This is a genomic window from Sediminimonas qiaohouensis DSM 21189, from assembly GCF_000423645.1.
Classification (GTDB): domain Bacteria; phylum Pseudomonadota; class Alphaproteobacteria; order Rhodobacterales; family Rhodobacteraceae; genus Sediminimonas; species Sediminimonas qiaohouensis.
Window position 1 is genome coordinate 57110 of record NZ_AUIJ01000012.1, and the last position, 52798, is coordinate 109907.

Annotated in this window: 55 protein-coding genes and 1 pseudogene (1 of these 56 only partly in view); 24 read left to right on the plus strand and 32 right to left on the minus strand. The window is 62.8% G+C overall.

Annotated features, from left to right (window positions below):
• Positions 1–511, minus strand: partial view of a c-type cytochrome gene (locus tag G568_RS0111340; protein ID WP_026758147.1) — the 5' portion only. 11 nt of this gene lie to the left of the window's left edge; 511 of the gene's 522 nt are visible here — the first part of the coding sequence; it begins with the start codon at positions 509–511; the stop codon falls past the left edge of the window.
• A 121-nt stretch (positions 512–632) separates the two neighbouring features.
• Between G568_RS0111340 and G568_RS0111345 the strand changes: the two genes are divergently transcribed.
• Entirely contained in the window at positions 633–1466 is an 834-nt protein-coding gene (locus tag G568_RS0111345) for a prephenate dehydratase (RefSeq protein ID WP_026758148.1), read from the plus strand.
• 141 nt (positions 1467–1607) lie between these two features.
• Here G568_RS0111345 and G568_RS0111350 read toward each other — a convergent pair whose 3' ends face one another.
• The 5 genes from G568_RS0111350 to G568_RS0111370 form a co-directional block, all read right to left on the minus strand.
• Positions 1608–2681: a HesA/MoeB/ThiF family protein gene (locus G568_RS0111350; protein ID WP_026758149.1), complete on the minus strand. Its 1074-nt coding sequence runs from the start codon at positions 2679–2681 to the stop codon at positions 1608–1610.
• Entirely contained in the window at positions 2681–3136 is a 456-nt protein-coding gene (gene dut / locus G568_RS0111355; protein WP_026758150.1) for a dUTP diphosphatase, read from the minus strand. The genes G568_RS0111350 and dut overlap by 1 nt, the downstream gene beginning before the upstream one ends.
• A 50-nt stretch (positions 3137–3186) precedes the next feature.
• Entirely contained in the window at positions 3187–4380 is a 1194-nt protein-coding gene (gene coaBC, locus G568_RS0111360; protein ID WP_026758151.1) for a bifunctional phosphopantothenoylcysteine decarboxylase/phosphopantothenate--cysteine ligase CoaBC, read from the minus strand.
• A 287-nt stretch (positions 4381–4667) separates the two neighbouring features.
• Entirely contained in the window at positions 4668–5468 is an 801-nt protein-coding gene (locus G568_RS0111365; RefSeq protein ID WP_051202946.1) for a ChaN family lipoprotein, read from the minus strand.
• On the minus strand, positions 5465–6343 hold the full coding sequence (locus G568_RS0111370; RefSeq protein WP_026758153.1) for an RNA polymerase factor sigma-32: 879 nt from the start codon (positions 6341–6343) through the stop codon (positions 5465–5467). The genes G568_RS0111365 and G568_RS0111370 overlap by 4 nt, the downstream gene beginning before the upstream one ends.
• A 118-nt stretch (positions 6344–6461) precedes the next feature.
• On the opposite strand from G568_RS0111370, the gene cobU reads away from it, so the two are divergent.
• From cobU to murJ, 3 genes are all read left to right on the plus strand, one after another.
• The gene (gene cobU / locus G568_RS0111375; protein WP_026758154.1) at positions 6462–7001 is read left to right on the plus strand and encodes a bifunctional adenosylcobinamide kinase/adenosylcobinamide-phosphate guanylyltransferase; all 540 of its coding nucleotides are present in this window, start codon (positions 6462–6464) and stop codon (positions 6999–7001) included.
• On the plus strand, positions 6998–7576 hold the full coding sequence (locus G568_RS0111380) for a histidine phosphatase family protein (RefSeq protein ID WP_026758155.1): 579 nt from the start codon (positions 6998–7000) through the stop codon (positions 7574–7576). The genes cobU and G568_RS0111380 overlap by 4 nt, the downstream gene beginning before the upstream one ends.
• Positions 7577–7889: 313 nt before the next feature.
• Positions 7890–9434, plus strand: coding sequence for a murein biosynthesis integral membrane protein MurJ (gene murJ / locus G568_RS0111385; RefSeq protein ID WP_026758156.1), 1545 nt, complete (start codon positions 7890–7892; stop codon positions 9432–9434).
• A gap of 16 nt (positions 9435–9450) precedes the next feature.
• On the opposite strand, the gene G568_RS0111390 is transcribed toward murJ, so the two are convergent.
• The gene (locus G568_RS0111390; RefSeq protein ID WP_026758157.1) at positions 9451–10137 is read right to left on the minus strand and encodes a rhomboid family intramembrane serine protease; all 687 of its coding nucleotides are present in this window, start codon (positions 10135–10137) and stop codon (positions 9451–9453) included.
• A 74-nt stretch (positions 10138–10211) separates the two neighbouring features.
• On the opposite strand from G568_RS0111390, the gene trpS reads away from it, so the two are divergent.
• From trpS to G568_RS0111435, 9 genes are all read left to right on the plus strand, one after another.
• A complete protein-coding gene (gene trpS / locus G568_RS0111395) occupies positions 10212–11261 on the plus strand; it encodes a tryptophan--tRNA ligase (RefSeq protein ID WP_026758158.1) in 1050 nt (349 codons plus the stop codon).
• Positions 11262–11359: 98 nt separating this feature from the next.
• Entirely contained in the window at positions 11360–11854 is a 495-nt protein-coding gene (locus G568_RS0111400; RefSeq protein ID WP_026758159.1) for a VOC family protein, read from the plus strand.
• 248 nt (positions 11855–12102) lie between these two features.
• Complete coding sequence (locus G568_RS0111405; protein WP_026758160.1) at positions 12103–12966, plus strand: branched-chain amino acid aminotransferase; 864 nt, start codon at positions 12103–12105, stop codon at positions 12964–12966.
• A gap of 88 nt (positions 12967–13054) precedes the next feature.
• A complete protein-coding gene (locus G568_RS0111410; RefSeq protein ID WP_026758161.1) occupies positions 13055–13510 on the plus strand; it encodes a universal stress protein in 456 nt (151 codons plus the stop codon).
• 101 nt (positions 13511–13611) lie between these two features.
• A complete protein-coding gene (locus G568_RS0111415) occupies positions 13612–14175 on the plus strand; it encodes a NifU family protein (protein WP_026758162.1) in 564 nt (187 codons plus the stop codon).
• A complete protein-coding gene (gene tsaB, locus G568_RS0111420; protein ID WP_026758163.1) occupies positions 14165–14830 on the plus strand; it encodes a tRNA (adenosine(37)-N6)-threonylcarbamoyltransferase complex dimerization subunit type 1 TsaB in 666 nt (221 codons plus the stop codon). The genes G568_RS0111415 and tsaB overlap by 11 nt, the downstream gene beginning before the upstream one ends.
• A 4-nt stretch (positions 14831–14834) precedes the next feature.
• Positions 14835–15233: a GNAT family N-acetyltransferase gene (locus G568_RS0111425; protein WP_026758164.1), complete on the plus strand. Its 399-nt coding sequence runs from the start codon at positions 14835–14837 to the stop codon at positions 15231–15233.
• Between the two features lie 106 nt (positions 15234–15339).
• On the plus strand, positions 15340–16260 hold the full coding sequence (locus G568_RS0111430) for a sulfite exporter TauE/SafE family protein (protein WP_026758165.1): 921 nt from the start codon (positions 15340–15342) through the stop codon (positions 16258–16260).
• On the plus strand, positions 16260–17030 hold the full coding sequence (locus tag G568_RS0111435; RefSeq protein WP_037374044.1) for a TIGR02186 family protein: 771 nt from the start codon (positions 16260–16262) through the stop codon (positions 17028–17030). Before G568_RS0111430 ends, G568_RS0111435 begins: the two co-directional genes overlap by 1 nt.
• Here the strand turns inward: G568_RS0111435 and G568_RS0111440 are convergent.
• The 6 genes from G568_RS0111440 to G568_RS0111465 form a co-directional block, all read right to left on the minus strand.
• Positions 17027–17746, minus strand: a complete 720-nt coding sequence (locus tag G568_RS0111440) for an SDR family oxidoreductase (RefSeq protein WP_026758166.1) — start codon at positions 17744–17746, stop codon at positions 17027–17029. The two genes, G568_RS0111435 and G568_RS0111440, sit on opposite strands and share 4 nt — an antisense overlap.
• The gene (locus G568_RS0111445; RefSeq protein WP_026758167.1) at positions 17743–19287 is read right to left on the minus strand and encodes an ATP-dependent DNA helicase; all 1545 of its coding nucleotides are present in this window, start codon (positions 19285–19287) and stop codon (positions 17743–17745) included. Before G568_RS0111445 ends, G568_RS0111440 begins: the two co-directional genes overlap by 4 nt.
• Before the next feature lie 63 nt (positions 19288–19350).
• On the minus strand, positions 19351–19986 hold the full coding sequence (locus G568_RS0111450; RefSeq protein WP_026758168.1) for an acyl-homoserine-lactone synthase: 636 nt from the start codon (positions 19984–19986) through the stop codon (positions 19351–19353).
• A 149-nt stretch (positions 19987–20135) separates the two neighbouring features.
• Positions 20136–20849 carry a helix-turn-helix transcriptional regulator gene (locus G568_RS0111455; RefSeq protein WP_026758169.1) on the minus strand — a complete coding sequence of 238 codons (714 nt, stop codon included), beginning with the start codon at positions 20847–20849 and terminating at the stop codon, positions 20136–20138.
• Positions 20850–21219: 370 nt separating this feature from the next.
• Positions 21220–22518: a crotonyl-CoA carboxylase/reductase gene (ccrA, locus tag G568_RS0111460; protein ID WP_026758170.1), complete on the minus strand. Its 1299-nt coding sequence runs from the start codon at positions 22516–22518 to the stop codon at positions 21220–21222.
• 133 nt (positions 22519–22651) lie between these two features.
• Positions 22652–24004: a 1-acyl-sn-glycerol-3-phosphate acyltransferase gene (locus tag G568_RS0111465; RefSeq protein ID WP_026758171.1), complete on the minus strand. Its 1353-nt coding sequence runs from the start codon at positions 24002–24004 to the stop codon at positions 22652–22654.
• Positions 24005–24140: 136 nt separating this feature from the next.
• Here G568_RS0111465 and G568_RS0111470 point away from each other — a divergent pair, with 136 nt between their 5' ends.
• Entirely contained in the window at positions 24141–26108 is a 1968-nt protein-coding gene (locus G568_RS0111470) for a protein meaA (RefSeq protein WP_026758172.1), read from the plus strand.
• 64 nt (positions 26109–26172) lie between these two features.
• On the opposite strand, the gene G568_RS18725 is transcribed toward G568_RS0111470, so the two are convergent.
• Positions 26173–26559, minus strand: coding sequence for a DUF4168 domain-containing protein (locus G568_RS18725; RefSeq protein ID WP_157084388.1), 387 nt, complete (start codon positions 26557–26559; stop codon positions 26173–26175).
• A gap of 205 nt (positions 26560–26764) precedes the next feature.
• On the opposite strand from G568_RS18725, the gene G568_RS0111480 reads away from it, so the two are divergent.
• Together G568_RS0111480 and deoD are read left to right on the plus strand one after the other, a co-directional pair.
• Complete coding sequence (locus G568_RS0111480; RefSeq protein WP_026758173.1) at positions 26765–27208, plus strand: GNAT family N-acetyltransferase; 444 nt, start codon at positions 26765–26767, stop codon at positions 27206–27208.
• Positions 27209–27217: 9 nt separating this feature from the next.
• The gene (gene deoD / locus G568_RS0111485) at positions 27218–27922 is read left to right on the plus strand and encodes a purine-nucleoside phosphorylase (protein ID WP_026758174.1); all 705 of its coding nucleotides are present in this window, start codon (positions 27218–27220) and stop codon (positions 27920–27922) included.
• Between the two features lie 22 nt (positions 27923–27944).
• On the opposite strand, the gene G568_RS0111490 is transcribed toward deoD, so the two are convergent.
• The gene (locus tag G568_RS0111490; protein WP_026758175.1) at positions 27945–28796 is read right to left on the minus strand and encodes an urea carboxylase-associated family protein; all 852 of its coding nucleotides are present in this window, start codon (positions 28794–28796) and stop codon (positions 27945–27947) included.
• A 419-nt stretch (positions 28797–29215) separates the two neighbouring features.
• Here G568_RS0111490 and G568_RS0111505 point away from each other — a divergent pair, with 419 nt between their 5' ends.
• Both G568_RS0111505 and G568_RS0111510 read left to right on the plus strand, forming a co-directional pair.
• Complete coding sequence (locus G568_RS0111505; protein WP_026758176.1) at positions 29216–29974, plus strand: electron transfer flavoprotein subunit beta/FixA family protein; 759 nt, start codon at positions 29216–29218, stop codon at positions 29972–29974.
• Positions 29974–30900: an FAD-binding protein gene (locus G568_RS0111510; RefSeq protein WP_026758177.1), complete on the plus strand. Its 927-nt coding sequence runs from the start codon at positions 29974–29976 to the stop codon at positions 30898–30900. Before G568_RS0111505 ends, G568_RS0111510 begins: the two co-directional genes overlap by 1 nt.
• 137 nt (positions 30901–31037) lie before the next feature.
• On the opposite strand, the gene G568_RS0111515 is transcribed toward G568_RS0111510, so the two are convergent.
• Positions 31038–31886 carry a DUF6473 family protein gene (locus tag G568_RS0111515; RefSeq protein WP_026758178.1) on the minus strand — a complete coding sequence of 283 codons (849 nt, stop codon included), beginning with the start codon at positions 31884–31886 and terminating at the stop codon, positions 31038–31040.
• A 165-nt stretch (positions 31887–32051) separates the two neighbouring features.
• Here G568_RS0111515 and G568_RS0111520 point away from each other — a divergent pair, with 165 nt between their 5' ends.
• Positions 32052–32927, plus strand: a complete 876-nt coding sequence (locus G568_RS0111520; RefSeq protein WP_026758179.1) for a 3-hydroxybutyryl-CoA dehydrogenase — start codon at positions 32052–32054, stop codon at positions 32925–32927.
• 9 nt (positions 32928–32936) lie between these two features.
• Here the strand turns inward: G568_RS0111520 and G568_RS0111525 are convergent, their stop codons facing one another.
• Genes G568_RS0111525 through G568_RS0111555 form a run of 7 tightly spaced genes read right to left on the minus strand, consistent with a single transcriptional unit; the run spans position 32937 to position 38305 of the window.
• Positions 32937–33815, minus strand: coding sequence for a lysophospholipid acyltransferase family protein (locus G568_RS0111525; protein ID WP_051202950.1), 879 nt, complete (start codon positions 33813–33815; stop codon positions 32937–32939).
• Between the two features lie 34 nt (positions 33816–33849).
• Positions 33850–34128 (minus strand): HPr family phosphocarrier protein, encoded by a 279-nt coding sequence (locus G568_RS0111530; protein ID WP_026758181.1) that lies wholly within the window; start codon positions 34126–34128, stop codon positions 33850–33852.
• 2 nt (positions 34129–34130) lie between these two features.
• Positions 34131–34529, minus strand: a complete 399-nt coding sequence (locus G568_RS0111535; RefSeq protein ID WP_026758182.1) for a PTS sugar transporter subunit IIA — start codon at positions 34527–34529, stop codon at positions 34131–34133.
• 11 nt (positions 34530–34540) lie between these two features.
• Positions 34541–35452: an RNase adapter RapZ gene (gene rapZ, locus G568_RS0111540; protein WP_026758183.1), complete on the minus strand. Its 912-nt coding sequence runs from the start codon at positions 35450–35452 to the stop codon at positions 34541–34543.
• Positions 35453–35455: 3 nt separating this feature from the next.
• On the minus strand, positions 35456–35914 hold the full coding sequence (locus G568_RS0111545; RefSeq protein ID WP_245582935.1) for an HPr kinase/phosphorylase: 459 nt from the start codon (positions 35912–35914) through the stop codon (positions 35456–35458).
• Complete coding sequence (locus tag G568_RS0111550; protein WP_037374046.1) at positions 35892–37604, minus strand: sensor histidine kinase; 1713 nt, start codon at positions 37602–37604, stop codon at positions 35892–35894. Before G568_RS0111550 ends, G568_RS0111545 begins: the two co-directional genes overlap by 23 nt.
• Positions 37604–38305, minus strand: a complete 702-nt coding sequence (locus G568_RS0111555; protein ID WP_026758186.1) for a response regulator transcription factor — start codon at positions 38303–38305, stop codon at positions 37604–37606. The genes G568_RS0111550 and G568_RS0111555 overlap by 1 nt, the downstream gene beginning before the upstream one ends.
• 373 nt (positions 38306–38678) lie before the next feature.
• Between G568_RS0111555 and G568_RS0111565 the strand changes: the two genes are divergently transcribed.
• Positions 38679–40277: a phosphoenolpyruvate carboxykinase gene (locus G568_RS0111565; protein ID WP_026758187.1), complete on the plus strand. Its 1599-nt coding sequence runs from the start codon at positions 38679–38681 to the stop codon at positions 40275–40277.
• A gap of 64 nt (positions 40278–40341) precedes the next feature.
• Here G568_RS0111565 and G568_RS0111570 read toward each other — a convergent pair whose 3' ends face one another.
• Positions 40342–41049 carry a hypothetical protein gene (locus G568_RS0111570; RefSeq protein WP_026758188.1) on the minus strand — a complete coding sequence of 236 codons (708 nt, stop codon included), beginning with the start codon at positions 41047–41049 and terminating at the stop codon, positions 40342–40344.
• A gap of 62 nt (positions 41050–41111) precedes the next feature.
• Positions 41112–41993 carry a LysR family transcriptional regulator gene (locus G568_RS18730; RefSeq protein ID WP_037374047.1) on the minus strand — a complete coding sequence of 294 codons (882 nt, stop codon included), beginning with the start codon at positions 41991–41993 and terminating at the stop codon, positions 41112–41114.
• Between the two features lie 223 nt (positions 41994–42216).
• Between G568_RS18730 and G568_RS0111580 the strand changes: the two genes are divergently transcribed.
• The gene (locus G568_RS0111580) at positions 42217–42576 is read left to right on the plus strand and encodes a helix-turn-helix domain-containing protein (protein ID WP_026758189.1); all 360 of its coding nucleotides are present in this window, start codon (positions 42217–42219) and stop codon (positions 42574–42576) included.
• A gap of 11 nt (positions 42577–42587) precedes the next feature.
• Here the strand turns inward: G568_RS0111580 and G568_RS0111585 are convergent, their stop codons facing one another.
• Positions 42588–43358, minus strand: a complete 771-nt coding sequence (locus G568_RS0111585; protein ID WP_026758190.1) for a sulfite exporter TauE/SafE family protein — start codon at positions 43356–43358, stop codon at positions 42588–42590.
• Between the two features lie 146 nt (positions 43359–43504).
• Between G568_RS0111585 and G568_RS0111590 the strand changes: the two genes are divergently transcribed.
• Both G568_RS0111590 and G568_RS0111595 read left to right on the plus strand, forming a co-directional pair.
• Positions 43505–45190: an acyl-CoA dehydrogenase family protein gene (locus G568_RS0111590; protein WP_026758191.1), complete on the plus strand. Its 1686-nt coding sequence runs from the start codon at positions 43505–43507 to the stop codon at positions 45188–45190.
• A 115-nt stretch (positions 45191–45305) separates the two neighbouring features.
• The gene (locus tag G568_RS0111595) at positions 45306–46136 is read left to right on the plus strand and encodes a 3-oxoadipate:acetyl-CoA acetyltransferase (RefSeq protein ID WP_026758192.1); all 831 of its coding nucleotides are present in this window, start codon (positions 45306–45308) and stop codon (positions 46134–46136) included.
• A gap of 166 nt (positions 46137–46302) precedes the next feature.
• On the opposite strand, the gene G568_RS0111600 is transcribed toward G568_RS0111595, so the two are convergent.
• The 6 genes from G568_RS0111600 to G568_RS0111625 form a co-directional block, all read right to left on the minus strand.
• Positions 46303–47280: an SLAC1 anion channel family protein gene (locus tag G568_RS0111600; RefSeq protein WP_026758193.1), complete on the minus strand. Its 978-nt coding sequence runs from the start codon at positions 47278–47280 to the stop codon at positions 46303–46305.
• 172 nt (positions 47281–47452) lie between these two features.
• Positions 47453–48775, minus strand: a complete 1323-nt coding sequence (locus G568_RS0111605; protein WP_026758194.1) for a TRAP transporter large permease — start codon at positions 48773–48775, stop codon at positions 47453–47455.
• Complete coding sequence (locus G568_RS0111610; RefSeq protein ID WP_026758195.1) at positions 48772–49356, minus strand: TRAP transporter small permease; 585 nt, start codon at positions 49354–49356, stop codon at positions 48772–48774. The genes G568_RS0111605 and G568_RS0111610 overlap by 4 nt, the downstream gene beginning before the upstream one ends.
• Before the next feature lie 100 nt (positions 49357–49456).
• Positions 49457–50494 (minus strand): TRAP transporter substrate-binding protein, encoded by a 1038-nt coding sequence (locus tag G568_RS0111615; protein WP_026758196.1) that lies wholly within the window; start codon positions 50492–50494, stop codon positions 49457–49459.
• 73 nt (positions 50495–50567) lie between these two features.
• Entirely contained in the window at positions 50568–51215 is a 648-nt protein-coding gene (maiA, locus tag G568_RS0111620) for a maleylacetoacetate isomerase (RefSeq protein ID WP_037374048.1), read from the minus strand.
• Entirely contained in the window at positions 51212–51904 is a 693-nt protein-coding gene (locus G568_RS0111625; protein WP_026758198.1) for a fumarylacetoacetate hydrolase family protein, read from the minus strand. The genes maiA and G568_RS0111625 overlap by 4 nt, the downstream gene beginning before the upstream one ends.
• 659 nt (positions 51905–52563) lie before the next feature.
• Here G568_RS0111625 and G568_RS18735 point away from each other — a divergent pair.
• Positions 52564–52798: pseudogene (locus tag G568_RS18735) on the plus strand (IS256 family transposase); the annotation flags it as partial.

The following is a 52798-nucleotide window of genomic DNA, read 5'->3' on the forward strand; positions in this document are numbered from 1 at the left end:
CGCTCTCGAGATAGGCGATCACGTTGGCGCGGTCCTCGATGTCGCCCAGACCGGCAAAGCCCATCTTTGTGCCCGGCGCATAGCCTGACGGGTCTTCCAGGAACCCGTTCAGGTTCTCGGGCGACCACACATCGGCCACCTCGACCAGCGCGCCGGAATAGCCAAAGCCATCCACGCTGCCCACGTCGCGCCCAACCACGCCATAAAGGTGCGGCCCGGTGCTGTTGGCGCCATCCTCAAGCTTGTGACAGGCGCGGCACTTGTTGAAAACGCGCTCGCCCTTGCCCGGATCGGCCGATGCGAACACTTCGCTGAAATCGGGGGCGGCCTCTTCCTCTTCGGCGGGCGCGTCCGATTCCGCGGTTTCGATCACGTAGCCCTGGGCGTGCTCTTCGCCGTGGCCTCCGCCCATACTATAGAGCGTCTCAGCCGCCCAGTTGCCCAGCAGGAACACCAAAAGCGCCCCGCAGAACGCACCGAGGGTCTTGGTTAAGGTCATCGTGTCAAGCATGTCTCGCCCGTCCGTTTCCAAATCTCTTGCGCGGTATCTATCCGCTTCCCCTTGTCCAGTGCAAGGTGTAGTTTGCGCGACCAAGCAACCAAGTGAGCAAAAACAACAGGAAATCCACCACATGACCAACCGCATCGCGTTTCAGGGAGAACCGGGCGCCTATTCGCACCAGGCCTGTCACTCCGCCCGCCCCGACATGGAGGCGCTGCCCTGCCGCACCTTCGAGGACGCGATCGAGGCGGTACGCGAGGGGCGCGCGGACCTGGCGATGCTGCCGGTAGAAAACTCGACCTACGGGCGCGTGGCCGACATTCATTCACTGCTACCCAATTCGGGCCTGCACATCATCGACGAGGCGTTCGTGCGCGTGCATATCAACCTTCTGGCGCTTCCCGGCACGCGTCTTGAACAGGTCACCCACGCCATGAGCCACACCGTGCTGCTGGGCCAGTGCAAGGATTTCCTGCGCCGCCACGACATCCACCGCGTAACCGGCGCCGACACCGCCGGCTCGGCCAAGCTGGTCGCCGAAAAGGGCGACCCAACGCTGGCCGCTCTGGCGGGTGATCTGGCTGGCGAGATCTACGGACTCGACCTGCTGGCCCGCCACATCGAGGACCACCAGAACAACACGACGCGCTTTTTGCTGATGTCGCGCGAGCCGGACCATTCCCGCCGCGGCACCGCCGGAATGATGACCAGCTTCGTGTTCGAAGTGCGCAATATCCCCGCCGCGCTTTACAAGGCGATGGGCGGCTTTGCCACCAACGGCGTCAACATGACCAAGCTGGAAAGCTACATGATCGACGGCTCGTTCACCGCGACGCAGTTCTACGCCGATATCGAAGGCCACCCCGAGGACGACAACGTGCGCCTCGCGCTGGACGAGCTGGATTATTTCACCTCGCATATCAGCATCCTGGGCGTCTACCCGGCCGACCCGCAACGGTACTGAAGCAGCCCCGGGAATGCACCCTTGACGGGCGTTGCCGCGCATACCTGTTAAGATCGTTCGATACCCCGGCTCAGTTTTCCACCCGTCGCGCGGCGACGGGACGCGTCCGCCCGCCCCAAGGCGGCCGCGGGTCAATGCCCCTCAATGCCCCTTGGAATCGTCCGCCCCGCCACCGCGCCCGCCGCAGACCGGGCACCCCTCGCGCGGGCGCAACGCGATGTTCCGCGTCTCGGCATAGAGCGCGTCATAGATCATCATTCGCCCCCTCAGCGGCGCGCCCGCCCCGGTGATCGCCTTGACCGCCTCGACCGCCATCATCGATCCAACCACACCGGGCAGCGGCGCCAACACCCCCGCCTCGGCGCAACTAGGCGCCAGCCCCGGCGCCGGGCGCTCGGGGAACACGCATTCATAGCACGGCCCGCCCCGCGCCGGATCGAACAGGCTCACCTGCCCTTCCCACTGCGACAATGCGCCTGAAATCAACGGCTTGCCCTGCGCCACCGCCGCCGCGTTGGCCAGGTAGCGCGCATCGAAATTGTCGGTGCCGTCGATCACCAGGTCATACTCGGCAAACAGATCTTCCGCGATCTCTTCGGTCAGGTGCCGCTGGTAGGGGCGCACCTCGACATGCGGGTTCTGCGCCCGCATCGCCGCCTGTGCCGAAGCCACCTTGGCCGTGCCGATCGCCGCGTCGGGGTGAATCACCTGCCGCTGCAGGTTGGAATTCTCGACAACGTCATCGTCGATCACCCCGATCGTACCCACCCCCGCCGCGGCCAGGTAAGTCAGCACCGGCGCGCCAAGACCCCCGGCCCCGGTCACCAGAACCCGCGAGGATTTCAGCCGTTTCTGCCCGGTGCCGCCAATCTCGTGCAACACGATATGGCGCGCATACCGCTCTAGCTCGACCTGCGAAAACGCGCCGGGCTGCGCCCCCTGCGCGGGGCGCTCCGCCTCCCGTGCACGCGCCCGCACAAAGCGCAACGCCGCCGCGTAGCCCGCGATCAACGCGCCAAAGCCCCCCACCAGCAGCCACAATTCCACGCGTCCGCCTGTCGCCACCCGAATCGGATGCCCGAACGGCAGCACCAAATGCGCCAGAACCACCGCCGCCCACAGCCCCGCAATCATGCCCCAGCGCAGCCGCCGGGGCGCGCCCATCGCCACGCCGATGCCCCACAGGGCCGCCGCCATCACCAGAACCAGCAGCATCAGCCCCGCCCGGTCGAGCCGAAACCGCCCGCCCCGCGCGTGCTCTCGCCCAGCGCCTCGACCGGCTCGAACCGCACCTGCACCACCGGCGCCACCACCATCTGCGCGATCCGGTCGCCGTGGTCGATCTCGAATGCCTCGCTGCTGGTGTTCAGCATGATCACCCCCAGCGGCCCGCGATAATCGCTGTCGATGGTGCCGGGGCTGTTGGGCAGAGTGATGCCATGGGTCAACGCCAGCCCCGAGCGCGGCCGCACCTGCACCTCGTACCCCGTAGGGATCTCCAGGCGCAAACCCGTCGGCACCAGCGCCCGCGCCCCCGGCGACAGGACAATCCCCTGCCGGTCAGCGAAATTGGCCCGCAGATCGGCCCCCGCCGCCCCGTCACTCTCGTACCGGGGCAGGGGCATCTCGCGATCGGCGCCCGCGTCCCACGTTATCCGCACCGTGACCATCACCGCTCCTTCATCTTGCCCAAAATACTCCCGCCGGAGGCTCCCCGCCCTCAGGCCAGCGCCTCCGCCAGCCGCTGCGCAAGGCGCCGCGCCACCAAGGCCTTGTTCATACGCGGCCAGTCCTCGACGCCCTCGCCGGTGACCAGGTGCACGGCGTTCTCGGTGCCGCCCATGATGCCGGTCGCCGGGCTCACGTCATTGGCCACGATCCAGTCGCATCCCTTGCGCACCCGCTTGGCGGTTGCGTTGTCGATCACGTCGCAAGTCTCGGCGGCAAACCCCACCACCAGGCCCGGCCGCCCCTCGCCCATCTGCGCCACCTGCGCCAGGATGTCGGGGTTTTCCGCGAGCTCCAGCACCGGCAGGGCGCCGGCCTGCTTCTTGATCTTGGCCTCGCTCTGCGCCGTGACGCGCCAATCAGCCACCGCCGCCGCGAACACCGCCGCATCGGCCGGCAGCGCCGTCTGCACCGCCTCCAGCATCTGCGCGGCGGTTTGCACCCGCACCACCTCCACGCCACCGGGCGGGGGCACATCGGCGGGACCGGTGATAAACACCACGTCCGCGCCCAGCGCCGCCAGCGCCCGCGCGATCGCGGTGCCCTGCGCCCCGGACGAGCGGTTGGCGATATAGCGCACCGGGTCGATCGGCTCATGCGTCGGGCCCGACGTGACCAGCACCCGCTTGCCCGCCAGCGGCCCCGCCGCCAGCCGCGCCGCTATCGCCTCGACAATCTCCTCGGGCTCGGCCATCCGGCCCGGGCCATGCTCGCCGCAGGCCATGTCGCCCGCGTTGGGGCCAATCAGCGCAACCCCGTCGCCCTTCAGCCATTCGCAATTTCGCTGCGTCGCCGGGTGCTGCCACATCCGCACGTTCATCGCCGGCGCGATCAGCACCGGCGTGTCCGTGGCCAGCAACAGCGTCGTCGCCAGATCGCTCGCATGCCCCTGCGCCATCTTCGCCATCAGGTCCGCCGTCGCCGGCGCCACCACCACCAGATCGGCGCTGCGCGAAAGCTGGATATGGCCCATCTCGGCTTCCTTTGTCAGATCGAACAAATCCTCGTGCACCGCCTCACCGGCCAGCGCCGACACCGACAGCGGCGTCACGAACTGCGCGCCCGCCCGCGTCAGGACCGGGCTGACATCCGCCCCCTGCCCCCTCAACAGCCGGATCAGCTCCAGCGTCTTGTAGGCCGCGATGCCGCCGCCAATGACCAGTAATATCCGCTTGCCCGCCAGCATGATCGCCCGTCCCCCAGACATGATGCCCCGACACTAGAACCCGCCGCGCCGATTGTGAACCTCTCATGGCTACTGCAGCGCTATTCCGGCGGGGATGCAAAGCGCAAGCCGGGCGCGCGCCTGCCCGTGGGATGGCGCTGCAACGACCGAGCTGGTCACTTTATCCCCCCACATACATCCTCTCTATCAATGGCAGTGCCACACCTCCAAAGCGCCAGCCCGCCGGGACGGGCAGGCGCTCGCGCGGCGCCTTCGGCGCTATTCGCGCGCGCCACTCGCGCCGCCCGCTACTGGAACGCCGCGCAGGGGTCTTCGCGCTCGGCCGGGGCGGCGTAGCGCACCGCGTCAAAGCCGCCTTCGGGCGCCACGCCCGCCTCGCCCTGGCCCAGCGCGAACACGGACACCTCCGGCCGCACCCGTTCCAGCACCGCGGGAACGCCCCAATCACGCCGCGCATGGCCGTTGCCGGTAATCACCACCACCGGCGCGCCCGCCTCATTCAGCGCGCGTAGCGCCGCGCGCGCCAGTTCCGCATCGCGCAGCCGCTGCAGGCCCACCATCCCCGGCAGCATCACCTCGGGCAGGGCATCGCAATGCGCCGCCATCTGCATCGCCTCGCGCGCCGCCTGCTGCCCACGCGGCAGCGGATCACGCAAGCCATAGGCACCGGCATCACCGCCGAAATACGCGGCCACGCCCTCTTGCATCGCCTTTCGCGCCTGCGCACGCGGCACCGCGGCACCGTATACGCGCGCGCCCGGCGCGGCGGTGAAAATGGGATGATACATCGTGAAATCGGGCCACCCCGTCTCGGCCCAATCGAGCGCCCGCGCCAGCGCCTCCGCTTTGCCGCGATTGTCCGGCGTAACGCGCGCCGCCTGCGCCTGCGTCAGCATCTCGAACACCAGTGCCGCGGGCTGCACAGCCGCCACCGCCCCGGCCTGCGCGGCGTGATGGGCGGGATTGTCATGCACCTCGCCCAGGATCACCACCTGCGCCGCGCGCATCCGCTCCAGCATGCCAACATCCAGCCCCGCCCATACCGGGGCCGCGGTCAGCAGCGCCGCAATATATGCAAATACCCTCATACGAGGAATTCATGCACCTCGCGCGCATGGCTTTCAAGCGACTTGCGCATCTTCGCGAACGCCGCCGCCTCCAGTTGCCGAACCCGCTCCTTGCTCAGCTTCAGCTCGGCGCCAAGGCTCTCCAGCGTCCTGGGCGCATCGCGCAGCTTGCGCTCGCGTACGATGAACCGCTCGCGCTCATTGAGCGCCGACATCGCCTCGACCAGCCACGCGCGCAGCGCCTCGGTGTCATGGGCGTTTTCGACGATCTCGGCGGCCTGCGTGCCCTCGTCCTCGATCGTGTCGATCCACTCGCGGCCCTCATCCTCGACCGATTGCGTGGCGTTGAGGCTGAAATCCGAACCCGAAAGCCGCCCTTCCATCATCTCCACGTCATGCAGGGGCACGCCCACCTCGGTGGAAATCGCCTGCCGCATCTGGTGGCGGTCCAGTTCCTCGCCCCGCGCCATCGCCTCGCGTTCCAGCCGCGCCTGAACCCGGCGCAGGTTGAAAAACAGGCTCTTCTGGCTGCTGGTGGAGCCGGTGCGCACCATCGACCAGTTGCGCATCACGTAGTCCTGGATGCTGGCCTTGATCCACCACACCGCGTAGGTCGAGAACCGCACCCCGCGATCGGGGTCGAACTTGTCCGCCGCCTTCATCAGGCCAAGGCCCGCCTCCTGGATCAGATCGTTCATGGGGGCGCCATAGCGCTTGAACTTGGACGCCATGGAAATCGCCAGCCGCATGTAGGCGGTGATCAGGCGATGCAAGGCCTCCTCGTCGCGCTCATCACGCCACGCATAGGCCAGTTTCAATTCCGTCTCGGCGTCAAGAAGCTCTGCTTTCATGGCGCGGCGCGACATGCTGGTGTCGTATTGTCCGTCAAGTGCCATATCATTACCCCCAGTCTGCAAGGCCCATGACCGTCGAAGGCGAAGGGCCTCTTTGCTAGTGTCACGCAGAATGCTACGCAGGCCTAGCGGGGATGGATCACAATAAGGTGTATATTGGATGTTGTCAAAATTGACCCTGGTGCTGGGCGGCGCGGCCTCGGGCAAGACGGCATTTGCCGAATCCCTTGTCAAAAGCACCGAGGCACCAATGGTTTACCTCGCCACCGCGCAGGCCCTTGATGATGAGATGAAAGCGCGGATTTCCGCGCATCAGGCCACCCGCGGCCCCGGCTGGCACGTGGTCGAGGCCCCTTTGAACGCCGCCGATGCGCTGCGCGACGCCTCCGCCGATAGCGTTATATTGCTTGATTGCGCGACCATGTGGCTCAGCAACCAGATGGGCGCGGAAGGCAGCGATCTGGCCCGCGCGCAGGCCGATCTTCTGGATGCGCTGACGGGGTGCGCGGCGCGGGTGGTGGTCGTGTCCAATGAGCTGGGCCAATCCGTGGTGCCCGAAAACGCGCTGGCGCGCCGGTTCCGCGATGCGCAAGGCGCGCTTAATCAGCAGATCGCCGCGCGCGCCGATCTGGTCGTGGCGGTGATTGCGGGTCTGCCGCTGCCGCTCAAGGGGGCGCTGCCCGGCGGCGGGGCGGCATGAGCCGGCTGCTGTGGGTCCGGCACGCGCCCACCCATGCCAAATCCATGGTCGGCTGGTCCGATCTGCCCGCCGACCTGTCCGACACTGCCCGCCTGCGGGCGCTCGACGCCGCGCTGCCGCAAGGGGCGGTGGTGTTGTCCTCGGACCTCAGCCGCGCCATCGCCACCGCCGATGCCATCTCGGGCAAACGCGACCGCCTACCCCACGACCCCGACCTGCGTGAGATCAATTTCGGCGAGTGGGAATTGCAAAGCTTCGATACCATCCCCGATCAGGACGGCCTGCACGCCTTCTGGGATCGCCCCGGCGAGACCCGCCCACCCGGCGGCGAAAGCTGGAACGAGCTGGGCGCGCGGGTGAACCGCGCCGTTGCGCGCGTGATGGACGCCCACCCCGGACGCGACATCGTCGCGGTGGCCCATTTCGGCGTGATCCTGACGCAAGTGCAGCGCGCCCTGCGCCTGACCCCGTACCAGGCATTTGCCCACCGCATCGACAACCTGTCCCTGACCGAGCTGCACCTAGATCCCGATACCGGCTGGCAGGCCGGACGCATCAACCACCTGCCCGGGTGACTGGCGGCTGCCAGGCCTGTCCAAGTCATAGCACAAGCCGGGCGAGCGCCTGCCCGTGGGGTGGCGCTGCAACGACCGAGCTGCGCACTTTATCCCAACAAACTACCTCCGCCCTATCCACGGCAGTGCGCCACCTCCAAAGCGCCAGCCCGCCGGGACGGGCAAGCGCTCGCCCGGCGCCTTCGGCGCTATTCGGACGCCCAATCCCCCAGTTCCGCACCCCCGCACGCCATTTCCCTGCGCAAGGGGCCTTTTCGCGGGGGCTGCCATCCTCTAATCGGGTAAGGACGCAACCGAACGCAAAGGGACGCCCATGAAACCCATCCGCCTGCTCTCGGGCTTCGTGACGGTGGGCATGTGGACCATGCTCAGCCGCATCCTGGGCTTCCTGCGCGACGCGATGATCCTTGCATGGCTCGGCACCGGCCCCGCCTACGAGGCCTATGTCGTGGCCTTCCGCCTGCCCAACATGTTCCGCCGCTTCTTTGCCGAAGGTGCGTTCAACATGGCGTTTGTCCCCATGTTTTCCAAACGCTACGAGGCGGACGAGGACGCCCCCGGCTTTGCCGCACAGGCCTTTGCCGGGCTGGCCTCGGTGCTGCTGGTGCTGACGCTGCTGGCCCAGGTCGCGATGCCGTGGCTGGTGCTTGGCCTCGCCTCGGGCTTTGCCGGGCAGGAACAGTTCCCCCTGTCGGTCGAATTCGGCCGCATCGCGTTTCCCTACATCCTGTTCATCTCGCTCGCCGCGTTGCTGTCGGGCGTGCTCAACGCGATGGGCCGCTTTGCCGCCGCCGCCGCCGCGCCCGTTTTGCTGAATGTGCTCCTGATCAGCGGTATGGCAGGCGCGGCATGGCTCGGCACCGATGTCGCCCGCGCCCTGGTTTGGACCATCCCCGTCGCAGGCATAGCGCAGCTCGCCCTGGTCTGGACCGCCGCCCGCCGCGCCGGGTTTACCATGCCCCTGCGCAGGCCCCGCTGGACACCCGAGATGGCCCGCCTTGTGCGGGTCGCGATCCCCGCCGCGCTTGCGGGTGGGGTGGTGCAGGTAAACCTCCTTGTCGGTCAACAGGTTGCCAGTTATTTCGACCACGCCGTTGGCTGGCTGTTCGCCGCCGATCGCCTGTATCAACTGCCGCTCGGGGTGGTGGGCATCGCCATCGGCGTGGTGCTTTTGCCCGACCTGTCCCGCCGCCTCAAGGCCGGGGACGAGGCAGGCAGCCGCGATGCCCTGTCCCGCGCGGCCGAAGTGTCGCTGGGCCTGACCATCCCCGCCGCCGTCGCGCTGGTTGTCGTGCCGCTTCCGCTGGTTTCTGTCCTGTTCGAGCGCGGCGCAACCACCGCGGACGATAGCGCGGCGATCTCGTTGGCGGTGATGATCTACGGCCTGGGCCTGCCCGCCTTCGTGATGCAGAAGATCCTGCAACCGCTCTATTTCGCGCGCGAGGATACCCGAAGCCCGTTCAACTACGCGCTTGTCGCCATGGTGGTGAACGCGCTCGTCGCCGTCGGCCTTGCCCCGTTCATCGGCTGGATCGCCGCCGCCATCGGCACGACCATCGCCGGATGGGCCATGGTGGTGCAACTCGCGCTTGGCGTCCGGCCCATGGGGGAGGTTGCACGGTTCGATGCGCGGTTTCACAAGCGTATCTGGCGCATCCTTGCCGCCGCCGCGATCATGGGCGGCGTCCTTTGGGCCGCGATGGCCCTGCTCAGCCCGTTTTTCGGCATGGCCGGATGGCGCTACGCGGCGCTCGCCGCGCTGATCATGATCGGGATGATCAGCTATTTCGGCATTGGCCAACTGCTCGGCGCGTTCCAACTGGCGCAGTACCGCCGCGCCCTGTCCCGGCGCGGCTAACCCGCTGGAATACCACCTATTTGTGGCGAATTCTTTGGCGCAGCTTCGCCCATCCCCCGGGCGCCAGGAAAAACGACAGGCCAAAGCCCGCCCCGAACCCGGCGAGGTCCGCCACCCAATCCTTGCTGCCACCGAACAGCAGGCCGAACACCAACTGTATCCCCATCAGCGCACCGATCAGGACAAAGGCCCGCGCCTGATGCTCACCTGCCTCGCCCAGCCGTAGCCACAGCAGGTAGGTAAACGCCCCGATCATCCCGTAAACCCCCGGAAACGCGCCAAAAAGCGGGATTTGATCGGTCACCAGCACGCCATAAGCCAACGCCCCCAAAGCGCAAGAGCCGATGAAAATCGCCAGCGTCGCCAACTGGCTGAACACATCGCCCACGAACTTGCCCAGCGCCAGCAACATCCCGCCAGCAAACAGCGCATGCATGAACGAGCCATGCACGAACGGGTAGCTCACGAACCTGATCAAATGCTCCGTAGGCCAGCGGTTATTGCTCCACATCCAATCGAATACCGGCGCCGAGAACGCATATTTCTCGATCGCCGCAATGCGCCAACCCACCGCGCCCGGCCCGCCGACAAAGCCCTGAGACCCAAGCGTAAACATCGCCTCGACCCCTACAATCAGCACGAAAAGCGCGATCACGACCGGCGAGACCGGGTTCACGGCGGGCGTTGGGGTCTGCTCGGACATCTGCGGCTCTCCTTGACGGCGCTTCGGGGCATGGGTAAGCCACCTCGACTGATAAATCCAGACGGAGATGACCCATGGAGGATGCGGCCCAATCGCAATCCACCCCGAACGCGGCCTTCACCCCGCGCGTATTTTCTGGCATCCAACCTTCGGGCGGTCTGACGCTGGGCAATTATCTTGGCGCCATCCGCCGCTTCGTGGACATGCAAGAAAGCGGCGTGCAGACGATCTATTGCGTCGTCGATATGCACGCGATCACCGTCTGGCAGGAGCCGCAGGCGCTTCTGCGGCAAACCCGCGAATTGACGGCGGGCTACATCGCCGCAGGCCTAGACCCGGAAAAGTCCATACTTTTCAATCAGTCACAGGTGGCCGAGCACGCGCAACTGGCGTGGATATTCAACTGCGTAGTGCGCATGGGCTGGATGAAGCGCATGACGCAGTTCAAGGACAAGGCCGGCAAGAACGCCGAAGAGGCGTCGCTTGGCCTGTTCGGCTACCCGGCGCTCATGGCCGCCGACATCCTGGCCTACCACGCCACCCACGTGCCCGTGGGCGAGGACCAGAAGCAGCACCTTGAGCTGACCCGCAACACCGCCGCCAAGTTCAACCACGACTACGGCGTCGATTTCTTCCCGATGACCGAGCCAGTGATCGAAGGCACTGCCACCCGCGTCATGAGCCTGCGCGACGGGTCCAAGAAGATGTCGAAATCCGATCCGTCCGACGCCAGCCGCATCAACATGACAGACGATGCCGACACCATCGCACGCAAGATCCGCAAGGCCAGGACAGACCCCGACCCCCTCCCGTCCGAAGACAAGGGTCTTGAGGATCGCGCCGAGGCGCGCAACCTTGTCAACATCTACGCGGCGCTTTCGGATGCAACGGTCGAGGACGTCCTGCGCGACGTCGGCGGCAAGCAGTTTTCCGAGTTCAAGCCGATGCTCGCCGATCTGGCGGTGGCCAAACTCGCCCCCATCTCCGAGGAAATGGCCCGCCTGATGGAGCAACCCGACGAGATCGACCGCGTCCTTGGCCGCGGCGCAAATAGCGCGCGCGAAATCGCCGCGCCGATCCTGCACCGCACCTATGATATCGTCGGCATGCTGCGCAGCACCTGACCCGACCCGGCGCATCCGCGCACATGACCCGTGCGGATGCTGGCCTTTCGCCCCGATCACGGCGCGCCTATCCTTCTTGCAACAAGAGGATAGGCATCATGACCGACACGAAATTCATCACCCATCCCGAAACCCGCGTAGGGCATGTTCACCTGAAGGTGGCCGACCTCGACCGCGCGATCGGCTTTTACCGCGATTTGCTGGGCTTTGAGCTGCAACAGAAGTTCGGCACCCAGGCGGCCTTTCTCTCGGCGGGCGGGTATCATCACCATATCGGCCTGAACACCTGGGACAGCAAGAATGGCACGCCCCCGCCGCGCGGGCATACCGGGCTGTTTCACGTCGCGTTCCTTTACCCCGATCGCCGTGCCCTTGCCGCCGCCCTGCGCGCCGTGCTGAACGCGGGCGTATCCCTTGACGGTGCGGCCGATCACGGCGTCAGCGAGGCGGTCTATTTCACCGACCCCGACGGGAACGGGATCGAGCTGTACCGCGACCGCGACCCGCAGGATTGGCCGCGCGACAGCTCTGGCAACCTGGGCATGTCAAACGCCCCGCTTGATATCGAGGCCCTGCTTGCAGAAGCGGAGTGATCCACTGTCACGAATCCGTTTCATCGTCTTGCTACCGTCGCGTTAACGGGCAATCCTGAACCGTGTCCCCGTTTCAAGATCCGGCCGGAATTACGTGCAAGCGCATTGCAATCAAATACATTTTCCAAAATTTAGGCACCTATCGCCGCTCGGCGGGCGGTGGGTGCCTATTTCCGGTGTAGTTGCTTTACTCGACCGGCGGCGCTGCTAAAGTCCCGGCATCCGCAAGACTTCAAAAAGGCAGGCACATGGCGACTGGCACGAATATCCGCACCTATTTCAACGGAACTTGGCACGACGGGGATGTGCCGATCATGCGTGCCGCCGACCATGGTAGCTGGCTGGGTAGCACTGTATTCGATGGCGTGCGCCGGTTCGAAGGGATCGTGCCCGATCTCGAGGCCCACTGCGCCCGCGTCAACCGCTCGGCCGAGGCACTGATGCTGACCCCCACGGTCAGCACCGCCGACATGATGGACATCGTCCGCGACGGCCTTGCCGCCTATCCCGATGACGCGGCCATCTATATCCGTCCGATGTATTGGGGCATTCACGGCGACGCCACGGCGATCATCCCGCAGGGTGATGAGACCGGCTTTGCCGTCTGCCTCGAAGAGATCCCCATGGCCCCGCCCGAGGCCAGCGTCACCCTCACCCGTACCCGGTTTCGCCGCCCGGTTCTGGAAAACGCGGTGGTCAACGCCAAGGCGGGCTGCCTCTACCCGAACAACGCCCGCATGCTGGCCGAGGCACATTCCAAGGGCTTTGGCAACGCGCTGGTCGCCGACGCCATGGGCAATGTCGCCGAAAGCGCAACCGCCAACGTGTTCATGGTCAAGGATGGCGAGCTGTTCACCCCGATCGCCAACGGCACCTTCCTGGCGGGCATCACGCGTTCGCGCCACATCTCGAACCTTGCTGCCGAGGGCACGCGCGTGAATGAGACGGTCCTGACCTTCGACGATTTCCATGACGCGGACGAGGTGTTCCTGTCCGGCAATTTCTCCAAGGTCACGCCGGTGATCGCCCTTGACGAGACCCGCTATCAGGTCGGGCCGGTCACGCGGCGCGTGCGCGAACTGTACTGGGATTGGGCCCACAGCGCCGCCTGACACCGGCAGGAGACCCGCAGGCGCGCGACCCGTTGCGCGACGTGGCGTTTGCCGCCATGATGGCGCGATACCGGGGGGAGAGCGGGCAATGCGCAAGTTTCTTGTGGTTCTGGATGACAGTCGTGAATGCCTGAACGCGATGCGTTTCGCGGCCATGCGCGCCGCGCGCACCGGCGGCGGCGTCACGATCCTGGCCGTTATCCCGCCCGAGGAATTCAATCACTGGATCGGCGTGGGCGACTTGATGCGCGAAGAAGCCCGCGAACGCATTCATGCCCATTTCGAGGTTTTCGCAAAGTGGATGCGCGACCGACAGAATGTCGACCCCGAGTTGGTCATCCGCGAGGGCGAAGCCGTCGACGAGATTTTGCAGCAAATCCAGGACGATTCCGAGATCGGCGTTCTGGTCCTGGGTGCCGGCACGGACAAGAAGGGGCCCGGCCCACTGGTGACACAGATGTCGCGCAGCGCGGGCACCCTGCCGATCCCGATCACCGTGGTTCCCGGGGACTTGTCCAAGGCCCGGCTCGAGGCGATTACCTGACGCAGTCCCGGACGCAGCGGGCAGTTTGGAATCGTTCCAAACCTTGACTTTCAACCACGGCAGGCGCATATCCTGTGTTAATCACGAAAGGTGCCTTCCCGATGTTTATTCAAACCGAATCCACCCCGAATCCGGCCACGCTCAAGTTTCTTCCCGGTCAAAGCGTTCTGGGCGCTGGCACGGCTGATTTTCCCTCGCCCGAGGGGGCCGAGACGTCCCCGCTGGCCACGCGGATATTCGCCGTGGACGGTGTGACGGGCGTGTTCTTCGGCGCGGATTTCGTGACCGTGACCAAGGCCGACAACATCGAGTGGGACCATATCAAGCCCGCGATCCTCGGCGCGATCATGGAGCATTTCCAATCGGGTCAGCCGGTGATGGCAGACAACGCCACCGCCGCCTCCGGCCATGCCGATCACGACGGACCTGATGGCGAAATCGTCGGGCAAATCAAAGAGTTGCTCGATACCCGCGTGCGGCCCGCCGTGGCGCAAGACGGGGGCGACATCACCTTTCACGGGTTCGATCGCGGCGTCGTTTACCTGCACATGCAAGGCGCCTGCGCGGGGTGCCCGTCCTCGACACTGACGCTGAAGATGGGGATCGAGAACCTGCTGCGGCACTACATCCCCGAAGTGACCGAGGTGCAGCCCGTTGCAGTCTGACCCGCTGGTTCTTGGCTTTGACACATCGGCCGCGCATTGCGCGGCCGCTTTGCTGTCCGGCGACCAGGTTCTGGCCTCCCGGCACGAGGAAATGGGGCGCGGACAGGCCGAACGCCTGTTTCCCTTGCTCGAAGAGGTGCTGGCACAGGGCGGCGCGACATGGCACGACCTGACCGCTATTGGCGTGGGCTCGGGGCCCGGCAATTTCACCGGCATCCGCATCTCCGTCTCCGCCGCGCGGGGTCTGGCCCTGTCGCTTGGCGTGCCGGCGATCGGCGTCTCCACGCTTGAGGCGCAGGCGTTCGGCACCTCCGGTGTGGTCCTGTCGGCCGTCACCGCGCCCCGGGATCAGATTTACATCCAACGATTCAATGGCGCCCCCTCCACGCCCCCCGTCCTGGTAGCGCTGGACGCGCTGCCCGATGATGTCGCAGGGGGCACCCCCACCTGCATAGGCGCCCATGCCAACGAGGTGGCCGCGCGATACGCCGGCACGCCCGGGCACGCCGCCTTTCCCCTGCCAGAGGCCATCGCCCGCATCGCCGCACTGCGCATCGGGCAGGACAATCCGCCCCCCTCGCCCCTATATATTCGCGCCGCCGACGCCGCCCCGTCGCGCGATGCGCCCCCGGTGATCCTGCCCGATGAAACCTGAGGAAATGGCCGCGCTTCACGCCGCCGCCTTCGAAAATTCCCGCCCCTGGAGCGCGCAAGAGTTCGCATCCCTCCTGCAAAGCGCCGCGACCTTCCACGTCGGCGACGCGCGCGCCTTCGCACTCGGCCGCGTCATCGCAGACGAGACCGAGTTGCTGACCCTCGCCACAGCCCCGGGCGCGCGCCGCCGCGGGTTGGGCAAGGCCTGCGTGAGCGCCTTTTTGCACGCGGCACACGCCCGCGGCGCCACCACGGCGTTCTTGGAGGTCGCAGCCGACAACACCGCCGCATTGGCCCTCTATCGCACCTGCGGATTCGACGAAAACGGCCGCAGGCCGGGCTACTACGCGCGCAAGGGCGCCGCCCCGGTCGACGCCATCCTCATGCGCCGCGCGCTACCCTGATCGCCACCGGCTAAATCCGCGAAAATCGGGCCAATTCGCCCACGAGGCCGCACTAGGCCCGTGTCGCCATCTTGCCAAGCCGCGCAGCACCACGCTACTGATAGGTATGATGATATATCTCCCCATCGCCGAGGTATCGGTCAACCTGTTCCTGCTTCTGGGGCTGGGGGCGTTGGTTGGGGTTCTTTCGGGGATGTTCGGCGTCGGCGGCGGGTTCCTGATCACGCCGCTTCTGTTTTTCGTGGGCATCCCGCCGGCCGTCGCCGTGGCCACCTCCGCCAACCAGATCGTTGCCTCGTCGTTCTCGGCAATGCTTGCGCATCTCAGGCGAAAAACCGTGGACCTGAGGATGGGCATGGTCCTTCTGGTCGGGGGTTTGATCGGATCGGCCGTCGGGGTGATGCTGTTCAATCACCTCAAGTCCATGGGTCAGGTCGAGCTGCTGGTGCGCTTGTGCTATGTCGTGTTCCTGGGAGTCATCGGCGGCCTCATGCTGTTTGAAAGCTACCGCGCCATCCGCCGGGCCCGCCGCGCCGGCACCCCGGTCTACAAGCGCAAACAGCGCAATTGGGTTCATGCCCTCCCCTTCAAGATGAGGTTCCGCACCTCGGGGCTCTATATCTCGTCGATCCCACCGGTCCTTGTCGGGATGTCGGTGGGCCTGCTGGCTGCGATCATGGGTGTCGGCGGCGGGTTCATCATGGTGCCCGCGATGATCTACATCCTCGGCATGCCCACCAAGGTCGTCATCGGCACGTCGCTGTTTCAAATCCTGTTTGTCACCGCCTTCACCACCCTTTTGCACGCCACGACCAACTACACCGTCGATATGGCGCTGGCGGTCGTGCTGTTGGTGGGCGGGGTGATCGGGGCGCAACTGGGCACGCAAATCGGCCTGCGCATGAAGGCCGAGCAATTGCGCGTCCTGTTGGCGGCGCTGGTTCTCGTGGTCTGCGCCAAGCTTGGCCTCGATCTGCTTTTGCAACCGTCCGAGTTGTACTCGGTCTCGACCATGGATCAGCTCTGATGCGGGTGCTGTGCTCACTTCTGCTGCTCTGCCTTTCCTTTGCTGCGCACGCCCAGCAGCCCCGCGAAGAAGTCGTTCTTGGGCTGAGCCAGAACAGGGTTTCCATCACCGCAGATTTTGACGGCTCCGAGATCCTTATCTTTGGCGCGATCAAGCGCGAGACAGCCATTCCAGAACAGCCGCTTGAGGTGATCGTCACCATCGCCGGCCCGTCCGAGCCCCTGATCGTGCGCCGCAAGGACAAACGTTTCGGCATCTGGGTCAACACGGACGCGAACCAGATCGACTCGGCTCCCTCCTACTATGCGGTGGCCACGTCCGGCCCCTTCAACGACGTCCTCAGACATACCGAGGATTTGCGCCACAAGGTATCGATCGCGCGCGCCATCCGGTCGGTCGGCGCCCCGGCCGAGATCGGCGATTCGCGCGCGTTTACCCGGGCCCTCATCCGCATCAGGCAAGACAACAGCCTCTTTCAGCTACTTGAAGGCGCCGTCGAGGTTGACCAGCAAACGCTGTTTCGCACCTCCATCGCCCTGCCGGCCAACCTGACCGAAGGCCCATACAAGACGCGCATTTTCCTGACACGGGGCGGCCATGTGATTTCGCAGTTCGAGACCGAGATCGATGTCTACAAGGTCGGACTGGAGCGGTTCTTGTACAACCTGTCACGCAGCCAACCACTCATATACGGCCTGTTGTCATTGGCGATCGCCATAGCCGCGGGATGGGGCGCATCGGCCGCGTTCCGCATGCTACGGCAGGGTTAACCGCGCCCGATGAGGGGCATCTTGGTCGCCATCAGCGTCATGAACTGAACATTCGCCTCGGGCGGAAGATCGGCCATGTTCACAACCGCGCGCGCGACATCCTCCACCGACATGGTCGGCGGCGCGTTTTCCGGGTTGTCGGCGATGATCCCCTCCAACAGCTCTGTCCGGGCATTGCCGATATCGATCTGCCCGCACGCGATGTCAAAGGCCCGCCCATCCAGCGACAAGCTCTTGGTCAGCCCCGTAATCGCGTGCTTGGTCGCCGTATAGCACACCGCCCCCTCGCGCGGGGAATGCGCGCTGACCGAGCCGTTATTGATGATCCGGCCGCCGCCCGGCTGCTGGCGCCGCATCTGCCCGAAAGCGGCCCGCGCGCACAGGAACATGCCATTGAGATTGACATCGACAACCTGCTTCCACTCGTCGAACTCCAGCTCGTCAATGGGGGCGGCGCGGCCGAAAAGGCCCGCGTTGTTGAACAGCACGTCCAACCGCCCAACCCGCGTGGCAAAGCTGTCGAATGCCGCCTGCACCTCATCGGGCCGGGTCACGTCACATGGCAAGATGATCGCCCGCGCGTCGCCACCGGCAACAGCCGCAAGCGCATCACCGCGCCGCGCGATCATGCCAACGTGCCATCCCGCCTTCAAGAACGCCCGCGCGGTCGCGGCACCGATCCCCGCACTGGCGCCGGTGATCATGATGCTTTTCATTGCACACCCTCCTGCGCATCCTGCGCCTCAAGGGTCAGCGGCGCAGGCTCAACCTGGCGCAGATCATCCGCCCGCAGCGGCCCCGTTGGCTTCGCCAACCGATTGCGCACCACCCAATAAAGCCGGTTTGAGGCCCGCGTGATCGCCACGTATGCCAGACGTTTCCACAACGGCTGCCCCGCCTCGTTCCGGCCCATTCGCGCGGCGGCAAACAGGTCGGGCGCGAACACCTGGACGTTTTCCCATTGAGAGCCTTGCGCCTTGTGAATCGTCACCGCCGCCCCGTGCAGGAACGTGGCCCCCATACGCGCCGCGAACGGGATGAACGGCTCTTCCTCGTCGGGCTTTTCGATCTTGACGATGCTCGCCGCGCTCAGGCTGGGGTCCTCGGCCCCCATGACATGCAGCCGCGAAAACCCCGGCTTGCGACCGGGGCCAAGGTACACCACCTGCGCCCCCTTGATCAGGCCGCGCGCCTCAAGGTCCAACCGCTTCTTACGATGCTTGAGCGGTAACTCCAGCCCATCGCAAATAAGCGGCTCCCCCGGCAGAAGCGCATCCTCGGGGGCGTCATGCACCTGGCGAAACGCGTTGATCAGGCGGATGCGCGTCACATTTCGCCACACCAGGACCGGGCTGCGCGCCATCAGGTCCACCTCGACGCGGTTGGCCCACACAACCCTGTCGTCGCGCTTTGCCGCCTCCTCGACCATGCGCTCAAAGTCCTCGAACTCAAGCGCCGGGTCCGACAGGGCATGCGCCAGATCCAGGATCGGATTATCCGCCGCCTGCCTGTGAATACGGCTCAGCTCAAGCCGCTGGTCGTCCGGCAGCCGGTCGAACACCATTTCCCCCGATTGCCCCACCGGCGCCAACTGCGCCGGGTCGCCAAACAGCAGAAGCGTCGGGAAAATCTCTTTCAGATCATCAAGTTGCCGTGCATCCAGCATCGAGGATTCGTCCACAAACCCGATATCCAGCGGCTCGTCGCGGCGCTTCCATCCGGTGATGAAATCCGATCCGCGCAGCCCCGCCGCGGCCAGGGCACCGGGAACCGATTTGTGCACATTGTAGAAAGCAAGCGCGCGATCAAGCGCCAGATCCGTCAGCCCCTCGATCACCGGGCGCTCGCCATTGCCGGCCAGCCACTCCGCGATCTTCTCATATTCGGGGTCGTAGACGGGCGTGTAGATGATCCTGTGTATGGTCGTCGCGGGCACCCCCCGCGCGCGCAGCACGCTGGCGGCCTTGTTGGTCGGCGCGAGAATTGCAAGCGTCCGGCGGTCCTTGGTGCGGCGCCCCTCGTAATCGCCTGACACTGTTTCAACGCCCGCGTCCTGCAGCGCCCGGTAAAGCGTCGATAGCAACATCGTCTTGCCCGACCCGGCCTTGCCGATGACCGCCATGATATTCTCGCCGCCTGCCTTCGGCGGCGTCAGCAGACCATCCTCGATATCCACCCCGACCGACTTCAGCAGGGCGGATATCCGATCATATGCGTCGGCCTGATCGTGCGAGAATTGCATGGCATCGTCGGTCATGGCGCGACCCTACATCGCGGTCGCGCCAAGGGCCAGAGCATCCGCCGGGCGGTGTTCCGGCAATCAGGCGGTCAAGGCAAGCGGCGCGTCGATCGTGCCAAAGGCCTGCTCGAACCACATCCGCGACAGCTCTACCGAGATACCCGCTTGCTCGGCCACTTTCGCCTGCGCGTCGCGTGAAAACTCCCACAGTCCGACGCTTATGGCGTTCCGGCCCTGCCCACTGGATCCAAGAACGGTCGGGCTGGCCCCGATACGGCGGTAGATGCGCACCATTCGCGCATCGAACACGCCGACCAAATGGCGGATCCCAAACCCCTCAAGGATCTCGCCCCCGGCCAGCATCAAGGCGGCCGCAACCGACGGCGCCGCCCCCCGCGCCAGGCAAAACCGCGTGCATTCCCAGATCAGCGGGCTCTCGATACGCACGCCGTCCGTGAGATCCAGAAAATGATCGTTCACCATGCACGCCTCGGCAGTCGGCAGAAACCGCATCGAGCCCCCATGCGTTCCATCGGCGCGCTGCCATATCACGTAGAGCGGGTTCAAATCGTCGTATTCGTCCCGCTCATGCCCTTCATCGTCAACGGACACGTCCCACTCCAGTCGATCACGAAACTGATCGGCCCTGTCGCGGAACATGGTATCGCGCAATTTTGGATAATCTTCGAGTTGATCTGCATATAGATACTTAAGCATTCGTTTACCCTCTGGCCTGACATCGTAAAATCAGGCTATCCAGAATTGGTTAAAGGAATCTCAATCTTAACGAGAAGTTACATTTTCGGCGCCATGCCATTGGTTGCGCCGCCAGGCAGCCCGGCAATCACCTGTTATTGCAGGCTTTTCTACACGACGATCAATCCACGGCTGATTGCGCGGGCCACGGCATGGGTAGTGTTCTGCGCGCCCAACTTGAACCGTGCGCTTTCGATATAAACGCGCAATGTATGCTCGGAAATGGAAAGCGTCTGCGCCACTTGCGCCCTGCTATAGCCAATCGCGAGGAACGTCATCGCCTCCACTTCGCGCGGCGAGAGGGAGGGTGTCTGCTCTGGCCGACGCCCGGGCTCGAACTCGAGGGCTTTTTGATTGAAGAAGTAGGCAATAAGGATCAAATCGCGGCGGTTCGTCTCGGCAAAAGCAGCCCATGCATCGTCTTCCGCGTTATGGCTCACGGTGAACATCGCGAACTGCCCGTTGGGCCCGCGCACCGGGACCGAGTAGCCCTGATTGCCGACGCCGTGCTCGATCGCATCCACTTGGAACTGCCGCACGGCGCGGCTGGACCAATCAAGCCGCTTCCAGTCGACAGGGTGGAAGCGTTGGTAGCACCCGTACACGACCGGATCGATCTTGAGATAGTCCTTTTCCAGGTACCGCGCGACCCACGCGTCGGAGTAGGTTCCGCACCCGTATTGATCACCATCGGAGTTCACCCAGTGATAAACCATGTGATCGACACCGAAATGATCGCGCAAAGCCTGAATAACCTGCTGCAGGTCTTCAACTCCTGTAGCGTGCTCCAAATCCTCGAGGATCGTTTCCACCCCAGGCGTCATCGGCGTCCACCTGTACAGGCGCCCCATCCATCTGCGATGCAATCTCGGCGGCGGCTACCTGCCGGGTCGTGTCCAACTGCGCCGATAATGCGTCCAATCCGTGTTTTTGCGCATACCCACGCAGGTCCACTAGCACGTCGATTATCCATTCATTCTGCATGTTAGCTCTCGTCGTCAATGGTTAATTAAGAATTAAATCAAATATACCATGTATCCATGCGCGTCCGCCACTCACAGTTTCCAACTCCCCAGAAATAGCGAGGGGCGGGAAAGCCAGGCCATTGATCTTAAAGGTATTTGATTTAAAAAGGAAAAGCCCGCACCATCGTTAACCATGTTGCGCGCCCTTCCTCATGCATACATTACAATCCTAAATGTTGCGGGTTTGCCCCGCTTCGACAACATCTTCGACAGTCCTCAAACCCGTCACCGGCGCCTGAACCAGAACGGCCATGTTCCCGGGCTTGTGTTCATTGCGCAGCATCTTCATGTGCGCCTGCGGAATCTCGGACCACGGGAACACCTCGGACATGCAAGGATCGATGCGGCGCTCCACCATCAGCTTGTTGGCCCCCGACGCCTGCTTGAGATGCGCGAAGTGGCTGCCCTGAAGGCGCTTTTGGTGCATCCACATATACCGCACGTCAAAGGTGCAGTTGAAACCGCTGGTGCCGGCACAGATCACGACCATCCCGCCCTTCTTGCACACCAGTGTCGAGACCGGGAATGTCGCCTCGCCGGGGTGCTCGAAAACGATATCGACGTTGTTGCCCTTGCCGGTGATGTCCCAGATCGCCTTGCCGAACTTGCGGGCCTCCTTGAACCACTCCGCATATTCCGGCGTGTTGACGGTCGGAAGCTGCCCCCAGCACTTGAAGTCCTTCCGGTTGATCACGCCCTTGGCGCCCAGGCTCATCACGAAATCGCGCTTGTCCTCGTCGCTTATGACGCCGATCGCGTTGCCGCCCGCCGCGTTGATCAACTGGATCGCGAATGATCCAAGCCCCCCGGACGCCCCCCACACAAGGACATTCTGACCGGGCTTCAATTCATGCGGGTGATGCCCGAAAAGCATCCGATAGGCCGTCGCCAGCGTAAGCGTATAGCACGCCGATTCCTCCCACGTCAGGTGCTTTGGCCGCGGCAATAGCTGCTGCGCCTGCACGCGCGTGAACTGCGAGAACGAGCCATCATGCGTCTCGTATCCCCAGATGCGCTGCGAGGGGCTGAACATCGGGTCGCCGCCGTTGCATTCCTCGTCGTCGCCATCGTCCTGGTTGCAGTGGATCACGACCTCGTCGCCCACCTTCCAGCGCGTGACCTTGTCGCCAACCTTCCACACGATGCCGGACGCGTCCGATCCCGCGATGTGGTAGGGCTGCTTGTGCCCGTCAAACGGGCTGATCGGCACACCAAGGCCGGCCCAGACCCCGTTGTAGTTCACCCCCGCCGCCATCACGAGAACAAGAACCTCGTGGCTGTCGATCTCCCAAGTATCGACAACCTCAACCTGAAAGCTCTTGTCGGGCTCGCCGTGGCGTTCGCGCCGGATCGCCCACGCGTACATCTGTTTCGGCACGTACCCCAGCGGGGGCATTTCGCCAACTTCGTAAAGATCCTTCTCGGGTGCCTCGTACGGAGCGATCCCGGTGTCGGTGTCCAGAGCCATTTCAGCCTCCATCCTCGTTCAATTGCCGCGACGCAGAATCGCGGTGTCCTGCCTCGGAATACTGATGACCGCGCAACAATGCAATCGGGTTTCATATCTTTTTGAAATTTTATAACCTCGCGGGCGCAGCATTTCAGGACGCTTGCGACGCCCCTGTCAGATGCGCGACCGAAGCCGCGTAGAACGACAGGAGCGGCTTTTCGCCCTCGACCACGCGAACGCCATCTTCGCCCTCGGACACAAGCCCGCGCGTTTTCAATGCCTTCATCCCTTGGACAACAAGATCGGCGGCGCTGTCGCAGGGGCACTGCCCCTGTGGCAGCGATGCAAGGGTCTGCGCGACATCGGCCTCAAGCTCTGCCCGCGACATGGCGCCCCCCGACCGCAGCAACGCCGCCGCAACAAGGGGCACCGGCAGGGCCGGAACGTTGCGCTTGATCCGCTGCATCAACTCCTCGGCCAGTTCATCCACATTGCCCTTGAACCCGCTCAGGGCCAGTGGCGTGCCGAAATTGACGCTGGCGGTGCCAAAGCGGTGATAGCGCCCCCGCACCCGGAGCCACAGCGACCGCGCAATGAACCTGAGCACAACAGAGATGCGCGCGCGAAACCGGCGCTCGCCCGTCTGGCCCGCGGTCACAAGGATACGATCCTCAAGAACCCTGTCGTAGTTAAGGGAAACCGGCACAAAGACCACGTCGCGCGCCGCCGTGTCGTGCCCCTCGACGATATACTTGAAAAGCCCAAGGCGCGGCTGCTGCACCTCTCCCGTAAGGCTAAGCCCCCCTTCGGGGAAGACCGCCTGTGCAACCCCGCCATCCGTTGCCATGCGCACGTAACGCGCCAACACCCTGCGATACAGCTCATCGCGGGACTTGCGGCGAATGAAATAGGCCCCCATTGCCCGGATCAGGCGGCTAAGCGGCCAGATGCGCGCCCACTCCCCCACCGCGTAGCTGAGCGCCGATCGCTCTGCCGCAAGGTAAGTCACGAGCACATAATCCATGTTGCTTCGGTGGTTGATCACGAAAACCAAGGTGTCATCGCGATCGATCCGCCGCAGCGCCGCCTCGTCATGCGGACCAAGGTGCACATCATAAAGCGCCCGGCTAAGCCAGCGGGTCACGCGAATGGCAAACCCGAAATAAAGGCTTGCGCTGAACGATGGCACGATCTCGCGCGCATAGGCGCGGGCGTGCTCGAACGCGACGTTTTCGGGGATGCTCCGGGCCTTGGCATGGGCCGCGATGGCCCTTGACACCTCGGGATCATAGATCAGGCGCTGGATCATGTCATGACGATGCGCCAGCTTGAATGGCTGAATGGGCCGCTCAAGCCGCTCGTTGAGACGCGCAACCACCTTTTCCATGCGCCGCCGGAAAAACCACCTGACCGATGGAAACAGGAAATGCGACGCAAACGTGACCGCCGCGAACAGCACGATCAGCACCAGCGCCCAAAGAGGAATCTCAACCATCGTGCCCATTTGCGCAGCATGGACTCGCAACGCCGCTGCGTAAATCACCTTATGCCGCGACGCAGCGAATTGACGCCGCCATATAATTCCGGTTATCTGCGCCGCAACGCAATAAAATTGCCAACCCGATTCACCGGAGGCCGAGATGACTGAAAATCCCAAAGACAAGCCATGGCTGTTTCGGACCTATGCCGGGCACTCGACGGCAAAGGCCTCGAACGCGCTCTACCGCTCCAACCTGGCACGCGGGCAAACTGGGCTATCGGTCGCCTTCGACCTGCCGACACAAACCGGCTACGACAGCGACCACGTCCTGGCGAAGGGCGAGGTTGGCAAGGTCGGCGTGCCGGTCTGCCATATCGGTGACATGGAGGCCCTGTTCGACCAGATCCCACTGGATCAGATGAACACCTCGATGACGATCAACGCCACCGCACCCTGGCTGCTGTCGCTCTACATCGCCGTGGCCGAAAAGCAGGGCGCTGATATCGCCAAGCTGCAAGGCACCGTTCAGAATGATCTGATCAAGGAATACCTGTCGCGCGGCACCTATATCTGCCCGCCGAAACCGTCGCTCAAGATGATCGCCGACGTGGCGGAATACTGCTATGCGAACGTGCCGAAATGGAACCCGATGAACGTGTGTTCCTACCACCTGCAAGAGGCCGGCGCGACGCCCGAGCAGGAGCTATCCTTCGCCCTGGCCACCGCGACGGCGGTTCTGGACGAGCTAAAGCCGCGCGTGCCCGAGGCGGATTTCCCCGCGATGGTCGGGCGCATCAGCTTTTTCGTGAACGCGGGCATCCGCTTCGTCACCGAGATGTGCAAGATGCGCGCCTTCGTCGATCTGTGGGACGAGATCTGCCGCGAGCGGTACGGCGTCGAGAACCCCAAATTCCGCCGCTTTCGCTACGGGGTGCAGGTCAATTCGCTTGGCCTGACCGAACAGCAGCCGGAAAATAACGTCTACCGTATCCTTCTGGAGATGCTGGCGGTGACATTGTCGAAAAACGCGCGCGCCCGCGCCGTCCAATTGCCCGCCTGGAACGAGGCGCTTGGCCTTCCCCGCCCATGGGATCAGCAATGGTCGCTGCGCATGCAACAGATCATGGCCTACGAGACGGACCTGCTGGAATATGACGACCTGTTTGACGGCAACCCCGCCGTCACCGCCAAGGTCGAGGCCCTCAAGGACGGCGCCCGCCACGAGCTGGCCACCCTCGACAGCATGGGCGGCGCCGTCAGCGCGATCGAGTACATGAAATCGCGCCTTGTAGACAGCAACGCCGACCGCCTGACCCGGATCGAGCGGAACGAGACTATCGTCGTCGGCGTCAACCAATGGATCGAGGCCGAGCCGAGCCCCCTGATGAGCGAGGACGGCGGCATCATGACAGTCGATCCAAAGGTCGAAGCGGACCAGATCGCCCATCTCAATGACTGGCGCGCGCAGCGCAACGAACAAGCCGTTCAAACCGCGCTGGCGGGCCTGCGCAAGGCCGCGCGCGAGGGCAACAACATCATGCCCCCCTCGATCGAGGCCGCCAAGGCCGGGGTCACAACCGGCGAATGGGCCGCCGAAATGCGCGCCGTTCACGGCGAATATCGCGGCCCCACGGGCGTGTCGCCCAACCCGTCAAACCGGACGGAGGGCCTTGAGGACCTCCGCGATGCCGTCGACGCGGTCAGCAACCGCCTTGGCCGGCGCTTGAAGTTCCTGGTCGGCAAACCGGGGTTGGATGGGCATTCGAACGGGGCCGAACAAATCGCCAGCCGCGCCCGCGATTGCGGCATGGATATCGCGTATGAGGGCATCCGCCTGACCCCCGAAGAGATCGTCAACGCCGCACAAAACGACGGCGCGCACGTCATCGGCCTGTCGATCCTGTCGGGCAGCCACATGCCCCTCATGGAGGAACTGATGAGCCGCCTCGCGGCGGCGGGCCTAAGCGATATACCCGTGATCGTCGGCGGCATCATCCCCGAAGAAGACGCCACCCGGCTACGCGACATCGGCATCGCGCGCGTCTACACGCCCAAGGATTTCGAGCTGAACACCATCATGATGGACATCGTGACGCTGGCCGATCCATCCGCGATCGCCGCTCAGTAACGCAGCCGCAGGCGGCGGCAATCATCCCCGCCTGCGACCCAACCTGTCTTGCAAAGACGCGGGCTTATTCCTTCAGCGTCTTGATCTCGTCCATGATCTTCTGGTTCAGGGCCTGATCGGCTTGTGCCAGCTCAACGATCGAGGTGTACTCGTCCACGGTCATGCCTTCCGTGGTATCAACCGCGTCGACAATCGCGGCGTTTGCCTCGTTCACCAACTCCTGTTTGGCTTCTTCGTCCTGCTCGGCCTCGATCTTGGGCGCGAAATCCTTGCGCACGGCGTCCACCGCCACAAGCGCCTCGACAAACGCGCTTACCTTCGCATCCGTCACGTCGCTGGCTTCCATCTTCTTGGCGGCCTGATCTTCGTCCTGGGCCATGACGGCAACCGGCCCGGCAAAGGCAAGCGCGACGGCTGTCGTGGTGGCGGCAAGTGTTGTCTTGAAAGTCAATCTTATCTCCCGTTTAAAGTTGCGCCGCGCGCACTGGCGCGTCGGGCTTGCAACAACGTGGCCCTGCACAGTCCGGCACGCAACCAACCCGGCGAAAAAATGCCGCCCCAATCCGGGTCCCGCCCGCCCCCACGGCGGCAAACCGCTGGCCACGCGCGGCGAAACACGGCACTCTGCACCAGCCAGAATTGCAAAAGGGCCGGATATGTCACTTGAGATTCACCCCATCACGCCACCCGACCGCGAAGAGTGGCAAAACCTGTGGTCCGCCTACCTGGAATTCTATGAAACAACGCTGCCGGATGCGGTCTACGACACCACGTTTCAGCGGCTTTGCTCATCCGATTTCCCAAGGCAAAACGGATACCTGGCCAAGCATGATGGAAAGGCGGTCGGCCTGGTCCACTACATCTTCCACCCCCACAACTGGAAAATCGAGGATGTCTGCTACCTCCAAGACCTGTTCGCGGCGCCGGATGTGCGGGGCGTTGGCATCGGCCGCGCCCTGATCGAGGCGGTCTATGCCGCCGCGGACGCCAACGGCACCCCATCGGTCTATTGGATGACGCAGGATTTCAACAAGCAGGCCCGCACGCTCTATGATCGGATCGGCGTTCTGACGCCCTTCATCAAATACGCACGAAGCTAGGGGCGCCGCATGTCGATCCACATCGGGGCCAAGCCGGGCCAAATCGCCGAAACGGTATTGCTTCCGGGCGATCCCTACAGGGCCGCCTGGGCCGCGAACACGTTTCTGAGCGGGGCGGAGCTGGTGAACGACACCCGGGGCATGCTGGGCTATACCGGCACCTGGAACGGCCACCGCGTGACGATCCACGGCAGCGGAATGGGCATGCCCAGCCTGTCGATCTACGCCAACGAGTTGATCCGCGATCATGGCGCCAAGACCCTGATCCGTGTGGGCACCTGCGGCGCGGTGCAGCCCCATCTCGGGCTGGGCGAGATCATCCTTGCGATGACGGCCAGCTCAAGATCCTCGCCCTCCGACGGCATTTTCGGGCAACTGCGCTTTGCCCCCTGCGCCGATTGGGGCCTTTTGCAAAGCGCCGCGCGCGCGTGTGACGTCAAGGGGGTGTCGCCCCATATCGGCGGGATATTCTCATCCGACGCATTCTATGACGAGCGCCCGGACATGATCGAAACGCTTGCCCGCCACGGCGTGCTGGCCGTCGAGATGGAAGCGGCAGAGCTATACCAGGTCGCCGCCCGCCACGGCGCCCGGGCGCTTGCCGTTCTGACGGTCAGCGACAACCGCAACGCCGGGCTGGAAATGCCACCCAAGCAGCGCGAGCAGTCCCTTGGCGACATGCTCGAGATCGCCCTGCACAGCAGCCTCGCATGACCACGCTAGCGCGGTGGCGGCCTCACCCGCGTCCGTGGCTTTGGTCATAGCCGTTGGGCGACGGCGGCTGCCAATCCCCCAACGCGCCCTCATCCGCCTCGAACACCTCGACCAGCAGCGGATAGCACGCCGCGCTGTCGCTTGAATGCTCGGTCGAGCAGTCCCCGCCGGGGCACGCGCTCAGCGCGCCAAGCAGATCGATCTCGGCAAAGAACTCAAGGTAATCGCCGGGCCGCACGGGGCTGGCCTTCATGAAATACTGCCCCGTGTCACGGGTAAACCCGGTGCACATGAAGACATTGAGCACGTCGTGCACATGCCTCTCCGCCTCGGCAAGCGGCATCCCGGTCTCATCCGCCAATGCCCGCGTCAGGTTGGAATGGCAGCAATGATGGTACTGCCCGCCCGACAGCAGGTTGTTCGTGTACGGATCGCAACGCGTGCCGATCACGTCATGAACCGACCCGCCGAATGCGTCGATCCCGTACCAATCAAGCGTATCGTCGATGATCGTGGCCATCGGGCGCATCCCGGGAAAGCTGGACCACATCCGCTCGCCCACCGTCAGGTGCGTGCCATGGAGCGCGCGGCTCTTGCCGGAATAGAACCGCTCGCCCAGGTCCGCGGCGTTCCACAGGTTCAGATCGCCCACCTGCGGCCCCTCAACGCTCGTGATGCGGAAAAACCCGCCCGCTGGCACACGAAAACAGGCCGCGCCGCGCGGAGGGGCGATGACCTCATCCACCTTGCGCGCAGTGTCGCGCGCCCGGCGATAAAGCGCCAGGTCGGGCGCGGGCAAGGTATCGTTCGGATAGCAGATAACCGGACGAACGGCGCGCCGCGCATCGGCGTCGGCAGGGGGCTTTGGCGGCATGGTGAGGCTCCTTGACGGTTTCGCGCCAAGGTGCGCGGCCCGCCGGGCAGAGGCAAGCCCTTGCGTGGCGGATTTTCCCCAGGTCATGGCAACATCCAGCGCGCAATAGCGCCCGCAGGGCGCCGCGGCCCGCCGATGCGCGGCTTGATCAACGGCGGCAACAGGCCATCACCGCCACCCCGCGCCACCGCGCATCTTGTGTGAGCTGTCCATCATCCGGCTCAAATCAGCCCGCACTGCGGCACAACCCGCGAATGGATTGGCAAAATATCATGACCGCAGGCGATAACGCGACGTTGGTTGGCGCTAACGTGACGATTTTCCCCTGTTTCAGCCCGCCCCAAGCCTATATCAACGCGCCAGAGAGTTCGTGGGGCGCCCCAATTTGGCGCCCGTAAACCATAAAGGAGACCACGCTCATGAAGGTGCTTGTGCCTGTCAAACGCGTGATCGACTACAACGTGAAGGTCCGCGTCAAGGCGGACGGGAGCGGTGTCGATCTCGCCAACGTGAAAATGTCGATGAACCCGTTCGACGAGATCGCCGTCGAAGAGGCGATCCGCCTCAAGGAGGCCGGCAAGGCCGACGAGGTCATCGCCGTCTCGATCGGGGTCAAGCAGGCGCAGGAAACGCTGCGCACCGCGCTGGCCATGGGGGCGGACCGCGCCATCCTGGTGGTCGCCGCCGACGACGTGCATAGCGACATCGAGCCGCTGGCCGTCGCCAAGATCCTCAAGGGCGTGATCGACGAAGAGCAGCCCGGCCTCGTCATCGCCGGCAAGCAGGCCATCGATAACGACATGAACGCCACCGGCCAGATGCTGGCGGCGCTGATGGGCTGGTCGCAGGCCACCTATGCCAACAACATCGACATCGACGGCGACCATGCCGTCGTCACGCGCGAGGTCGATGGCGGTCTGCAAACGATCAAGGTCAAGATGCCCGCGATCGTCACCGCCGACTTGCGCCTGAACGAGCCGCGCTATGCCTCGCTGCCCAACATCATGAAGGCCAAGAAAAAGCCGCTGGATGAAAAGACCGCCGATGATTACGGCGTCGATGTCATCCCGCGCCTCGAGGTCGTCAAAACCAGCGAGCCGGAAGAGCGCGCCGCCGGCATCAAGGTCGGCTCGGTCGATGAACTTGTCGAGAAACTCAAAGAAGCGGGGGCTGTATAATGGCTGTACTTCTTCTGGCAGAAGTCAACGATGGCGAACTGGCGCTGGACGCCACCGCCAAGGCTGTCGCCGCTGCGGGCAAACTGGGCGATGTAACGATCCTAGCCGCCGGCGCGACCTGCGCCGCCGCCGCCGAAGCTGCCGCCAAGATCGACGGCGTGGCCAAGGTGCTGTGTGCCGAGCATGACCTCTACGGTCACCGCCTGGCCGAGCCGGTATCGGATCTGATCGTGTCCCTCGCGGCCGACTATGACCACATCATCGCGCCCGCCACCACCGACGCCAAGAACATCCTGCCGCGCGTCGCCGCGCTGCTGGACGTGATGGTGCTCACGGACGTGTCCGGCATCGTCGATGCCGACACATTCGAGCGTCCGATCTACGCCGGCAATGCCGTGCAGACGGTCAAGTCGTCCGACGCGAAAAAGGTGATCTCGATCCGCACATCGACGTTCGACGCCGCCGGCGAGCAATCCGCCGCATCGGTCGAAAACATCGATGCCGCCGCCGACCCGTCGCTGTCGGAATGGGTCGAGGACAAGGTCGCCGAATCCGATCGCCCCGAACTGACCTCAGCCGGCGTGGTCGTGTCGGGCGGTCGCGGTGTCGGCTCGGAAGAGGACTTTGCCCTGATCGAGAAACTGGCGGACAAGCTGGGCGCCGCTGTCGGTGCCTCGCGCGCGGCGGTCGATTCGGGTTTCGCCCCGAACGATTGGCAGGTCGGCCAGACCGGCAAGGTGGTCGCGCCCGACCTTTATGTCGCCATCGGCATCTCCGGCGCGATTCAGCACCTGGCGGGCATGAAGGACTCCAAGATCATCGTCGCCATCAACAAGGACGAAGAGGCGCCGATCTTCCAGGTGGCCGATTACGGCCTGGTCGCCGACCTGTTCGATGCTGTGCCCGAACTGGTTGAAAAACTGTAAAGGGCGCCCTGTAAATCGCGCGCTTTTGCGCGCGGCGTACGCAACGGACGCTTCAGGCGTCAAAACGTACGCTACGTCACGTTACGGTGATTCGGGCCCGCCACTGGCGGGCCCTTGTCGTATCTGGGCCACCATCCTCAATGGCGCCGCGCCACCATGTCCATCACCGGCGACACCAGCGCCTCCGCCACCTCGCGATGCGCCAGCGCGCCCGGCATCGCGGCCGCGGCAGAGGCCTCCGAAGCACTGAAAACCATGCCTTCCGTGCCCTGCGCCCGTGCATCATCGCTCACCACCACCTCACAGATGCGCGCCACGTAGGGGCGCAGCATGGCAATCATCTGCGCGGTGACAAAGACCGGATCACTGGCCAATTCACCCTTGCACCCACCTTCAAGGCTCTGCGAAATTCGCCGCTCCGAAATCCATAACAGTATGGTTTTGCTGCCAATTTCATGTAACACACCGCGCATTTTCTGAACCCAGCTATTCTGCGCGGCCGCTCGCACCTGCGCATAGCGCTCCGGCGACACCTGCCAAAGCCGGCCCAACATGTGCCGGGTGAAATGGAACTCCATGAAATCCACTTCGGGATATAGCCGTTGCAGCGCCGCGCTTGCCGCCACAAAGCGGTCATTGCGCCGCGGATGAACGCTGTAGAATGGGTTAGTAACGTTGTGCGCGCCGGTAATTTGCACCACGTTTACAATGGCTTGACTAGCTGCATACAGGATATCAGGATCAACGGCAAAGGCATCCACCCCCGCATTGGGCCAGCCGAAATTGACGCAACGCAGCCCGCTGCGCCGCTCTACGATTGCCGGAAAAGGGTCGGCAATGAACCTGCCATAGGTTTCCGTCCCCCCCAGGAACAACGCGTATTGCCCCTCCAGCCGCCGCCGCGGCCCCCGAAACACCAGCTTCGAATCGGCATATCTCCACGGCATGTAATCCAGCGCCCCTACGGGCACGTCCGCATAGGTCATAATATCCCCACCACTAACTTTTCTCACCCAGGAGCAGTATCGCGCAGGCATCTTTCCAAATTGCTAAAGCCCGAATTTTCCCTAATTTTTAGCAGTGCCCCGCCCTTGCGGGTCGGGCCTTGCGGGGCATATGCTACCGCCAGCGAAAGTAAGAGGACGGGCGAGATGGAGATTGAAAAGATCGGCGTGATCGGCGCTGGACAGATGGGTAACGGCATCGCCCATGTCATGGCCCTCGCGGGATATGACGTGTTGCTGACCGATGTCAGCCAGGACGCGCTCGACGCGGCCATCGCCCTGATCGATCGCAACCTGACCCGCCAGGTCAGCCGCGACAAGATCAGCCAGACAGACAAGGATGCGACGATGGCGCGCATCAAGACGACGCTGACCCTGACCGATCTGGGCGCCAGCGACCTGATCATCGAGGCTGCGACCGAACGCGAAACCGTCAAGCAAGCCATCTTCGAGGATCTGCAACCGCACCTGCAGCCGCACACGATCCTGACATCCAACACCTCCTCGATATCGATCACGCGCCTCGCCAGCCGCACCGACCGCCCCGAGAAATTCATGGGGTTTCACTTCATGAACCCGGTTCCTGTGATGCAACTGGTGGAACTGATCCGCGGGATCGCGACCGACGAAGAGACCTTCAAAGCCTGCAAAACCGTGGTGGACAACCTGGGCAAAACCGCCGCTTCTGCCGAGGATTTTCCCGCATTCATCGTCAACCGCATCCTGATGCCGATGATCAACGAGGCGGTCTATACCCTCTATGAGGGGGTCGGCAACGTGCGCTCCATCGACGAGTCGATGAAGTTGGGCGCCAATCACCCGATGGGGCCGCTGGAGCTGGCTGATTTTATCGGGCTGGACACCTGCCTTGCCATCATGAACGTGCTGCATGACGGGCTGGCGGACACGAAATACCGCCCCTGTCCCCTGCTGACAAAATATGTCGAGGCCGGATGGCTGGGCCGCAAGACCGATCGCGGCTTTTATGACTATCGCGGCGAGACGCCCATTCCCTCGCGCTAGGACTGCTGCCTATTCCTTCAGGGACAGGGTTTTCTCGCGCAACCACGCCATGAACGCGCGCGGCTCTGCGCTGCGTTCTTGCGCCTCCTCGGCCGAGATGGGCCCGCCGATGACCGGCGCTTGCGGCTTGTCGAAGGCATGAACCACCTCGTGCAGCAAAAGCCCCTGCCGCAGGGTCGGGGAAATCTGGCTTGCGATCTGATACCAGCGCGAGTTCGATCCGGGGAAATAGCACAAAGATACCGCCGCGCCGGACCTGCGAATCATTTTCGCGGTAAACACGTTCCACTCTGCCTCGACGGTGGGGCCAAACAGCGACTCAGACGCTGCAACCACACCAGAGGGGAACAGCGCCACCAACCCACCATCAGCCAGATGATCCATCGCCTGCTTGCGCATTTCGATCATCTTTTTCTGGGAATCCGGCTCATGCGGGAACGGGACGGGGATCATGTAGTCTGCCGCGCTCTCATCAATGCCGGTCAGCAAGGACCGCGTCAGAATACGGTAGTCATCGCGCACGCGCCCGATCAGGTCCGCAAGGATCATCCCGTCAACCAAGCCATGCGGATGGTTAGCCACCAACACAACCGGACCCGTGGCGGGTATCCGGTCCAGCTGCTCTTGCGGGGTCAGCAGGTCAATGCCCATCACCTCCATCGTGGCCGGCCAAAAGGCCTGCCCCGTCGGCGCCCCGCGCTTTTCAAACTCGCGAATGCGGCGCAGAATGGTGATCTTGCCCGTCAGCCACTCCATCGTCCGGATGAGTGTACGCTTCAGGGCGCTGTCAAAGGTGTTCGCGTAGGTCAGACTGCGCCGATCGTATTTCGTGAAGGTCACGTCGGGCCCGTCTGTTTCCGCCGCGTCGTTCTTTACGGTTTCCCCCACGATGCGCTTCCACCTTTCAGACGCTGGTCCAGCGTCACATATCCTCGCCGAAACAATCCGCAACAAGCGCCTGCAGCGCATCCGCCAGCGCCTCGGCATCCGGTCCGGATGTCGAAACCTCAATACTGGTTCCGCGAGAGGCTGCCAACATCAAAAGGCCCATGATACTGTCACCCGAGGCATACTGACCATCGCGGGAAACCTCGGCTTCGGCATCAAAGCCCTCGACAACCTCGACCAGCTTTGCCGCTGCCCGGGCATGCAGGCCTTTTTCGTTCACGATCTCAAGGCTGCGATGAATTATATCGGACATGGTTATCCCTGGCCTCTGCTGATCGTCTGGGTATCAATATACTTGCGACCCGCTTCCATCGCAGCCCGTACCGCCGCCCCGACACCGAGGTGGCGGCTCTTTGCCAGTTTGATCAACATCGGCAGGTTGGCCCCGTAAAGCACACGGCGCCCTTCGGGTTGGCAAGCCACCAGAGACAGGTTCGATGGCGAGCCGCCGAACATGTCTGTCACCACGACAACGCCATCCCCCTGGTCGACCTGATCCGCGGCGGCACAAATCTCGGCCTGCTTCTGCGCCCGGTCGTGATCCGCCTCGATCGCGATCGCGCGGACACCGCTTTGCGGGCCGATCACATGCTCGACCGCCGCCAAGTATTCCCTGGCCAGCCCTCCATGTGCAACGATCACAATACCAATCACGCGATCTTCCTCTAGCTGTGTCGCGGCTCAAGCGGGTCGCGGTCAAGCTCGCGATGTCTTATTGACACCCGCCAGCCACCATTCACAAGTGCCCTGGACAGTTTTTCTGCACAGGCAACCGAACGGTGCCGCCCGCCGGTGCATCCCAGGCCGATCGAGAAATGCGCCTTTCCCTCTTCGCTATAGGCGGGCAGCAATGTCTCAAGCAGGCTCAGAACCTTGTCGTGAAAGTCGGAAAACCGCGGGTCGTCCGCGACGAACGCGGCCACCTCCGGCGCGCGCCCGTCAAGCGGGCGCAGCGATTTCTCCCAATGGGGGTTTTGCAGGAACCGGCAATCCAGAACCATGTCCAATCCGCGCGGCAACCCGCGCTTGTAAGAGAATGAATTGATCGAGATTGCCATTTGACTGCCACCTTCGGCGCGGAAATGGCGGTCAATCTCGCTACGCAATTCGTGCGGCGTCATCTCGGAGGTATCGATCAACACATCGGCGCGCGCCCGGATCGGCATCAGCAGGTCCATCTCCCGCTCGATCCCCTCTGCGGGACTTCCCGCCGGGGCCAGGGGATGGCGGCGGCGCGTCTCGGAAAACCTCTGCAAAAGCACATCGGGACGGCAATCGATATACACGAGGTCGGGCCGAACCCCGACCATGCCCTCAAGGCTGGTCAGGCTTTCAATCACCGCATCGGCCGAAAAATCGCGGTTCCGCGTGTCCAGCCCAAGCACAAGCGGCCGATCATGCGCCGGCCCGGACAATAGCCGCGGCAGAAGCGACAGCGGCAAGTTGTCGATTGCCTCGAACCCCAGGTCCTCAAGCACATTGATCGCGGTCGAGCGGCCAGCGCCCGACGGCCCTGTCACAAAGACGATGCGCTTCGCCTCGTAGTCCGGTTCTGTCGAGTTTCCTGCACCTGCCATTACTTATGTTCCTCCTGCCCCCTTGAGGTATTGCATCAAGGCGGCGCTGAAATGGTCGGTCGTGGAATTGTGAAGAACCGGCACCGTGCACCCAAGGATCACGCGGCTGCGGCCTGGCGGAAGGCGCTCGGTCTCGACCTGGTCCAGATCGACAAGCAACCGCACGGGCGTCGGCCCGGCGCACTGCGCGGGCAGGATGCCGACAAACCGCGCCTCGATCTGGCCGCGAATGGCCGCGGGCACATCGGCCAGCAGGTCTTTGCCCTCGGTTCGCAATTGCGTGCGATCATCCGACACGAGCGTCGCGCCCATAGCCATCAGCCGCAGCGCAAGGCCCGACTTTCCAGCCCCCGACCGCCCCGTGATAAGGACCGCTGCGCCGGCAACCGCGACGCAGCTGGCATGCATTACCGTCGCTTGTGCCTCCTGCTGCGCCACGTCAGACAGGAAGGCCAACGACAAACCGCGCCCCAAGCGGGTCCGAGGTTATATCGGCATCGGTGGGGCGTATGTTCTCGGCCCATATGACGCCGCCATGCGCCTCGACGATCTGCTTGGAAATCGCCAAACCAAGGCCGGAATTGTTGCCGAACTGCCCCTCGGGACGTTCCGAATAGAACCGCTTGAACACCTTGGTCAGGGCCTGTTCCGGAATGCCGGGGCCGGTGTCCTCAACCACGATAAGAACGCGGTCGTCGCGCCGGCGCGCCCAGATCCGGATGGCGTCACCCTCTTCGCAGAAACTGATCGCGTTGGTGATCAGGTTCACGAACACCTGCGCCAAGCGCGCTTCGAGACCATGGATTCTTATTTCACCGTCGGGAAGATCGGTGATGAAATCGATGCCCTTTCCATGCGCCTCCTGGCTAAGGTACGCGCCAAGATTGTCCAGCATCTTAAGCAGATCGAACGCCTCCTGCTCTTCCTTGACCAACTCGCTGTCAAGGCGCGATGCGTTCGAGATGTCTGATACCAGTCGATCAAGGCGCCGTACATCATGCTCGATCACATCGAGCATCTTTTCGATCTGGTCCGGGCGCTTAGCGACCCGCATTGTCCCCACCGCAGACCGCAGCGATGCCAGCGGGTTCTTTATTTCATGCGCGACGTCGGCGGCGAACTGTTCATTGCTATCGATCCGATCATAAAGTGCGGTCACCATTCCGCGCAGCGCCCCCGACAGGCGCCCGATCTCATCGGGGCGCGCGCTCAGATCCGGAATGCGAATGCGCCGCGCATGCGAGCCGCTGCGATTGTGCCTGCGCCCTTGTTCGGCGGCGGTGGCCAGATCGGAAATCGGCGTTGCGATCGTCGAAGCAAGTACGATGCTCAACCCGATGGATACCAGCGCCGCAACCAGGAACATCTGCAAGATGCGCTCGCGCTCGCTGCGCACCACTTGGTCGATCTCGCCGGCCGCGCTGACCAGGGCCACCGCGCCAACCGCGTCCCCCCCATGCATGATCGGGCTCGCCACCGCGAACACGGTCCCGCCCTCTTCGTCGCGCGCGGTTTCGATCGCGGTCTCGCCTGATAACGCCGCGGGCAGCAGATCGGCCACTTGCTCTTCGATGCTAGGCGGCTGAGAGTCATCGGGCGTATCAGGCAGGACATACTCCACCCCGGCCCACAAATAGGTCAATAGATCGACGATAATGGTGCGCTCGCCATTGCGCCCCGACTTGTCCGGCTTGGTTCCCACGCCGGAGTCCACCAACGTCCTCGAGGTGTCGTACACAAACACCTCAAGCCCCTCGCGCAGATCCAGCCCCTGCACCGTTCCCGCGACATCCAGGCCGTCGCCCGTCGCCAGGCTAACCGGCGCACCGACGGGCAGTTGCGCCTCGAACACGTCGGCAACCAGTTCGACCTGACCGACCAGCGCATTGCCCCGCTGCACGGCAAGCGATTCCCGCGACGAGTTGAGAAACAGCACGCCGGCGACAAGCACGTTGAGCGCCACAAGATTGAAAATGATGATCTTGCGCGTCAAAGGCGAATGCCTGAACGAGAACCGCCCGCGATATTGCTTTTGCTCATGCGGGTCACGCTCATGCGAGTTGGCCGGCGCGATGAAATCGTCGCCCAGAACGACATCTCCGTCACGCCTTGGAGTCTGGTCGTTCAAGGTCATCCTTTCCGCGAAAGCCATCAGTCTTCGTTGTATCTGTAGCCGATCCCATAGAGCGTCTCAATTGCCGAAAACTCGCTATCGGCTGTCCGCATCTTTTTCCTGAGCCGCTTGATATGGCTGTCGATCGTCCTGTCATCGACATAGACCTGATCATCATAGGCCACATCCATCAATTGATCGCGGCTCTTCACAAACCCCGGCCGTTTCGCCAGGGCCTGCAGCAACAGGAATTCCGTCACCGTAAGCGACACATCCTTGCCCTTCCACGTGACCGCATGGCGCAGCGGATCCATGCGCAATTCGCCGCGCTCCATCACCTTGGTCTCTTCGGTATCGCCAACGATGTCACCATCCAGCGCCTCCTGCCTGCGCAGAAGGGCGCGAATACGCTCGACCAGCAGGCGCTGCGAAAACGGTTTTTTCACGTAATCATCCGCGCCCATGCGCAGACCGAGCACCTCGTCGATTTCGTCGTCCTTGGAGGTCAGGAAAATAACCGGCATCTGCGTTTTCTGGCGCAGCCTCTGCAGTAGGTCCATTCCGTCCATGCGCGGCATCTTGATATCAAGCACCGCCATATCCGGCAGTTTCTTGTTGAATGAATCCAGCGCGGATTGCCCATCACTATACGTTTCGACTTCAAAACCCTCGGCTTCGAGGGTCATAGCCACCGATGTCAGGATATTTCTGTCATCGTCCACCAGGGCGATTCTAGACATGGATACGTTCCTTGTACTGCTGATTTGCCTGTATTTTTTTCGGCAATAATCCTCTTTTCAGGCTTTACAATCAATCCTTAACTGCGAATCGCCCTGCCATTCTTGGATATTCCTGCCCGAAAACCGTTGCCGAACCGTAACATTCCCCCCGGGTGCAGCCTCAATATCCGGTTGACCGGAAGAAATCCGCCGCGTTTGCGCTAACCTCGAACTGGTTGCGCTAACTCTCTGAAAGCGCCCTGTTCTTTTGCGGAACCCTCATGTTAAGAGGCCCTCACCGGACCGGTCCGGCCCGGCCAGGCGCGGGTGAAACTCCCGGCGCATCTGTTTCTCAAGGACCGCCGCCACAAGCGCGGCTAAAGGAGCTTGCAACATGACATTTGGACGGGTGAACCCGCAATTCCGGCTTGAAGATCAAGGCATCGAAGGGCTGGGAAATGTCTATTACAATCTTTTAGAGCCTGCGCTCGTCGAAGCCGCGCTCAAGAACGGTGAGGCGACCCTCGGCAAGGGCGGCGCACTACTGGTCAGCACCGGGAAATTCACCGGCCGCTCCCCCAAGGACAAACACATCGTGAAATCCGCGTCTGTCGAAGACACGGTATGGTGGGAAAACAACGCCCCGATGTCGCCCGAGGGCTTTGATGCCCTCTACGCCGACATGATCGAACACATGAAGGGGCGTGATTACTACGTCGAGGACCTGGTCGGCGGCGCGGACCCAAGTCTTGCGATCAACGTGCGGATGGTAACCGAACTGGCTTGGCACGGGTTGTTCAATCGCCACATGCTGCGCCGCCCCGAACGCGAGGCGCTGGATACCTACGCGGCCGATTTCACCATCATCAACTGCCCCAGCTTCAAGGCCGATCCCGCGCGTCACGACTGCCGCTCGGACACGGTGATCGCCCTGAATTTCGACCGAAAGCTGATCCTGATCGCCAACACGGAATACGCGGGCGAAAACAAGAAGTCGGTGTTCACGCTGCTGAACTACCTGCTGCCCGAGAAGGGCGTGATGCCGATGCATTGCTCGGCCAATCATGCCATCGACAACCCGGTCGATGCGGCGGTGTTCTTTGGCCTGTCCGGCACCGGGAAAACCACGCTTTCGGCCGATCCCGAGCGGACCCTGATCGGCGATGACGAGCATGGCTGGTCCGAACGCGGCACCTTCAACTTCGAGGGCGGCTGCTATGCCAAGACCATCAGCCTGAATCCCGAAGCCGAGCCCGAGATTTACGCCACAACCGAGAAATTCGGCACGGTAATCGAAAACATGGTGTTCGATCCGGAAACCAAGGACCTGGATTTCGAAGACGACAGCCTGACCGCCAACATGCGCTGCGCCTATCCCTTGCACTACATTTCAAACGCATCGGAAACGGCGCTTGGCGGGCATCCCAAGAACATCATCATGCTGACCTGCGATGCGTTCGGCGTGCTTCCCCCGATTGCGCGCCTGACACCCGCTCAGGCGATGTACCACTTCCTGTCCGGCTTCACCTCGAAGGTCGCCGGCACCGAGCGCGGCGTGACAGAGCCCGAGCCGACCTTCTCGACCTGCTTCGGCGCCCCTTTCATGCCCCGTCGACCCGAGGCCTACGGCAAGCTGCTGCAGGAAAAGATCGCGAAGCACGGCGCGACCTGCTGGCTGGTGAATACGGGCTGGACCGGCGGCGCGTACGGAACCGGCTCGCGCATGCCGATCCAGGCCACGCGCGCCCTGCTGAGTGCCGCACTGGAAGGCACCCTGAACGACGCCGAATTCCGCAAGGACGAGAACTTCGGCTTCGAAGTGCCGGTGGCCGTGCCTGATGTGGCCGAGGTTCTGCTGGATCCGCGGCGCACCTGGGAGGACCAGGATGCCTATGATGTGCAAGCTGCCAAGCTGGTGCAGATGTTCGCGGACAATTTCGAACAGTACCTGCCGTTCATCGATGACGACGTGAAGGCCGCTGCTATCGGCTGATACCACGCAACCGACTGCAACAATCGCCCCGACCTCAAAGGTCGGGGCGATTTGCGTTTTACTGTCACGCGGCGATCTCGTCCAACGGCACATGGATGATATGCCGGATATCGTCCTGCCCCATCCAAACCATGTTGCAATCCAGCGGCTTGTTCTTCCCGCGCGCTTTCCAGCTCAGGCAGTAGGGATCCACATGCATGTACCCCTCCCGCTCGGCCAACCCGCGCCGTGCCACGGGGCGTAGCATGAAGCCCACCACGAAATCGGGCTGCCAATGGAGCAAGCTGGCCAAAAACGCCACCCGCGAGAGAATATCAACGACGCCGCGCCCCCGATATGCCCCCGAATCATCGTTCAGCCACATCTCGCCATGATAACAGATCCGCCCGTTTATTCGGTACGCGGCTGGCCCCGGCTCAAACCATGATCCGTCAAGGTCCAGATCCATGCCACCCGGTGGAAAATCATGAAACCGGGCCCGCATGTATTGCGCCAGCGACTGATCAGCAAGATCCAGCAGGCGCATTGCCTGAGTATGGACAACCTGCCCATTCGCGTTGCGTCCTACAATCCATATCCCCTTGGAACGAGGCAGGAATTGCTTGCTGGTGTCAAAGGGTGCACCCAAGGGTTGTTCCGGACGATGACGGGCCACGATCCTTGCGTACTCGTCGAAATCGTCCCCCATTGTCAGGAACAACTGTTTGTGGCGCAGAGCGGTGATATTCTCACACAAAAGCTGTGCGCCGTCGAAAACATCTTTAATGGTCATACTGTGTCTCCCTAGCTGCGGACAACCACAGGATGACCAACCAATGTGCCGGAGTCTTTTTCCTATTTTGTGGAAACCTCGGAATCGTCCATCGCCAGACCGGCCGGCATGGAAAGCCTGCGCTCCTCCGGGAGGCCCTCGATCTCGATATCGTAGGTGCGCTCGACCAGTGAAACCAACGCAAAGCTCTCATCCGGGAAACGGCACCCCATCAGCAGCCGGCGATAGTTGACCGGCTCGAAGTTCCCCTCCTCGCCGCGCGCCATCTGCGTGTGGATGTGGTCGTAGCGCAACCCATGACCTGCTGCCATTTCCTCGAAGTGGCGCGCCAGAAGGCGGGCCAGGACCGAACCGCCCGGCAAGCTCGGCAAGGCCCGGCCGATCGCGCTGCGCTCCCATTTCCAGCCATACCATGTCGCGTAAGAGGACCGTTGCCCGACCTCGACGCAGACCCATTCCTCATCCAGCTTGCGAAACACCATCAGGTAGGGACGCAATTGCTCCAATTCCGCATGCTCAAGCTCGCCTTCCGCCATGGCCCACGCACGCAATCCGTCGCGCAGCATCGGCGCGCGCTGCGTCCAAACCTTGCTAATGGGATGCTGTTGCAGGAAAAAGCCCCAGCCCCCCTCACCTTCCATCGCGATATGCGTCAATCCGTTGATGCGGCGGGATTGGTTTTCTAGCCACGCCTCCCCATGCGCAAGGATGTCCAGCGCATCGAGTAGCGATTCCCGCCCCGCCTTGGTCAGGCGGTATTGACGGTCTTCCAGCACGAACAACTGCTCGCCGCGGGCCTCTTCAAGCTGCGCGATGTGGCGCCGAACGGTCTGACGGGTACTTCCCAACTCGCGCACCGCGCGCGACAGATTCAGCGTGCGCGCCAACGTTGTGAAGGAACGCAGCATTTCGAACAGGATTGCGCGCGTCTGGGAACCATCCATGGTCAGAACTCATGCGTGTACCGGCGACAGCCAAATGCCAAGCTTCATCACTTCAGGCTACCTGCGATTACCTACGGTTTTCAATAGCCTGGCCGCCGATGGTATATATATCACCCATAAGCGTTACATTCATAACACTATTTGTTAAATCGATAACAAGTTGATTCATACAGTAGAAAAGACATCTTAAAGGTGAATGTTAATTTTTGGTTAGGAACACAAGATGTCTCATCCAGTAGATGTTCATGTCGGCAAGAAGCTCAAGCAGATCCGTATCCTGCGTGGAATGACGCAAACCGATGTCGCCAACGGGTTGAACATTTCCTTTCAGCAGGTCCAGAAATATGAACTCGGCCGCAACCGGATCTCAGCCAGCAAACTGTTCGAACTGGCGGGAATTCTGGACGTGCCGCCGGCGTATTTCTTCGACGGGTTGGAAGGTGCCAATTCGGAGAAGTCGCCCAAGATGGACGACGAGGCCGCCAAGGTTGCCGCGATGCTGACGCGTATCAAGGATATCAAGCTGCGCACGCATATCCGCAGCTTCATCAGCGAAATCGCGACGTCGCAAAACGCCCACTGATCCGCCACGCATCACGCCAGCAGTGAGCGGCGGATCAGGTTCAGGCCCGCGATGAACAGGACCAAAAGCGTCGCCCTGCGGAACACGCTTTGATTGATCCTGTCCTGGATGCGAAACCCGATCCACATCCCCAAGAGAGCCGGCACAACCATTGCCATCGAGAACGGCAATGTCTCCGCCCTGAGCACCCCGGACGCGACGTGCGCCCAGAAAAGCGCCAGCGCGCCGAGGCCATAGATCACGCCTTGCACCCGGATCTGCTCTTGTTTCGGGGTGTCCAGCGCCGTCAGGTACAGGATGGTCGGCGGCCCCCATATCCCGGATACGCCGCCGACAAGCCCGGCAAAGGCGCCGATTGACGCCTCGACCCATGCATGCCCACGCACCGGCAAGCGCGGCTGCCACCCCATAAGCTGCATCGCGGTGAACAGGACCACCGGCACACCTATCAGCAACAGCAGCACCTCGGCGGGCAGAACCCGCACCATTTGCGCACTGACAACCAACAGGGCAAAGCCCGACAGCAGGAACACCTTGAACCGCCTGAGGGATTGCCACGCGGCATGCGGTCCCTGACGCATGGCCTGCACGCCATTGCTGAGCAGCGTCGGCAATATCAACCCCGCCAGCGCCAGTTCGGGGCTGATGATCCCCCCCAGAAGCGAGATCATGATCATCGGCATCGCAAAGCCCACCATGCCCTTGACCACCCCGGCCAACAGCACAACTAGACAGGCAATCACGAAGGTCTCGGGCGACAGCATGGGAAACAAGGACATCATGGGAGGGTTCATAGCGTTTGCATTCGGGCGCTGCACTGCAAAAATTCAACGCGCAACTTTCCGTCAGAAGGCATGGAAAATTGGTATTTTTGTTGCGCTGCACCTGCGAAGTGGCTAGGACAAGCTCAACAGAAAGGATTTGATTCATGGCTCACGACGGACAGGATATCGCGATGACTGCGCCTACTCTTCTTCCTGATCTCCTCGCGCTTGGCAACGCGGCCCTGGCCCCTGCTAAAAGCGTTCTGGAAACGGCAACCGCGCGCCTGCGCGACAAGGTAAGCAAGGATGGCCGCGTCGCGGGCGATCTGATCGACGCAAACCAAACCGCCGCGCATGGCTTGTCCTGGCTGGCCACCTATGTCGAGGCCCTGCAACAGATGCAGAAATGGGCCGAACACCTGCAATCGGAGGGAAAGTTCGGCGAGGTCGAGCAGCTCATCCACCAGATCGCATTCGGCGAGTATCTCTGGCAGATCCAGGGCGGCATCCAGATGAACCAGGGCGAGATGATCCGCCCACACGACATGGGCCTTGGGCCCGATGACATGGCTGTCATGTCCGCGGGCGCGGTAACCACCCTCACCCAAGGCGGCAACACCCAAGCCGCGCGCGTGCGCCTTGTCGAGCTGATGCAGGAGCATTCCGCGAATATCACGGTCGGCGCCACCGGGCTTGACGATGAGCTGGACATGATCCGCGAGCAGTTTCGCCGCTACGCGGTCGAGCGGATCGAGCCGCACGCGCATGATTGGCACCTCAAGGACGAGTTGATCCCGATGGAGATCATCGAGGAACTTGCCGAAATGGGCGTTTTCGGCCTGACCATCCCCGAGGAATACGGCGGCCTTGGCCTGAGCAAGGCCAGCATGGCCGTGGTGTCCGAAGAGTTGTCGCGCGGCTATATCGGTGTCGGCAGCCTTGGCACACGCTCGGAAATCGCGGCCGAGCTTATCCTGTGCGGCGGCACCGACGCACAAAAGGAAAAGTGGCTGCCCCGCATCGCCAGCGCCGAAACCCTGCCCACGGCCGTGTTCACCGAGCCAAACACCGGCTCTGATCTCGGCTCGCTGCGCACCCGCGCCAAAAGGGACGGCGACGACTACCGCGTCACCGGCAACAAGACCTGGATCACCCACGCCGCGCGCACCCACGTGATGACCCTTCTGGCACGCACCGATCCCGACAGCACCGATCATCGCGGCCTGTCGATGTTCCTGGCCGAAAAGACACCGGGCACGGATGCCGATCCCTTCCCGACCGAAGGCATGAGCGGCGGCGAGATCGAGGTGCTGGGCTATCGCGGCATGAAGGAATACGAGCTGGCTTTCGACAATTTTCACGTAAAGGGCGAAAACCTGCTGGGCGGGGAAGAGGGCAAAGGCTTCAAGCAGCTGATGCAAACCTTCGAATCCGCCCGCATCCAGACCGCCGCGCGCGCGGTCGGCGTGGCACAGGCCGCCCTGGACGTGGCGATGCAATACGCCCAGGACCGCAAGCAGTTCGGCAAATCCCTGATCGAATTTCCCCGCGTGTCCGGTAAGCTGGCGATGATGGCGGTTGAAATTATGGTGGCGCGGCAGCTGACCTACTTCAGCGCCTATGAAAAAGACCACGACAGGCGCTGCGACCTGGAGGCGGGAATGGCCAAGCTGTTGGGCGCGCGCGTCGCATGGGCCGCCGCCGACAACGGGCTTCAGATTCACGGCGGCAACGGGTTTGCCATGGAATACACCATCAGCCGCATCCTGTGCGACGCGCGTATCCTCAATATCTTCGAGGGCGCCGCCGAAATTCAGGCCCAGGTCATCGCGCGCCGCCTGCTTGGATAAGCGTAGCAACGCGATCCCGGCCTCTTGAAACACGCCCCCGGCTGGTTCGACTTGCCGGGGGTTCGTTTTGTGTGGCACTGTCAACCAGACACAGCACAAGAAAGCCAACCCTTCCATGACCAAACCCTGCATCATCTGTGTAGCGATCACAGGATCCGTTCCCACCAAGGACGATAACCCCAATGTTCCGATCACGGTGGCCGAGCAGATCGAAAGCACCCAAGCCGCCTTTGAGGCCGGCGCCAGCATCTGCCACGCGCATGTGCGCAACGACGACGGCACGCCATCCTCGGACCCGGAAAAATTCGCGCACCTGAAAGAGGGGCTGCAAAAGCACTGCCCCGGGATGATCATTCAGTTTTCCACCGGTGGCCGTTCCGGCGCGGGGACGGCACGGGGCGGCATGCTATCGCTTGGGCCGGACATGGCGTCTCTCTCTGTGGGATCGAACAACTTTCCCACCCGCGTCTATGAGAACCCGCCGGATTTGGTGGCTTGGCTGGCCTCGGAAATGCGCAAGTACGACGTCACCCCCGAGGTCGAGGCATTCGACCTCAGCCACATCCACCAGGCCGCAAGAATGCACAAGGCCGGGGATTTGCCCGGGCGGCTGTATATCCAGTTCGTGATGGGCGTGAAAAACGCCATGCCGGTGGACCGGCCGACATTCGATTTCTACATCGAGACGGTCAAGCGCCTGGCGCCCGACGCCGAATGGTGCGCCGCCGGCATCGGGGCGGGGCAAATCACGGTCAATGAATGGTCCGTCGCCGAGGGCGGCCACGCCCGCGCCGGGCTTGAGGACAACATCCGCCTTGACCGCGATACGCTGGCCCCCTCGAACGCGGCACTGGTGCAGCGCGTGGTCGATCTATGCGGCAAGTATGACCGCCCCGTCGCATCCCCCGCACAAGCACGCGAGATGTTGGGTTTGCGACCCGCCTGAGCCCCCCTCTCCCAACATGGGGGGGGGCGCGCGCGGCAGCAACCGGCGCGCCCCTCACAAGCCTCTGGGGAAGGAAAACTCAGAAGCTCATGACCGTCGTGTCATCCGCGACAAATGCGAGGGGCGTTCAGATGCATTTCGGCGCGGTTTCCCATCTGGCATATGTCTACTCTGGAACGCACAGTTCACCTGTACGAATTGCACGTAACGTACGGAAGACGAGCGCAGCGACAACGATGATCAGGACAAGCAACAGGCCGATTCCCATCACCCTATGCACGACTGAGCCGACGCTTTCGGCATAGAGGAAGCTGGCAATCGTGACCGCCGCGAACGGAAAAGACAGCGCCCAGAACGACATAGCGAAAGGCAACCTGACGATGCGAGGCAACTGGACCGCAACAACAAGCGTGAACAGATAGGCCCCGTTCAACAGCAAACGCGCAAACGCATCCACCTCGCCCACAAGTCGAAACCAAGCAACAAAAGCAACCGCTGGCGGCGCAATGAGGATCACCAGCGTGGGCTGCAACCGGCCCGGCAGGGGGTCGTGAAATATCAATCTGTTGATGACCAGCGTCATCAGCACGATCCAGAAGATCAAGCCGACCGACATGAAATACCAACTCAACTCGACATAGCCGAGCGGCACGCCGGCAACCGGGACGATCACATTGCCGACGGCGGGAATGAACCACGCCGGGTTGAGGTGCCCGGCCAAGAAGGACCGCGCGCCGATCCAGCCAGTGATGACGGCAATGGTCAGCACCCCCTGCAACACCATTCCCGGCAGCCATAGCATGTGCGCCATCGTCTCGTTCCCGGCGAGCGAACACGTTGCAAGCAACAAAAGCGAGATCGAGATCGCGGGAAAGAACGACAGGCGCACCGGGTGGTGCCATTCGGCGGCAACGGCGCGGGGGTACCGCACGGCCTTGAGTGCATAGCCGAGAGCGACGACCGCGAACAACAGGCTTGCAACGACAAACGCCACATCGGACGCCACCCCGCCCCAACCAAGTGCGTTCTCCGCCGCGTGCAGGGCAAGCGACAAGCCAGCAATGCCCATGACACTGGCGAAAAACGTGACAGGATAGTGCTCAAGCCGGCTGTGCGGCGCGCCCTGCGCGGCGGTATAGGTCATTTCTGCGCTCCTGTGCCGACAAGATCGATCGGCAGCGCCGTGCCATTTGATCCAGCCATGCGATGGGTCAAGCGAGTTGCAATCACATACAGCAACTCGCATATGTCAGGTGCCTCTCACATTGACACAGATCAATCCACCATCTGCAATGCATCAAATCAGTGGATTGATCTTACCCTAGCAGCCGCAACAGGAACAGCGTGATCCCCGGGAACGCCACAAGGATTGCAACGCGGATGATGTCGGATGCCACGAACCACAAAACCGCCTTGTAGGTCTCCAGCATCGGCGTCAGCCGATCCATCGAGTTGATGACGAACAGGTTCATCCCGACCGGCGGCGTGATCAACCCGACCTCGACCACGATCAGAACGATGATGCCGAACCAGATCGCAACCTCTTCGCTGGTCAAGCCGAAATCCAGGTTCGAGATAATGGGAAAGAAGATCGGAATCGTCAGCAGGATCATCGAAAGGCTGTCCATCAGGCACCCAAAAACCAGGTACAGCGCAAGGATGATCGTCAGGATTGCCCAAGGGCTATACCCAAGGCTTACCACGTAGTTGGACAGCTCCTGTGGCACATGGGTGAGCGCCAGAAAGCCGTTATAGAACCCCGCCCCCAGAACGATGAAAAAGATCATCGCGGTCGAGCGCGCGGTGGCGATGAAGCTCTCAATAAGGGACGAGCGGGTCAATCCCCCCTTGCTCAGGGCGATAAGGCCGGTACCCGCGGCCCCCACGGCCGCGCCTTCGGTCGGGGTAAAGACCCCTAGGTAGATACCGCCCACCACGGCAATGAACACCAGTAGAACCGGCCAAACCGCACGCAGCGCGCGGAAACGCTCGGCATAGGGGATCGCGTCCCGCACCCCGGCTGCTTCGGGGTTGCGCCGCACGTAAAGGGAAATCGTGATCATGTACCCCAGCGCCGCCAAAAGGCCGGGAATGAAAGCCGACAGGAACAGCTTGGCAATGTTCTGCTCGGTCAGGATGGCATAGATCACCAGGATCACCGACGGGGGTATCAGGATGCCCAGCGTCCCCCCCGCGGCAAGCGTCGCCGTTGAAAACCCGCCTGAGTACCCGTAGCGCTTTAGTTCAGGCAGGGCGACTTGGCTCATCGTGGCCGCAGTTGCCAGGGAAGAGCCGCAGATCGCGCCGAACCCGGCACACGCGCCAACGGCAGACATCGCAACGCCGCCCCTGCGATGGCCCAACCATGCCTCGGCTGCCTTGAACAACGCCGTGGACATCCCGCCCAAGGTCGCGAAATGGCCCATCAGCAGGAACATCGGCACGATCGACAGCGAATAGCTTGAAAAGGTCGAATAGGTCTCGGATTTCAGCTTCGCCAACGCGACGGTCGTCCCGCCGGTGACAAAGTACAATCCGCCCAGACCAACCATCAGCATCGACAAGCCGATGGGAATGCGCAGGAAGATCATCAACAGAAGGACAGGAAACGACGTCAGCCCGATTTCAAGGTTAGTCAATTCTCTGCCCCCCCGCCGACGCTAAGCATCGTGTGACCGCTGATGACTTCGATAATTCGTATTACGGCCATGTAAACGCCGACCAAGGCCGCGGCAACGGCGGCCACAAGGCTGGCGGCATAGGACCACCAGACCGGGAATTGCAGCAGGTAAGTCGTTTCCCCGTAGCGCAGTTTGCTCATCGTCCCCTCGTACAGGCGCCACGCGATCAGGATCAGAACGATGGCAAACAGGATGTCCACGACCATCTGGATGACCCGGTTCACCCGGCTCGGCAACGCCGAGGTAAAGATATCCACCGTGGCATGGCCGCCGGTGATCTGACACAGTGGAATGAAGGCGAAAATGGCAAAGGCAATGCCCGCCTCGACCACCTCGAAATCCCCGAGGATGGGGCCAACGCCGGTGGCCAGAAGCGCATCGGCAAGACCGCCAAGCGTTGATTGCATCAGATCGCTATGCAGGATCGTGTTGATCGAGCGCCCCGCAACCGACACGCAGGTCAACAGGATCAGCGCAGACAACACCGCACCCCCGACAATCGCCAGAAATCGCGCAAGCGCATTCATCGCCCTGTGTATCCGTTGCATTCAAATCCTCATCGTTTCGCGAACTTGGTCTTGATGCTGTCGCCGCGACGATCGCCAAACCGTCGCGGCGCAAGTTCTCTCACCGTGTGCCTTACTCGTCAGTATGCTTTTCGATCAGCGCCTTCGCTTCTTCGAAAACCGCCTGACCGTCAAAGCCCTTGTCGTCCATGTTGGCGATCCACTGCTCGATCGTGGGCTGTGCCGCCTCTTTCCAACGCGCGACTTCCTCCGGGGGCAAGGTGATGATGTTGTTGCCCAGCTCTTGGGCGGATTCGCGGCCGGGCTGATCCGATGCGGCTTGCGTCTTGCCCGCGAAGGCCGAGAAATCCGCGCCCGAGTTCTCATCGATCGCAGCCTTCAGGTCATCGGGCAGCGACTCGTACTTTTCCTTGTTCATGGCAAAGACGAACGCCGTGGTATAAAGCGCCTCATCCCCGAAGGTGGTGTGGTTGTGAACCATCTCCGGCACCTTGAGCATCTCGGTCACTTCCCACGGGATAACGGCGCCATCGATCACGCCCTTGGACAGGGCCTCGGGGATGGCAGGGACCGGCATGCCGACGGGCGTCGCGCCCAGATCACCAAGCATCTGCGTGATGATGCGGGTCGGCCCCCGCAGTTTCTTGCCATTCATATCCTCAAGCGACTCGATCGGCTCCGCCGAATGGATCAGGCCCGGGCCGTGAACCCACACGCCAAGAACCTTGAAGTCCTTGTAATCGCTGTCGAACATGTTCTTCTCGGCGTATTCCCAATAGGCGCGGCTGGTGGCCTCGGCATTGGTCATCATGAACGGTAGCTCGAACACCTCTGCCTGCGGGAAACGACCCGGCGAATAGCCGGCGACGGTCCAGACCACGTCGGCGACACCGTCGATCGCCTGATCGATCAATTCGGGCGGCTTACCGCCAAGCTGCATCGAGGGGTAATGATCCACCTTGATGCGGCCATCCGAGGACTCCTCGACATTCTTGGCCCAGACATCCAGAACCAGCTTCGGCACGTTGGCTTGGGCCGGCAAGAACTGGTGCATCTTGATCGTGACGTCCTGCGCGAAGGCTGTCGCGCTCATTCCCATCAGCATGGCCGTGGCCGTTGCCGTACGAAGGGCATTTTTCAGTAGTGTCATGTTGATTTCCTCCCATTGGTTCAACACTGATCGAACCCTTGTTTCCGGGTCCGATTTCGAGTGGTACGCCGAACTACTCCTCATAGTCCGGTTGCCGGGCAGGATGTGCTGCGGCAAATGCGGGCAAAGCCTCGCAACGTTGGTGAATTTCATTCAGGCGGCTCAAGCGGCTTATATCAACCCCGAATCGGGCCGCCGAAAACATTTGCGGCACTAGACAGACATCAGCCAACCCAGGCGTGTCTCCGAAGCAAAACTTCGCCCTCTCGCCGCGGCGCGCAAGCGTCTCCTCGCATACCGCCAGACCTTCGCCGATCCAGCGGCAAAGCCAATCGCGCACCTTTTCTTCATCGGCGCCAAGCTGATCAGACAGATGCCTGAGCACACGCAGGTTCTGAAGCGGGTGAATCTCGCACGCGATGACCTGGGCAAAGGCGCGCACCTTGGCACGCTCCAACGGATCATCGGGAAGGAGCGCCGGACGCGGGTGTGTCTCGTCCAGCCACTCCAGGATCGCCAGGGACTGATGCAACGCCGTACCATCGTCCGCCACCACAGCCGGCACAAGGCCTTGGGGGTTCACGTCGTGGTACGCGGCCCCATGTTGCGCGCCATTGCGCAAGTTCACCGGCACCGCCTCGTACGGGATTTCCTTGAGGTTCAGCGCGATGCGGCAGCGATAGGAAGACGAGCTGCGGAAATATCCCCAAAGACGCATCATTGCGGCGCTCCAATGGTCAACTCAACCTGCGCCAATCCCTCGATCATACCCTGCAGTACATCCCCGGGGGATACGGGCCCCACGCCGGCCGGCGTGCCGGTATAGATCAGGTCACCCGCATCAAGATGATAGTAGCGCGACAGGTCCGCCACGATTTCCGGCACCGACCAGATCATATCGTCAAGGCGCGCATCCTGCCGCACGACACCATTGCACATCATCGCAATTCTCTGACGTCCCGGCGTGAATTGCGCCGCTGGTGTGATGGGCCCGATCACCGCGCTGTTTTCAAAGTCCTTGCCCAGGTCCCAGGGCCTGCGCGCATCCTTGCCCTTTTGCTGAAGATCCCGGCGCGTCATATCCAGACCCGCCGCATATCCCAAAACAGGAGCCATCGCCGCATCCTGCTCCACGCGGAACGCAGGTGCACCGATAGCAACGACCAATTCCATCTCATGATGAAAATCGATGGTTCCGGGCGGATAGGGAACAGTGCTCCCAGTGTCGCAGATGGCCGAGGGCGACTTGGTAAAGTAAAAAGGCGCCTCGCGATCCACCTCGTTCCCCATCTCGGCGGCATGGGCGGCATAGTTGCGCCCCACGCAAAAGATGCGCCGCACGGGGAACCCCCGCCCCCCCTGAGAGATGGGAACCATCGGTGGCTCGGGCGGATCAAACAACGGTGTCATCCGCCCCCCCGTTTGGCATATACTGCCCGTCGGCCAAACCTACCATGCCATTGCGTCTTTGCGACAAACGGATCACCTGTGTTTTGCGCATTGGCCCTCCCGAATACATGAGCACGGACATGCCGCGCATACAAACCCGACCGTACGGTCACTTTTGCAAAAATGCCAGAGAAAATTCGACCCTGGCAAGGGCTTTCGTCGCGTGGCTGATGGCGGCAGATTGTAAACGGCCCTCACAAGGGCGTTCCCAAACACGCTGTACCGCACACCCCACAAGGCGGATATGCGCTTCAATGGGGCGGCCGACGCACAGAAGCGGACCGATCACCGCCTCCCGAAGGACATCTTCGAGGTCAGCTCACCCATGACCGCGACGGCGACACGATTAAGATCAGCGGTCGCCCGATACATCTCGCCAACCTGAACAGCGCCGAGACCGGAAGCATTGCGGGGGGGGGGGGGCACCTCACGTTTGATCTGCCCCCTGCACCGCAGCCTGGCCGGCCTGCCGTTGTCAACGCGCGAAGGGGCTACCGTGGTATTCGACAAGACGCGCATAGCGTGGAGCTATGCCGGGAAATGGGTGACGAAGTTTGAGAAGGCGGCGTATCGTGGCGGGTGTCCAAGCCTGCCAGAACTTCCAAAAGGAACGATACGCCATGACCAACGATACAGACATCATCGCCCTGCGTCAGCCGGAATCTGTGGATGACCCGCTGACCGAGATCGCGCGCGACGGGGCGCGACGGATGCTTGCGGCCGCGCTTAGGGCAGAGGCCGACGCCTTCGTAGCACAGCATGCCGAAGAGACCCTGCCGGACGGCCGCCAGCGGGTTGTCCGACACGGTTACGGGCCGGAGCGCAGCATCCAGAGCGGGATCGGCGCGCTCGACG

What these genes read in the sequence shown, in the direction of transcription:
- G568_RS0111345 (WP_026758148.1), top strand. Translation starts at nt 633, where the DNA reads ATGACCAACCGCATCGCGTTTCAGGGAGAACCGGGCGCCTATTCGCAC.
- G568_RS0111350 (WP_026758149.1), bottom strand. Translation starts at nt 2,681, where the DNA reads ATGCTGCTGGTTCTGGTGATGGCGGCGGCCCTGTGGGGCATCGGCGTG.
- dut (WP_026758150.1), bottom strand. Translation starts at nt 3,136, where the DNA reads ATGGTCACGGTGCGGATAACGTGGGACGCGGGCGCCGATCGCGAGATG.
- coaBC (WP_026758151.1), bottom strand. Translation starts at nt 4,380, where the DNA reads ATGCTGGCGGGCAAGCGGATATTACTGGTCATTGGCGGCGGCATCGCG.
- G568_RS0111365 (WP_051202946.1), bottom strand. Translation starts at nt 5,468, where the DNA reads ATGAGGGTATTTGCATATATTGCGGCGCTGCTGACCGCGGCCCCGGTA.
- G568_RS0111370 (WP_026758153.1), bottom strand. Translation starts at nt 6,343, where the DNA reads ATGGCACTTGACGGACAATACGACACCAGCATGTCGCGCCGCGCCATG.
- cobU (WP_026758154.1), top strand. Translation starts at nt 6,462, where the DNA reads ATGTTGTCAAAATTGACCCTGGTGCTGGGCGGCGCGGCCTCGGGCAAG.
- G568_RS0111380 (WP_026758155.1), top strand. Translation starts at nt 6,998, where the DNA reads ATGAGCCGGCTGCTGTGGGTCCGGCACGCGCCCACCCATGCCAAATCC.
- murJ (WP_026758156.1), top strand. Translation starts at nt 7,890, where the DNA reads ATGAAACCCATCCGCCTGCTCTCGGGCTTCGTGACGGTGGGCATGTGG.
- G568_RS0111390 (WP_026758157.1), bottom strand. Translation starts at nt 10,137, where the DNA reads ATGTCCGAGCAGACCCCAACGCCCGCCGTGAACCCGGTCTCGCCGGTC.
- trpS (WP_026758158.1), top strand. Translation starts at nt 10,212, where the DNA reads ATGGAGGATGCGGCCCAATCGCAATCCACCCCGAACGCGGCCTTCACC.
- G568_RS0111400 (WP_026758159.1), top strand. Translation starts at nt 11,360, where the DNA reads ATGACCGACACGAAATTCATCACCCATCCCGAAACCCGCGTAGGGCAT.
- G568_RS0111405 (WP_026758160.1), top strand. Translation starts at nt 12,103, where the DNA reads ATGGCGACTGGCACGAATATCCGCACCTATTTCAACGGAACTTGGCAC.
- G568_RS0111410 (WP_026758161.1), top strand. Translation starts at nt 13,055, where the DNA reads ATGCGCAAGTTTCTTGTGGTTCTGGATGACAGTCGTGAATGCCTGAAC.
- G568_RS0111415 (WP_026758162.1), top strand. Translation starts at nt 13,612, where the DNA reads ATGTTTATTCAAACCGAATCCACCCCGAATCCGGCCACGCTCAAGTTT.
- G568_RS0111425 (WP_026758164.1), top strand. Translation starts at nt 14,835, where the DNA reads ATGGCCGCGCTTCACGCCGCCGCCTTCGAAAATTCCCGCCCCTGGAGC.
- G568_RS0111430 (WP_026758165.1), top strand. Translation starts at nt 15,340, where the DNA reads ATGATGATATATCTCCCCATCGCCGAGGTATCGGTCAACCTGTTCCTG.
- G568_RS0111435 (WP_037374044.1), top strand. Translation starts at nt 16,260, where the DNA reads ATGCGGGTGCTGTGCTCACTTCTGCTGCTCTGCCTTTCCTTTGCTGCG.
- G568_RS0111440 (WP_026758166.1), bottom strand. Translation starts at nt 17,746, where the DNA reads ATGAAAAGCATCATGATCACCGGCGCCAGTGCGGGGATCGGTGCCGCG.
- G568_RS0111445 (WP_026758167.1), bottom strand. Translation starts at nt 19,287, where the DNA reads ATGACCGACGATGCCATGCAATTCTCGCACGATCAGGCCGACGCATAT.
- G568_RS0111450 (WP_026758168.1), bottom strand. Translation starts at nt 19,986, where the DNA reads ATGCTTAAGTATCTATATGCAGATCAACTCGAAGATTATCCAAAATTG.
- G568_RS0111455 (WP_026758169.1), bottom strand. Translation starts at nt 20,849, where the DNA reads ATGACGCCTGGGGTGGAAACGATCCTCGAGGATTTGGAGCACGCTACA.
- ccrA (WP_026758170.1), bottom strand. Translation starts at nt 22,518, where the DNA reads ATGGCTCTGGACACCGACACCGGGATCGCTCCGTACGAGGCACCCGAG.
- G568_RS0111465 (WP_026758171.1), bottom strand. Translation starts at nt 24,004, where the DNA reads ATGGGCACGATGGTTGAGATTCCTCTTTGGGCGCTGGTGCTGATCGTG.
- G568_RS0111470 (WP_026758172.1), top strand. Translation starts at nt 24,141, where the DNA reads ATGACTGAAAATCCCAAAGACAAGCCATGGCTGTTTCGGACCTATGCC.
- G568_RS0111480 (WP_026758173.1), top strand. Translation starts at nt 26,765, where the DNA reads ATGTCACTTGAGATTCACCCCATCACGCCACCCGACCGCGAAGAGTGG.
- deoD (WP_026758174.1), top strand. Translation starts at nt 27,218, where the DNA reads ATGTCGATCCACATCGGGGCCAAGCCGGGCCAAATCGCCGAAACGGTA.
- G568_RS0111490 (WP_026758175.1), bottom strand. Translation starts at nt 28,796, where the DNA reads ATGCCGCCAAAGCCCCCTGCCGACGCCGATGCGCGGCGCGCCGTTCGT.
- G568_RS0111505 (WP_026758176.1), top strand. Translation starts at nt 29,216, where the DNA reads ATGAAGGTGCTTGTGCCTGTCAAACGCGTGATCGACTACAACGTGAAG.
- G568_RS0111510 (WP_026758177.1), top strand. Translation starts at nt 29,974, where the DNA reads ATGGCTGTACTTCTTCTGGCAGAAGTCAACGATGGCGAACTGGCGCTG.
- G568_RS0111515 (WP_026758178.1), bottom strand. Translation starts at nt 31,886, where the DNA reads ATGACCTATGCGGACGTGCCCGTAGGGGCGCTGGATTACATGCCGTGG.
- G568_RS0111520 (WP_026758179.1), top strand. Translation starts at nt 32,052, where the DNA reads ATGGAGATTGAAAAGATCGGCGTGATCGGCGCTGGACAGATGGGTAAC.
- G568_RS0111530 (WP_026758181.1), bottom strand. Translation starts at nt 34,128, where the DNA reads ATGTCCGATATAATTCATCGCAGCCTTGAGATCGTGAACGAAAAAGGC.
- rapZ (WP_026758183.1), bottom strand. Translation starts at nt 35,452, where the DNA reads ATGGCAGGTGCAGGAAACTCGACAGAACCGGACTACGAGGCGAAGCGC.
- G568_RS0111550 (WP_037374046.1), bottom strand. Translation starts at nt 37,604, where the DNA reads ATGGCTTTCGCGGAAAGGATGACCTTGAACGACCAGACTCCAAGGCGT.
- G568_RS0111555 (WP_026758186.1), bottom strand. Translation starts at nt 38,305, where the DNA reads ATGTCTAGAATCGCCCTGGTGGACGATGACAGAAATATCCTGACATCG.
- G568_RS0111565 (WP_026758187.1), top strand. Translation starts at nt 38,679, where the DNA reads ATGACATTTGGACGGGTGAACCCGCAATTCCGGCTTGAAGATCAAGGC.
- G568_RS0111570 (WP_026758188.1), bottom strand. Translation starts at nt 41,049, where the DNA reads ATGACCATTAAAGATGTTTTCGACGGCGCACAGCTTTTGTGTGAGAAT.
- G568_RS18730 (WP_037374047.1), bottom strand. Translation starts at nt 41,993, where the DNA reads ATGGATGGTTCCCAGACGCGCGCAATCCTGTTCGAAATGCTGCGTTCC.
- G568_RS0111580 (WP_026758189.1), top strand. Translation starts at nt 42,217, where the DNA reads ATGTCTCATCCAGTAGATGTTCATGTCGGCAAGAAGCTCAAGCAGATC.
- G568_RS0111585 (WP_026758190.1), bottom strand. Translation starts at nt 43,358, where the DNA reads ATGATGTCCTTGTTTCCCATGCTGTCGCCCGAGACCTTCGTGATTGCC.
- G568_RS0111590 (WP_026758191.1), top strand. Translation starts at nt 43,505, where the DNA reads ATGGCTCACGACGGACAGGATATCGCGATGACTGCGCCTACTCTTCTT.
- G568_RS0111595 (WP_026758192.1), top strand. Translation starts at nt 45,306, where the DNA reads ATGACCAAACCCTGCATCATCTGTGTAGCGATCACAGGATCCGTTCCC.
- G568_RS0111600 (WP_026758193.1), bottom strand. Translation starts at nt 47,280, where the DNA reads ATGACCTATACCGCCGCGCAGGGCGCGCCGCACAGCCGGCTTGAGCAC.
- G568_RS0111615 (WP_026758196.1), bottom strand. Translation starts at nt 50,494, where the DNA reads ATGACACTACTGAAAAATGCCCTTCGTACGGCAACGGCCACGGCCATG.
- maiA (WP_037374048.1), bottom strand. Translation starts at nt 51,215, where the DNA reads ATGATGCGTCTTTGGGGATATTTCCGCAGCTCGTCTTCCTATCGCTGC.
- G568_RS0111625 (WP_026758198.1), bottom strand. Translation starts at nt 51,904, where the DNA reads ATGACACCGTTGTTTGATCCGCCCGAGCCACCGATGGTTCCCATCTCT.